The 55,152-nt window shown below is 71.5% G+C and carries 54 protein-coding genes (2 of these 54 running past the window's edge); 26 read left to right on the top strand and 28 right to left on the bottom strand.

Annotation, left to right across the window (positions count from 1 at the left end):
• From ABZ928_RS24375 to ABZ928_RS24360, 4 genes are all read left to right on the top strand, one after another.
• Positions 1-335 carry the 3' end of a gluconate:H+ symporter gene (locus ABZ928_RS24375; RefSeq protein ID WP_361522664.1) on the top strand. It extends 1,063 nt beyond the left edge of the window, so only the last 335 of its 1,398 coding nucleotides appear in the window; its start codon lies off the left edge, out of view; it ends in the stop codon at positions 333-335.
• Positions 336-354: 19 nt separating this feature from the next.
• Positions 355-1,146 carry an SDR family oxidoreductase gene (locus ABZ928_RS24370; protein ID WP_361522661.1) on the top strand — a complete coding sequence of 264 codons (792 nt, stop codon included), beginning with the start codon at positions 355-357 and terminating at the stop codon, positions 1,144-1,146.
• A complete protein-coding gene (locus ABZ928_RS24365) occupies positions 1,146-2,189 on the top strand; it encodes an L-idonate 5-dehydrogenase (RefSeq protein WP_361522658.1) in 1,044 nt (347 codons plus the stop codon). The genes ABZ928_RS24370 and ABZ928_RS24365 overlap by 1 nt, the downstream gene beginning before the upstream one ends.
• 122 nt (positions 2,190-2,311) lie before the next feature.
• Complete coding sequence (locus ABZ928_RS24360) at positions 2,312-3,448, top strand: hypothetical protein (protein WP_361522655.1); 1,137 nt, start codon at positions 2,312-2,314, stop codon at positions 3,446-3,448.
• Here the strand turns inward: ABZ928_RS24360 and ABZ928_RS24355 are convergent.
• The 4 genes from ABZ928_RS24355 to ABZ928_RS24340 form a co-directional block, all read right to left on the bottom strand.
• Positions 3,341-3,979, bottom strand: a complete 639-nt coding sequence (locus ABZ928_RS24355; RefSeq protein ID WP_361522652.1) for a cytochrome b/b6 domain-containing protein — start codon at positions 3,977-3,979, stop codon at positions 3,341-3,343. The two genes, ABZ928_RS24360 and ABZ928_RS24355, sit on opposite strands and share 108 nt — an antisense overlap.
• Complete coding sequence (locus ABZ928_RS24350) at positions 3,963-4,688, bottom strand: molybdopterin-dependent oxidoreductase (protein WP_361522649.1); 726 nt, start codon at positions 4,686-4,688, stop codon at positions 3,963-3,965. The genes ABZ928_RS24355 and ABZ928_RS24350 overlap by 17 nt, the downstream gene beginning before the upstream one ends.
• Before the next feature lie 85 nt (positions 4,689-4,773).
• Positions 4,774-6,297, bottom strand: a complete 1,524-nt coding sequence (locus ABZ928_RS24345) for an APC family permease (protein WP_361522647.1) — start codon at positions 6,295-6,297, stop codon at positions 4,774-4,776.
• 38 nt (positions 6,298-6,335) lie between these two features.
• Complete coding sequence (locus ABZ928_RS24340) at positions 6,336-7,430, bottom strand: hypothetical protein (RefSeq protein WP_361522644.1); 1,095 nt, start codon at positions 7,428-7,430, stop codon at positions 6,336-6,338.
• A gap of 368 nt (positions 7,431-7,798) precedes the next feature.
• Here ABZ928_RS24340 and ABZ928_RS24335 point away from each other — a divergent pair, with 368 nt between their 5' ends.
• From ABZ928_RS24335 to ABZ928_RS24320, 4 genes are read left to right on the top strand one after another with little or no spacing between them, the layout of a single operon-like run.
• Positions 7,799-8,695: a DMT family transporter gene (locus ABZ928_RS24335; protein WP_361522641.1), complete on the top strand. Its 897-nt coding sequence runs from the start codon at positions 7,799-7,801 to the stop codon at positions 8,693-8,695.
• Positions 8,696-8,755: 60 nt separating this feature from the next.
• Positions 8,756-9,286: an NUDIX domain-containing protein gene (locus ABZ928_RS24330; protein WP_361522638.1), complete on the top strand. Its 531-nt coding sequence runs from the start codon at positions 8,756-8,758 to the stop codon at positions 9,284-9,286.
• 9 nt (positions 9,287-9,295) lie between these two features.
• Positions 9,296-9,688, top strand: coding sequence for a DUF202 domain-containing protein (locus ABZ928_RS24325; protein ID WP_361522635.1), 393 nt, complete (start codon positions 9,296-9,298; stop codon positions 9,686-9,688).
• Positions 9,685-10,029 (top strand): DUF202 domain-containing protein, encoded by a 345-nt coding sequence (locus tag ABZ928_RS24320; RefSeq protein ID WP_361522632.1) that lies wholly within the window; start codon positions 9,685-9,687, stop codon positions 10,027-10,029. Before ABZ928_RS24325 ends, ABZ928_RS24320 begins: the two co-directional genes overlap by 4 nt.
• Here the strand turns inward: ABZ928_RS24320 and ABZ928_RS24315 are convergent.
• Positions 10,026-11,030 carry an NADP-dependent oxidoreductase gene (locus tag ABZ928_RS24315; RefSeq protein WP_361522629.1) on the bottom strand — a complete coding sequence of 335 codons (1,005 nt, stop codon included), beginning with the start codon at positions 11,028-11,030 and terminating at the stop codon, positions 10,026-10,028. The genes ABZ928_RS24320 and ABZ928_RS24315 overlap by 4 nt on opposite strands.
• 120 nt (positions 11,031-11,150) lie before the next feature.
• On the opposite strand from ABZ928_RS24315, the gene ABZ928_RS24310 reads away from it, so the two are divergent.
• From ABZ928_RS24310 to ABZ928_RS24300, 3 genes are all read left to right on the top strand, one after another.
• Positions 11,151-11,450: a hypothetical protein gene (locus ABZ928_RS24310; RefSeq protein WP_361522626.1), complete on the top strand. Its 300-nt coding sequence runs from the start codon at positions 11,151-11,153 to the stop codon at positions 11,448-11,450.
• Positions 11,451-11,639: 189 nt separating this feature from the next.
• Positions 11,640-12,662: a phosphotransferase family protein gene (locus ABZ928_RS24305; RefSeq protein ID WP_361522624.1), complete on the top strand. Its 1,023-nt coding sequence runs from the start codon at positions 11,640-11,642 to the stop codon at positions 12,660-12,662.
• 6 nt (positions 12,663-12,668) lie between these two features.
• Positions 12,669-13,883 carry an acyl-CoA dehydrogenase gene (locus ABZ928_RS24300; RefSeq protein WP_361522622.1) on the top strand — a complete coding sequence of 405 codons (1,215 nt, stop codon included), beginning with the start codon at positions 12,669-12,671 and terminating at the stop codon, positions 13,881-13,883.
• Positions 13,884-13,941: 58 nt separating this feature from the next.
• On the opposite strand, the gene ABZ928_RS24295 is transcribed toward ABZ928_RS24300, so the two are convergent.
• Positions 13,942-14,529: a hypothetical protein gene (locus tag ABZ928_RS24295; RefSeq protein ID WP_361522619.1), complete on the bottom strand. Its 588-nt coding sequence runs from the start codon at positions 14,527-14,529 to the stop codon at positions 13,942-13,944.
• Positions 14,530-14,707: 178 nt separating this feature from the next.
• Between ABZ928_RS24295 and ABZ928_RS24290 the strand changes: the two genes are divergently transcribed.
• Together ABZ928_RS24290 and ABZ928_RS24285 are read left to right on the top strand one after the other, a co-directional pair.
• Positions 14,708-16,702 (top strand): histidine kinase, encoded by a 1,995-nt coding sequence (locus ABZ928_RS24290; protein ID WP_361522616.1) that lies wholly within the window; start codon positions 14,708-14,710, stop codon positions 16,700-16,702.
• Between the two features lie 332 nt (positions 16,703-17,034).
• Complete coding sequence (locus tag ABZ928_RS24285) at positions 17,035-17,718, top strand: response regulator transcription factor (protein ID WP_361523416.1); 684 nt, start codon at positions 17,035-17,037, stop codon at positions 17,716-17,718.
• Positions 17,719-17,827: 109 nt separating this feature from the next.
• Here ABZ928_RS24285 and ABZ928_RS24280 read toward each other — a convergent pair whose 3' ends face one another.
• The 3 genes from ABZ928_RS24280 to ABZ928_RS24270 are packed head-to-tail and all read right to left on the bottom strand — an operon-like array spanning position 17,828 to position 20,913.
• Positions 17,828-18,421, bottom strand: coding sequence for a TetR/AcrR family transcriptional regulator (locus ABZ928_RS24280; RefSeq protein ID WP_361522613.1), 594 nt, complete (start codon positions 18,419-18,421; stop codon positions 17,828-17,830).
• A 54-nt stretch (positions 18,422-18,475) separates the two neighbouring features.
• The gene (locus ABZ928_RS24275) at positions 18,476-20,143 is read right to left on the bottom strand and encodes an AMP-binding protein (protein WP_361522610.1); all 1,668 of its coding nucleotides are present in this window, start codon (positions 20,141-20,143) and stop codon (positions 18,476-18,478) included.
• Positions 20,140-20,913: an SDR family oxidoreductase gene (locus ABZ928_RS24270; protein ID WP_361522607.1), complete on the bottom strand. Its 774-nt coding sequence runs from the start codon at positions 20,911-20,913 to the stop codon at positions 20,140-20,142. The genes ABZ928_RS24275 and ABZ928_RS24270 overlap by 4 nt, the downstream gene beginning before the upstream one ends.
• Before the next feature lie 187 nt (positions 20,914-21,100).
• Between ABZ928_RS24270 and ABZ928_RS24265 the strand changes: the two genes are divergently transcribed.
• Both ABZ928_RS24265 and ABZ928_RS24260 read left to right on the top strand, forming a co-directional pair.
• Positions 21,101-22,333: a DUF1343 domain-containing protein gene (locus ABZ928_RS24265; RefSeq protein ID WP_361522604.1), complete on the top strand. Its 1,233-nt coding sequence runs from the start codon at positions 21,101-21,103 to the stop codon at positions 22,331-22,333.
• A gap of 96 nt (positions 22,334-22,429) precedes the next feature.
• Positions 22,430-23,746, top strand: a complete 1,317-nt coding sequence (locus ABZ928_RS24260) for a serine-threonine protein kinase (protein WP_361522602.1) — start codon at positions 22,430-22,432, stop codon at positions 23,744-23,746.
• A 35-nt stretch (positions 23,747-23,781) separates the two neighbouring features.
• Here ABZ928_RS24260 and ABZ928_RS24255 read toward each other — a convergent pair whose 3' ends face one another.
• Positions 23,782-26,568 carry a penicillin acylase family protein gene (locus ABZ928_RS24255; protein ID WP_361522599.1) on the bottom strand — a complete coding sequence of 929 codons (2,787 nt, stop codon included), beginning with the start codon at positions 26,566-26,568 and terminating at the stop codon, positions 23,782-23,784.
• A gap of 232 nt (positions 26,569-26,800) precedes the next feature.
• On the opposite strand from ABZ928_RS24255, the gene ABZ928_RS24250 reads away from it, so the two are divergent.
• Both ABZ928_RS24250 and ABZ928_RS24245 read left to right on the top strand, forming a co-directional pair.
• Positions 26,801-27,403: a hypothetical protein gene (locus ABZ928_RS24250; protein ID WP_361522596.1), complete on the top strand. Its 603-nt coding sequence runs from the start codon at positions 26,801-26,803 to the stop codon at positions 27,401-27,403.
• A gap of 122 nt (positions 27,404-27,525) precedes the next feature.
• A complete protein-coding gene (locus ABZ928_RS24245) occupies positions 27,526-28,254 on the top strand; it encodes a 3-keto-5-aminohexanoate cleavage protein (RefSeq protein WP_361522593.1) in 729 nt (242 codons plus the stop codon).
• A 181-nt stretch (positions 28,255-28,435) separates the two neighbouring features.
• On the opposite strand, the gene soxR is transcribed toward ABZ928_RS24245, so the two are convergent.
• The gene (gene soxR, locus ABZ928_RS24240) at positions 28,436-28,942 is read right to left on the bottom strand and encodes a redox-sensitive transcriptional activator SoxR (RefSeq protein WP_361522590.1); all 507 of its coding nucleotides are present in this window, start codon (positions 28,940-28,942) and stop codon (positions 28,436-28,438) included.
• A gap of 111 nt (positions 28,943-29,053) precedes the next feature.
• Here soxR and ABZ928_RS24235 point away from each other — a divergent pair, with 111 nt between their 5' ends.
• On the top strand, positions 29,054-29,515 hold the full coding sequence (locus ABZ928_RS24235; RefSeq protein ID WP_361522587.1) for a MaoC family dehydratase: 462 nt from the start codon (positions 29,054-29,056) through the stop codon (positions 29,513-29,515).
• 34 nt (positions 29,516-29,549) lie between these two features.
• Here the strand turns inward: ABZ928_RS24235 and ABZ928_RS24230 are convergent, their stop codons facing one another.
• From ABZ928_RS24230 to ABZ928_RS24220, 3 genes are all read right to left on the bottom strand, one after another.
• Positions 29,550-30,173, bottom strand: coding sequence for a TetR/AcrR family transcriptional regulator (locus tag ABZ928_RS24230; protein WP_361522584.1), 624 nt, complete (start codon positions 30,171-30,173; stop codon positions 29,550-29,552).
• A gap of 117 nt (positions 30,174-30,290) precedes the next feature.
• Positions 30,291-30,578 (bottom strand): YiaA/YiaB family inner membrane protein, encoded by a 288-nt coding sequence (locus tag ABZ928_RS24225; RefSeq protein ID WP_059196614.1) that lies wholly within the window; start codon positions 30,576-30,578, stop codon positions 30,291-30,293.
• Between the two features lie 61 nt (positions 30,579-30,639).
• A complete protein-coding gene (locus tag ABZ928_RS24220) occupies positions 30,640-31,791 on the bottom strand; it encodes an acyl-CoA dehydrogenase family protein (RefSeq protein ID WP_361523414.1) in 1,152 nt (383 codons plus the stop codon).
• 114 nt (positions 31,792-31,905) lie between these two features.
• On the opposite strand from ABZ928_RS24220, the gene ABZ928_RS24215 reads away from it, so the two are divergent.
• From ABZ928_RS24215 to ABZ928_RS24205, 3 genes are all read left to right on the top strand, one after another.
• Positions 31,906-32,547 carry a TetR/AcrR family transcriptional regulator gene (locus ABZ928_RS24215; protein WP_361522581.1) on the top strand — a complete coding sequence of 214 codons (642 nt, stop codon included), beginning with the start codon at positions 31,906-31,908 and terminating at the stop codon, positions 32,545-32,547.
• Positions 32,548-32,581: 34 nt separating this feature from the next.
• Positions 32,582-33,304 (top strand): winged helix-turn-helix domain-containing protein, encoded by a 723-nt coding sequence (locus ABZ928_RS24210; protein WP_361522578.1) that lies wholly within the window; start codon positions 32,582-32,584, stop codon positions 33,302-33,304.
• Positions 33,305-33,515: 211 nt separating this feature from the next.
• Entirely contained in the window at positions 33,516-34,460 is a 945-nt protein-coding gene (locus ABZ928_RS24205; protein WP_361523411.1) for a DMT family transporter, read from the top strand.
• Between the two features lie 5 nt (positions 34,461-34,465).
• On the opposite strand, the gene ABZ928_RS24200 is transcribed toward ABZ928_RS24205, so the two are convergent.
• The 12 genes from ABZ928_RS24200 to ABZ928_RS24145 form a co-directional block, all read right to left on the bottom strand.
• Positions 34,466-35,788, bottom strand: coding sequence for an MFS transporter (locus tag ABZ928_RS24200; protein WP_361522575.1), 1,323 nt, complete (start codon positions 35,786-35,788; stop codon positions 34,466-34,468).
• Between the two features lie 177 nt (positions 35,789-35,965).
• Positions 35,966-37,045 carry a Zn-dependent alcohol dehydrogenase gene (locus tag ABZ928_RS24195; protein WP_361522572.1) on the bottom strand — a complete coding sequence of 360 codons (1,080 nt, stop codon included), beginning with the start codon at positions 37,043-37,045 and terminating at the stop codon, positions 35,966-35,968.
• A gap of 10 nt (positions 37,046-37,055) precedes the next feature.
• Positions 37,056-38,444: an aldehyde dehydrogenase family protein gene (locus ABZ928_RS24190; protein ID WP_361522569.1), complete on the bottom strand. Its 1,389-nt coding sequence runs from the start codon at positions 38,442-38,444 to the stop codon at positions 37,056-37,058.
• An 84-nt stretch (positions 38,445-38,528) separates the two neighbouring features.
• On the bottom strand, positions 38,529-38,993 hold the full coding sequence (locus ABZ928_RS24185; protein ID WP_361522566.1) for a DUF3574 domain-containing protein: 465 nt from the start codon (positions 38,991-38,993) through the stop codon (positions 38,529-38,531).
• Positions 38,994-39,123: 130 nt separating this feature from the next.
• Positions 39,124-40,464, bottom strand: coding sequence for an ABC transporter ATP-binding protein (locus tag ABZ928_RS24180; RefSeq protein ID WP_361522563.1), 1,341 nt, complete (start codon positions 40,462-40,464; stop codon positions 39,124-39,126).
• Between the two features lie 172 nt (positions 40,465-40,636).
• On the bottom strand, positions 40,637-41,347 hold the full coding sequence (locus ABZ928_RS24175; RefSeq protein WP_361522560.1) for a class F sortase: 711 nt from the start codon (positions 41,345-41,347) through the stop codon (positions 40,637-40,639).
• Between the two features lie 475 nt (positions 41,348-41,822).
• Entirely contained in the window at positions 41,823-42,425 is a 603-nt protein-coding gene (locus tag ABZ928_RS24170; protein WP_361522557.1) for a hypothetical protein, read from the bottom strand.
• A gap of 101 nt (positions 42,426-42,526) precedes the next feature.
• Positions 42,527-43,783: an MFS transporter gene (locus ABZ928_RS24165; protein WP_361522554.1), complete on the bottom strand. Its 1,257-nt coding sequence runs from the start codon at positions 43,781-43,783 to the stop codon at positions 42,527-42,529.
• A gap of 38 nt (positions 43,784-43,821) precedes the next feature.
• Complete coding sequence (locus ABZ928_RS24160) at positions 43,822-45,222, bottom strand: citrate:proton symporter (protein WP_361522551.1); 1,401 nt, start codon at positions 45,220-45,222, stop codon at positions 43,822-43,824.
• 138 nt (positions 45,223-45,360) lie between these two features.
• On the bottom strand, positions 45,361-47,598 hold the full coding sequence (locus tag ABZ928_RS24155) for a molybdopterin oxidoreductase family protein (RefSeq protein WP_361522548.1): 2,238 nt from the start codon (positions 47,596-47,598) through the stop codon (positions 45,361-45,363).
• A 117-nt stretch (positions 47,599-47,715) separates the two neighbouring features.
• Positions 47,716-48,333 (bottom strand): TetR/AcrR family transcriptional regulator, encoded by a 618-nt coding sequence (locus tag ABZ928_RS24150; RefSeq protein ID WP_361522546.1) that lies wholly within the window; start codon positions 48,331-48,333, stop codon positions 47,716-47,718.
• A complete protein-coding gene (locus ABZ928_RS24145) occupies positions 48,330-48,923 on the bottom strand; it encodes a hypothetical protein (RefSeq protein WP_361522543.1) in 594 nt (197 codons plus the stop codon). Before ABZ928_RS24145 ends, ABZ928_RS24150 begins: the two co-directional genes overlap by 4 nt.
• A 181-nt stretch (positions 48,924-49,104) precedes the next feature.
• Between ABZ928_RS24145 and hmgA the strand changes: the two genes are divergently transcribed.
• The 3 genes from hmgA to ABZ928_RS24130 are packed head-to-tail and all read left to right on the top strand — an operon-like array spanning position 49,105 to position 52,390.
• Positions 49,105-50,430: a homogentisate 1,2-dioxygenase gene (hmgA, locus tag ABZ928_RS24140; RefSeq protein WP_361522540.1), complete on the top strand. Its 1,326-nt coding sequence runs from the start codon at positions 49,105-49,107 to the stop codon at positions 50,428-50,430.
• A gap of 26 nt (positions 50,431-50,456) precedes the next feature.
• A complete protein-coding gene (locus ABZ928_RS24135; RefSeq protein ID WP_361522538.1) occupies positions 50,457-51,206 on the top strand; it encodes a GntR family transcriptional regulator in 750 nt (249 codons plus the stop codon).
• 26 nt (positions 51,207-51,232) lie between these two features.
• Entirely contained in the window at positions 51,233-52,390 is a 1,158-nt protein-coding gene (locus ABZ928_RS24130) for a type ISP restriction/modification enzyme (RefSeq protein WP_361522535.1), read from the top strand.
• Here the strand turns inward: ABZ928_RS24130 and ABZ928_RS24125 are convergent.
• The gene (locus tag ABZ928_RS24125) at positions 52,387-53,106 is read right to left on the bottom strand and encodes a TetR/AcrR family transcriptional regulator C-terminal domain-containing protein (RefSeq protein WP_361522532.1); all 720 of its coding nucleotides are present in this window, start codon (positions 53,104-53,106) and stop codon (positions 52,387-52,389) included. The genes ABZ928_RS24130 and ABZ928_RS24125 overlap by 4 nt on opposite strands.
• Before the next feature lie 62 nt (positions 53,107-53,168).
• On the opposite strand from ABZ928_RS24125, the gene ABZ928_RS24120 reads away from it, so the two are divergent.
• Both ABZ928_RS24120 and ABZ928_RS24115 read left to right on the top strand, forming a co-directional pair.
• Positions 53,169-54,116, top strand: coding sequence for an ATP-binding cassette domain-containing protein (locus ABZ928_RS24120; RefSeq protein WP_361522529.1), 948 nt, complete (start codon positions 53,169-53,171; stop codon positions 54,114-54,116).
• Positions 54,113-54,895, top strand: a complete 783-nt coding sequence (locus ABZ928_RS24115; RefSeq protein ID WP_361522526.1) for an ABC transporter permease — start codon at positions 54,113-54,115, stop codon at positions 54,893-54,895. Before ABZ928_RS24120 ends, ABZ928_RS24115 begins: the two co-directional genes overlap by 4 nt.
• Before the next feature lie 209 nt (positions 54,896-55,104).
• Here the strand turns inward: ABZ928_RS24115 and ABZ928_RS24110 are convergent, their stop codons facing one another.
• Positions 55,105-55,152, bottom strand: the final stretch of a protein-coding gene (locus ABZ928_RS24110; RefSeq protein ID WP_361522523.1) for a hypothetical protein. 222 nt of this gene lie beyond the right edge of the window; only the last 48 of its 270 coding nucleotides appear in the window; the start codon falls outside the window, past its right edge; its stop codon occupies positions 55,105-55,107.

Genomic DNA, 55,152 nt, shown 5'->3' with positions numbered 1-55,152 from the left:
CCAAGGACTGGTCGATCCCGGCCCTGCTGCTGGCCTGGCTGATCGCCGTGGCCATCCGCCTGGCCACCGGTTCGGCGACCGTCGCGACCGTCTCCGCCGCGGGGCTCGTGGCCCCGCTGGCCGCCGACATGTCGACGACCCACGCGGCCCTCCTGGTCCTCGCCATCGGCGCCGGCTCGCTCTTCTTCAGCCATGTCAACGACGCCGGGTTCTGGCTGGTCAAGGAGTACTTCGGCCTGAACGTCGGCCAGACCATCAAGACCTGGTCCGTCATGGAGACGATCATCTCGGTGGTCGCGGGCGGCATCGTCCTGCTCCTCTCGCTGATCATCTAGGGATATGGGGCCTACGCCGATGAGTCACCCTCTGTTCGACATCAGCGGCAAGACCGCCCTGGTCACGGGCTCCAGCCGCGGCATCGGCCGCGCGCTGGCCCGGGGCCTGGCGGAGGCCGGCTGCACGGTGGTCCTCAACGGGCGGGACGGCGAGCGGCTCTCCAAGGCCGCCGCCGAACTGACGGCCGAGCTGACGGCCGAGGCCGGACTGCCCGGCGACCGCGTCCACACCGCCGTCTTCGACGTCACCGACGGCGCCTCCGTGGCCGCCGGGATCGCGGACGTCGAGGAACGCGTCGGACCGCTCGACATCCTGGTCAACAACGCGGGCATGCAACTGCGCGCCCCGCTCCTGGAGTTCACCGACTCCGACTGGCACCGCATCCTGGACACCAACCTGACCAGCGCCTTCCTGGTCGGCCGGGAAGCCGCCCGGCGGATGACGGAACGCGGCCACGGCAAGATCGTCAACATCTGCTCGCTCCAGAGCGAGGTGGTCCGCCCCGGCATCGCGCCCTACGCGGCCACCAAGGGCGCGCTGAAGATGCTGACGAAGGGCATGTGCGCCGACTGGGGCCCGCACGGCGTCCAGGTCAACGGTCTCGGCCCCGGCTACATCGAGACCGAGCTGACCCAAGCCCTCGTCCAGGACGAGGAGTTCAGCGCCTGGGTGCGGCGACGCACTCCGGCGGGGCGCTGGGGCCGCACGGAGGACCTGGTCGGCGGGGTGCTCTTCCTCGCCTCGCCCGCCGCGGACTTCGTCAGCGGGCAGATCCTGTACGTCGACGGCGGAATGACGAGCGTGCTGTGATGACTCTTGGTTGTGTGACCCTCGGTTGTGTGATCCACGGGCAAGGCGACCTGCGCGTCGAGGAGTTGACCGTCCCCGAGCCCGGTCCCGGTCAGGCTCTCGTCGCCGTCCGGTACGGCGGGGTCTGCGGCTCCGACCTGCACTACTGGCGGCACGGCGGGGTCGGGGACTTCCGGCTCAAGGAGCCGATGGTGCTCGGGCACGAGGTGGTCGGGACGGTCGTCTCGTACGGTGCCGGTGCGTCAGGTCCCGCTCCCGGTACGGCCGTTGCGGTGCACCCCGCCACGCCCTGCGGGGTCTGCCCGGAGTGCGCCGACGGGCGGCGGAACGTCTGCCGGGACACCCGCTACCTCGGCAGCGCGGCCCGCTTCCCGCACGTCCAGGGCGGGTTCGCGGCCCAAGTGGTCGTGCCCGCCCAGCAGTTGAGGGCCATCCCGGAGGGGCTCGGACTCCGCCGGGCCGCTCTCGCCGAGCCCCTGTCCGTCGCGCTGCACGCGGTGCGGCGGGCCGGGGAGGTCGCCGGGAAGCATGTCCTCGTCACCGGTGCCGGGCCCATCGGGTGCCTGGTGGTCGCGGCGGCGAAGGCGGCCGGTGCGGCCCGGGTGACGGTGACGGACCTGCTGCCGGAGGCGCTGCGGTACGCCCAAATCGCCGGCGCCGACACCGTCGTACGGGCCGATGATCCGGAGGATGCCGGGTGGCCGTCCGAGGTGGATGTGGCCGTCGAGGCCTCCGGGGTTGCCGCCGGTCTGGACACGTGTCTGCGGCTGGTGCGGCGCGGGGGTGTGGTGGTGCAGCTCGGGATGTTGCCGTCGGGGCAGTCGCCGTTCGCCGGGAATCTGGTCGTGAGCCGGGAGATCGAGCTGCGGGGGGCGTTCCGTTTCGACGGGGAGTTCGACGCGGCGCTGGCACTGCTCGCCGCCGAGCCGTCGTTCGACGGGCTGGTCAGCGCGGTGGTACCGGTGCGGGAGGCGGAGTCGGCGTTCGCGCTGGCGGCCGACCGGAGCGTCTCCTGCAAGGTGCTGCTCGACTTCGGGGACTGACCCCGCTCTGACCTCGCCCCGCACTTCGATATCTGAATGCGCTTCCCTGGCGGCGCGCCCGGCCCGATGATGGGAGGCCCCTGGGAAGGGCGTCCCAGGGGTCGATCGTGTCGGGGGGCGTGATGGCGGTTTCCCTCGGGATGCGCGTCTCGGGGCTGCTCGTGGTCGGAGCGGTGGCGGTGGCCGCGGCGGCGTTCACGAGTGACGGAAGGGGTACGCCGGACAGCGGCTACGGCGGGGGCAGGATCGTCACGGTCGGCCCGTCGGACAGTGCTCCGGCCGGGCGTACGGCCGCACCGGCGCCGCCCGTCGTCTCCACCCGGCCGAAGGCCGACGGGCATGTGAACAGCCCCGCCGTCACGTCCCCGCCTGCGGTCGGCGGGAGTTCCTCCCCGTCTCCCTCCTCCTCTCCGAGCGACAGGCCTCTGGAGATTCCCTCCTGGCTGCCGCCCGGTCCCGACTCCCCTGACACCGACGGGGTTTCGGACGCGTCCAGTCTGTACGACCGGCTGCGGGCGCCGACCGCGTGCGGGGCCGCGCTCGACGCGCTGCCGAAGGAACCGGCGGACGTGGAGGGGCAGTTGCTGCGGGGGCTCGCGTCCGCCTGTCTCGCCGTCCAGGGCGAGGGCGGCAGCTGGGAGACGGCGGCGCGGGACTTCGCCGGGCTCGCGGGGAAGTCCGACACCTGCAAGGGGCGGGCCGCGTACACCGTGCTGGGCGGGCTGCTCGACTTCCATCGGCGGCATCCCGGCGCGACCGTGCGGCTGAAGGCCTCCTCCGGTGCTACGCCCGCGTGCGCCTACCGGATCGCGGGGGTGGCCGCGGGGGACGACGGGGAGGCGCGGCCCGGAGAGACCGTCGGCGTCGAGCTGGCGGGCACGTACTTCGACCACGCCGAACTGCTGCGGGACGGGCAGGTGTTCATCGACGGTCAGCAGGTCGCGGGGCCGCTCGTGCTCGCCTCCGAGGCGGGTGACCATATGGTGCTGAACGTGGTGGTGCCGGTGCTGGAGGGGCTGCCGAAGGCCGTGGACGTGGCCGTCCGGTTCGGGGGTGCCGAGGTGCGGGCGGAGGACGCCTTCAAGGTCGTCGCGCCCGCTCCCGTCATATCCGAGTCGCCCACCGGGTCCGAGTCCGGGTCACCGTCGGTGTCAGTCGCGCCGTCCGTCTCGGGGACGCCACAGGGGGTGTTCCCGCTCGGCCCACTCCCGGCTGACGGTCCCCGTCCGCAGGCCGCGCCGGGCCTCCGGGTCCCCTAGGGCCATGCCGATGTGGCCGGCGAGGACGATGCCGATGGTCAGCGCCAGCCAGTCGTGGACGAAGGTCGCGCTGGTGCGCCACTGGATCGGGGTGAGGTGGGTGAACCACATCAGCAGCCCGGTGCCGAGCATCACCAGGGTCGCGCCGGCGATCCAGGCGGCGTAGACCTTCTGCCCGGCGTTGAACTTGCCCGCGGGACGGGACACGCGGCGCTTGTCGCGGCGCAGGGCCGCGCGCAGCCAGACCTTGTCGTGCGGGCCGAAGCGGTTCAGGAAACCCAGGTCGGCGCGGAAGTGGCGGGAGGCGAGGCCCAGCAGGGCGGGGACCGGCAGGGCGAGGCCCGCCCACTCGTGGACGCGGACCACCAGCTCGCGGCGGCCGACGAGTTCGGCGAACTCGGGGATGTAGAGGAAGGCCGCGGTGAGCACGCAGACGCCCATCAGGGCCGCGGTCGTGCGGTGCACCCAGCGCTGGCTGCGGCCGAAGCGGCGTACGCGCGTCTCCGACGGCGCCTCAGCTCGTAGGCTCATCGTCCCGTCCGTTCGACTTGCCGACCCAGGCGTCGACGTCGTAGCCGCGGTCCTCCCAGTAGCCGGGCTCCACGTCCTCGGTGACGGTGATGCCGGAGAGCCACTTGGCGGACTTGTAGAAGTACATGGGGGCGACATAGAGGCGGACCGGGCCGCCGTGGCTGTGGCCGAGGTCCTTGTCCTGCATGCGCAGGGCGACCAGGACGTCCGCGCGGCGGGCCTGGTCGAGGGTGAGGCTCTCGGTGTAGGTGCCGTCGAAGCAGCTGAAGCGGATGGCGGTGCCCTTCGCCTGGACTCCGGCGGTGTCGAGGAGGTGGGAGAGGCGTACGCCCTCGAAGGGGGTGTCCGGGACCCGCCAGCCGGTGACGCACTGGACGTCCTTGACCATCCGGGTCTGGGGCATCGAGCGCAGGTCGTTCAGGGTGTAGGTGGCCGGGCGGTCGACGAGGCCGTCGATCTTCAGGCGGTAGTTCGAGGCGTTCTTGTGCGGGACGGAGGAGGCGACCGAGTAGTAGCGGAAGCCACCGCCGTTGGGGAGCAGGCCGGTCAGGCCGGTGGGGTCCTTGTCGGCGGCGCTGCCCAGGAAGGCCTCCAGGCCCCGTTGCAGGGTGGGGGCGGCGACCACACCGAGGGCGCCCAGGCCGAGGGTGCCGAGGAGGACGCGGCGGCCGATGGGGCGGCCCGCCTCCTCGGGTTGTTCGGAGTTCACCCATCCATTCGAACACCCGCGAGCCCTGGCGGACCAGGGTTCGCGGGTGCTCGTCAGACTTCCGTAACCAGTTCTTACGCCGGTCTCAGGAAGACGCCGCCTTGTCCAGCTGGAACGCCTCGTTGCCCAGGCCGATCCGGGCGTGCGCCTCGGGGGCGCGGGCGCGCAGGTACAGGCCCTGGAGCAGGCCGACGACCAGGGCCAGGGCGATGATGCCGGGCAGCAGCCAGCTCAGGGACGAGCCCGGGCCCGAGCCGACCAGGACGTCGAAGTCCTTCACCGTGTAGACGGCGATGACGAGCAGGGCGGTCCCGGCGAGCGCGGCGGTGGCCAGGCGCCAGGCCTGGGCGCCGGCGGCGCCGCGGCGGACGAAGAAGACGATCACCGAGAAGGAGGCCGCCGCCATCAGCAGGATCACGCCGAGGGCGCCGATGTTGCCGCCCCAGGTGAACAGGTGCAGGACGGGCTCGGTGGGGTCGCCGGTCGGCTTGTCGTCGGCGATCGCGAAGGCGCCGACGATCACGACCGCCACGGCCGTCTGGAGCAGGGAGCCGGTGCCGGGGGCGCCGCTGGAGCCGGTGGTGCGGCCGAAGGCGGCGGGGAGCAGGCCCTCGCGGCCCATGGCGAAGGCGTAGCGGGCGACGACGTTGTGGAAGCTGAGCATGGCGGCGAACATGCCGGTCACGAACAGGACGTGCAGGACGTCGGTGAAGGTGCCGCCGAGGCGGGCGTCGGTGAGGCCGAACAGGAGTCCGGCGCTCTGCTTCTGGGACTCGCCGACGATCGCGGAGGGGCCGGTGGCGACGGTGAGGGCCCAGCAGCTGAGCGCGAAGAAGACGGCGACCCCGCCGACGGCGAAGAACATCACGCGGGGCACGAGGACGTGCGGGCGGCTGGTCTCCTCGGCGTACACGGGTGCCTGCTCGAAGCCCAGGAAGGCGGCGATGCAGAAGCACAGGGCGGTGCCGACGCCCGCGCCGGAGAGGGTGTCCGGGTTGAAGGCGTGCAGGGACAGGCCCTCCTTGGCCGGGTCGGCGACGGCGGCGATGTCGAAGATGACGACCAGGGCCATCTCGATGACGAGCAGGACGCCGAGGACCTTCGCGTTGACGTCGATCTTCAGCCAGCCGAGCGCGCCGACGGCGAGGGCGGCGACCAGGGACGGTATCCACCAGGCGATCTGGAGGTCGGCGTAGGTGGCGAACAGGCCGGAGACCTCGAAGCCGAAGATGCCGTAGATGCCGACCTGGAGGGCGTTGTAGGCGACGAGGGCGACGAGCGCCGCGCTCGCTCCGGCGGTGCCGCCGAGGCCGCGGGAGATGTACGCGTAGAAGGCGCCGGCGTTGTGGACGTGCCGGCTCATCTCGGCGTAGCCGACGCTGAAGAGGATGAGGACGGCGCCGAGGACGACGTAGAGGAGGGGCTGTCCGACGATGCCCATCACCGCGAATGTGGTGGGCATGACACCCGCGACGACCATGAGGGGGGCGGTCGCGGCGAGGACGGAGAGCAGCAGGCCTCCGGTGCCGAGGCGGTCGGCGCGCAGGGCCCGCTCCTGGCCCTTGTACGTACTGATGCCGTCGCCGGCGCTGGCTCTGCTCGTGGTCATCGGGACCGTCCTTACGTGGGCTCGGGGGTTCGGGGGCGTTACGCCGTGCCGAGCGCGCTGTCGCGGGCGGCACGGAAGGCGGGGTACGGGGCGCGGTCGGGGTAGGACCAGGGGGCCGGGGTGGCGTGCTCGCCGATGCGGTGGAACAGGGCGGCGGCCTCGGCGCCCCGGCCCTCGCAGACCTTGGCGTGGGCGAGGAAGTTGAGGTCGACGAGCCGGCGGGGGTGCCCCTCCTGCCCCCACTCCAGCCACCAGTCGAAGGCGGCCTTCATCACCTGGCGGGCCCGGCGGCCGACCCAGTGGCCGGAGGCGGCCGGGTCGGGGGGCTCGTGGCCCGCGAGGGCCAGGACGCGGTAGCGCTCCGCGTGCGCGACGACCGGGAGGACGGCGAGCGGGGAGTCGGCGGGGGCCTGCTCGGCGGCCCAGTTGGCGAAGTCGTAGACCGCGTGGAGGGGGTCGGGACCGGCGTCGGCGCGGTGCTCGGCGAGGCGGGCGACCATCAGGTGGTGGGCGTGATGGTGATCGGCGTGCCGACGGCGGACCTCCTCGAAGATCCGGACGGCGCCGATGGGGCCGACGGCGGAAGGACCGACAGTGCCGGGGCCGAGGCCAGGACCGACCGCGCCGGAGCCGCTAGTGCCTCGGCCGCTGGTGCCGGGGCCGACGGCAGGACCGACCGTGCCGGAGCCGGCAGTGCCAGGGCCGACGTCGCCCGGATCGACGCTGCCGTCTTCCAGCATCAGCAGGCCGAGCCAGGGGGTGGGGTCGCCGGGGGCGCGTTCGGCGGCGGTGCGGCAGGCCTCGCGGGCGGTGGCCGGCTTCTCCTTGCCGCGCAGGGCGCGGTGGACCTGGGCGAGGGCGAGCAGGACGGCGGCGTCGGCGGACTCGGGTTCGGCGAGCAGCCAGTCGCGGGTCCAGGCGGCGCTGTACGGCTCCTGGGCGAGGACGGTCACCCGGTGGCCGCGCAGGTCCCACTCGTCACCCGTGTGCACGAGCAGGGAGCGGGCGGCCTGCCAGCGGCCCTGGGCGAGCGCGGCGCGGGCGGAGACGAGTTCGGCGTCGTCGAGGGCGGCGTCGAAGGACTGGGCCGCGCGGCGGCGGCCGCGGCCCAGCGGGGGCGGGGGTGGAGACACCGCGGAGACTTCCTCACGCGACGTTGCTCGACGTCGAAGTTCGGTTCTGTGGGCAAGTGGTCACGGACAGCAAACCCGCAGCCAACGCTTTCCGTCAAGGCCGAGACAGGCGTTACACGGTTCAACTTCCGTTACTGATGGGGCAGTTGTGATCAAGGAGGTCGGGCCGCACGGCACGTATGCGGCACATATGTGGCGTACGCCATGGCGCGGTGCGGTCCGTCGCCGCACCATGGCGGGACGGTCGTCCGGGGTGACCGAGTCAACTTCCCGGTTCCGGGTACTCCAGGGAGCAAGCCTGGCCCAAGGGCGCTACAGTCAGCCCCTAACCCGCCCCGTAGCCCGGCCCAGTGATCGAGGTACGCAGCGTGTCGCTTCTTGTTCTGGTTCTCGCCGTGAGCGCCGCCTGCTGCCTGGGCTTCGGCTTCGTCCTCCAGCAGAACGCGGCTCAGCGGGCACCCCTGAACGACTTCCTGTCACCCCGGCTGCTCCTGGACCTCGTGAAGGTCCCGCGCTGGCTCGGCGGTATCGGACTGATGGTGGCCGGCATGGTCCTCGGCGCGATCGCGCTGGGCCAGGGCGAGATCTCCCTCGTGGAACCCCTGCTGGCGACGAACCTGCTGTTCGCGATGGCCCTCTCCCGCCACCAGACCAAGCAGTCGCTGGGCCGCCAGGGCTGGGCGGGGCTGCTGCTCCTCGCGGGCGGCGTGACGGCGTTCATCGTCGCGGGCGAGCCGCGCGGCGGTACGGCGGTCTCGGACCCCTTCCGGCACTGGCTGATCATCGGCGCGATGATCGGACTGGCGCTCCTGCTCACGACGTACGCGAAACGGTCCAGGCTGGTCGCCGGCCCGGCCCTCCTCGCGGTCGCGGCGGGCCTGCTGTACGGCGTCCAGGACGCCCTCACCCGGGTCAGCGGCGAACGCTTCTCCGAGGGCGGCCTCATGCACGTCCTCACCGGCTGGCAGCCGTACGCCGTGCTGGCGCTGGGCGTGACCGGCCTGGTCCTCGTCCAGAGCGCCTTCGAGACGGCGTCCCTCCGCATGTCCCTGCCCGCCCTGACCGCCGCGCAGCCGCTCGCCGGGATCATCTGCGGCGTGGGGTTCCTGGGCGACCGGTTGCGCACGGACACGGGGGCGCTGGCCTGGGAGGCGGCGGGGCTGGCCTCCATCGTGGTGGGGATCGTGCTGCTGGGGCTGCATCCGGCGATGCCCTGCGGGGCGGTGGAGCGGCCGGTGCGGGCGCGGGATCTTCAGCCGAACTGACTTCCCGCGGAGCATCGGCCAGGGGTCGGCGGCACCGAAAGCCCCTGCTTGGATGGGCCCATGAGCTCTGCTGACGAGATCCTCGACATCGTCGACGAGAACGACCAGGTCATCGGGCAGTCCCCACGCGGTGAGGCGTACGCCAAGGGGTTGCGGCACCGGTGCGTCTTCATTCAGGCGCGGGACGCCGAGGGGCGGTTGTTCGTTCATCGCCGCACCCCCACCAAGCTGGTCTTTCCCTCCCTGTACGACATGTGGGTCGGCGGGGTCGTCGGCGCGGGTGAGTCCTATGACGACGCGGCGCTGCGGGAGGCGGAGGAGGAGCTGGGGGTGTCCGGGCTGCCGTCCCCCGAGTTCCTCTTCAAGTTCCTCTACGACGACGGGGCCGGGCAGACCTGGTGGTCGTCGGTGTACGAGGTGCGGTGCGAGCTGCCGGTGAATCCGCAGGTCGAGGAGGTGGCCTGGCACGACTTCCTGCCGGTGGAGGAGGTCGAGCGGCGGCTGGCGGAGTGGGAGTGGGTGCCGGACGGGCTGGACGCCTACGCACGGCTGAAGGAGTACCGCGCACACCGTTCGGATACGTCTCGCTAGAGTCACCGGGTGATCGATTTCGCACGTAACGTCCGGCTCTGGTTCGCGCCCGAGGAGGTCCGGGAGGAGGGCAGTACGCCCGACTACCGGTTCTCGCTCGCCAATGAACGCACCTTTCTGGCCTGGCTGCGTACCGCGCTCGCGCTCATCGGTGGCGGGTTCGCCGTGGATCAGTTTCTGCCGGATCTGCGGTGGGGGTGGCGGGTGGGGCTGGCGCTCGCGCTGCTGGGTGCCGGGGTGCTGTCCTCGTTGCGGGCCGTGAATCACTGGATGCGGTGCGAAAGGGCCATGCGGCGGGGTGAGGATCTGCCGATGTCGCGGTTCCCGGCACTGTTGAGCGTCGTGGTGGCGGTCGTCGCCGTGGCGATGGTGTTCGTCGTGCTCGTGGGGTGGGAGGGGTGAGCCCCGCCGATGCCGCTGATGGCGCAGACGCCGCGCAGGAGCGGGACCCCGGGCTCCAGCCCGAACGTACCCGCCTCGCCTGGCGTCGTACGACCCTCTCCGGCACCGTCTCCGCCGTGCTCGCCGTGAAGACCGCGCTGCACGGCGGGCCGTCCGCCGGCGGGATCGTCGCCTGTGCCCTGGCGTGTGTCCTGTGGCTGGGCTTCCTGCTGCTCGCGCACCGGCGGATCCGCGCGCTCTCCGCCGCCGGAAGCCCCGCCGCGCTCGCCCCGCGGCACGCCACGGCGGCCGTGCTGTGCACCGTGGCGATGGCCGTCTGCGGAGCCGCGCTGGCCCTCTAGACGGCCTCCGCTTCCGTCTCTTCCTCCGCCTCAGCCTCTACCTCTGTCTCTGTCTCTGTCTCTGTCTCTGTCTCCCAGTCCACCGTCACCACGATCTTCCCCCTGGTCCGCCCCTCCTGGTTCAGCGTCTGCGCCTCCGCCGCCCGCTCCAGGGGGAACGTCTCCGAGACATGCACCGACACCACACCCTGTTCGGCGAGTTCGGACAGGCGTCGCAGGTCCTCGGCGTCGGGGCGCACCCAGTAGTAGCGGCCGCCGTAGCCGACGACCTCGCCGTCCGCGATGGAGACCAGGCGGCCCTCGGGAGCGAGGAGGTTGGCCGAGACCGTGAGGGTCTCGCCGCCGATCGTGTCGAAGGCCGCGTCGACGCCCTCGGGGGCAAGGCCGCGGACCCGTTCGGCCAGGCCCTCGCCGTATGCGACGGGCTCGCCGCCGAGGGCCCGTACGAAGTCGTGGTTGGCCGGGCTCGCCGTACCGATGACACGGGCGCCGAAGTGCCGGGCCAGCTGCACCGCGATGGAGCCGACGCCGCCCGCCGCCGCGTGCACCAGGACCGTCTCGCCGCGCTTGATCCGGAGGGCTTTCACCAGCACCTGGTACGCCGTGAGCCCGACCAGCGGGAGTCCGGCCGCCTCCTCGAAGGAGAGGTTGCGGGGCTTGCGGGCGAGGGTGCGGACCGGGGCGGCGACGTACTCGGCGAAGGTGCCGCGGGAGAGGAAGTCCTCGCGGACGTATCCGATGACCTCGTCGCCGACCGCGAACTCCGTGACGGACACCCCGAGTCCGACCACCACCCCGGAGACGTCCCAGCCGGGGACCACCGGGAAGACGGGGTCGAGGATGCGGTCGAGGTGGCCCTCGCGGCAGTGCCAGTCGACCGGGTTGACCGCCGCCGCCCGGACCTTGACCAGCACCGCGTCGACCCCGACCTTGGGGTCCCGGACCTCCCCGTATGCGAGGACCTCGGGGCCGCCGTAGCGTGAGTAGCTGATGCCCTTCATGGCACCGACCCTCCGGGGTACTCGGACGCCACGCAAGCGGGATGCCCGGATATGCGGCGTTCGCGTGGCAGCCTGTCCGACGTCATCGGCAAGACCCAGGTTTCTCCGAAGGTGAGCACCATGAGCACCACCCTCCACCAGGAACACGCCTCCCACGCGCACACCCACGGCCCCGACTGCGGGCACACCGAGGTGCCGCACGGGGACCACGTCGACTACGCGCACGACGGTCATCTGCACCGCGAGCACGGCGGCCACTGGGACGAGTGCGAGCCCGACGGGCATGTTTCGCACGAGGGTCATGAGCACCGGCACGGCCAGGACTGCGGCCATGAGAGCGTGCTGCACGGCGACCACGTCGACTACCTCCACGACGGGCACCGGCACGCCCCGCACGACGGCCACTGGGACGACCACTGAGCAGGCACTGAGCAGGCCGTGACCTGACCTCGCCCGGCCGAGAAGCATCGCCGACAGCTCCCCGTCGTATCTCGCGGGGAGCTGTCGGCCTATCGTGGTTCAGATCACGTTCGCGCCCCGCACTGGACGGCATACCGACCGGTCGGCATGATGAGTCATGTTCCGTTCACCTGCCCGTAGGAGCGAAGCATGAGCCCCGACCACCCGCCCGGACTCGACCTCGATCGGCTGCGCGTCCTGCTCGACCGCGAGCGGCCCGGCCTGGTCCAGGGTTCCCTGACCGGCCGGCTGATCGAGGGCGGGCGGTCGAATCTGACGTACGCGGTCTCCGACGGCACGTCCAAGTGGGTCGTACGGCGTCCCCCGCTCGGCCATGTCCTGGCCACCGCGCACGACATGAAGCGCGAGCACCGGGTGATCAGCGCGCTGCACCCGACGAACGTGCCGGTGCCGCGGCCTGTGCTGCTGTGCGAGGACGAGGAGGTGCTGGGGTCGCCGTTCTACGTCATGGAGTTCGTGGAGGGCACCCCGTACCGCACCGCCGACCAGCTGTTCCCGCTCGGCCCGGCACGCACGCGTGACGCGGTCCTGGGGCTCGTGGACACCCTGGTCGAGCTGCACGCGGTGGACCCCGCCGAGGTGGGCCTCGCGGACTTCGGGCGTCCCGAGGGCTTCCTGGACCGGCAGTTGCGGCGCTGGGGCAAGCAGCTGGACGCCTCCCGCAACCGTGATCTGGCCGGCATCGACGAGCTGCACGCGGCGCTGGGGCGGCAGTTGCCGGCCTCGCCGACGGCGACCGTGATCCACGGCGACTACCGGCTCGACAATGTCCTGATCGGGGACGACGACCGGATCAAGGCCATCCTCGACTGGGAGATGTCCACGCTCGGCGATCCGCTCACCGACCTGGGCCTGCTGGTGATGTACAGCCTGCCGCTGGGCGCGCCGGACTCCCCCGTCTCGACCACCGCCGAGGCCCCGGGCCACCCGGATCCGGCCGAACTGGTCGCGCGGTACGCGGAACGCTCGGGGCGTGATGTCTCGGCGGTCTCCTGGTACACGGCGTTCGCGTGGTTCAAGCTCGCCGTGATCCTGGAGGGCATCCACTACCGCTACACCCTGGGACAGACGGTCGGCGCGGGCTTCGACCGCATCGGTGACCTCGTCCCCGTCTTCATCTCGCACGGCCTGACCACCCTTCAGGAAGGCTGATCCGCCATGGACTTCGCGTTCGACGCGCGCACCGAGGAACTGCGCGCCAAGCTGCTCGCCTTCATGGACGAGTACGTCTACCCGGCCGAGGCCGTCGCCGAGGAGCAGCGCGACCGGCTCGCCTCGCCGTGGGACACCCCGGCCGTGGTCGAGGAGTTGAAGGCCGAGGCGCGCAGGCAGGGGCTGTGGAACCTCTTCCTGCCGGACTCCGAGTACGGTGCCGGGCTGACCAACCTCCAGTACGCGCCCCTCGCCGAGATCACCGGGCGTTCCCCGCAGTTGGCGCCGACCGCGCTGAACTGCGCGGCGCCGGACACCGGCAACATGGAGGTGCTCACCCAGTTCGGGGACGAGCAGCAGAAGAAGCAGTGGCTGGAGCCGTTGCTGGCCGGTGAGATCCGCTCGGCGTTCGCGATGACCGAGCCGGAGGTGGCCTCCTCGGACGCCACCAACATCACGACGTACATCGAGCGCGACGGCGATGACTACGTCATCAACGGCCGCAAATGGTACATCTCCGGGGCGATGAACCCGGACTGCAAGATCTTCATCGTGATGGGCAAGACGGACCCGGACGGGGCGGACATCCGCCGTCAGCAGTCCATGGTGCTCGTGCCGCGCGACACCCCGGGCGTCACCGTGAAGCGGGCCATGAAGGTCTTCGGGTACGAGGACCACTACCACGGCGGCCACGCCGAGGTGATCTTCGACAACGCGCGCGTGCCGGTGTCAAATTTGATCGGCGAGGAGGGCGGCGGCTTCGCCATCGCGCAGGCCCGCCTCGGTCCGGGCCGGATCCACCACTGCATGCGGCTGATCGGCATGGCCGAGCGGGCGATCGAGCTGATGTGCAGGCGGGCGGTGTCCCGTACGGCCTTCGGGAAGGCGCTGGCCCAGCAGGGTGTCGTGCACAACTGGATCGCCGACGCGCGCGTGACCGTCGAGCAGCTGCGGCTGCTGGTCCTCAAGACGGCCTGGCTGATGGACACCGTCGGCAACCGGGGCGCCCACACCGAGATCCAGTCCATCAAGATCGCCACTCCGCGTGCGGTCGTCGACATCATCGACCGGGCGATCCAGCTGCACGGCGCGGGCGGGGTGAGCCAGGACTTCCCGCTGGCCGAGCTGTACGCCGGGGCGCGGACGCTGATGATCGCGGACGGTCCCGACGAGGTGCACCAGCGGTCGCTGGCGCGGCGGGAGTTGAAGAAGTACCTGTGAGCCGCTGGGGCCGGTGGGGCGTGCGCGCCCCACCGGCCCCGCTCCCCCGAGGTGATGGTCAGCTGGGCTGGGTGGTCGCGCTCAGCGTCCAGCCCTGACGGCACGAGTGGCCGAACACGCCCACGTCGCAGCCCTCGACACGGAAGGTGTAGGCACCGGTGGTCTGCTGCCGCACCCGCACCCGGCCGGAGGTCCCGCCGCCCACCTCACGCTGGGTGCCGTTCGGGTCGGCGGCGCTGGTGTAGCGGACCAGGAAGCTGTCGTAGGAGTACGGGCTGGTCGTCCCCCAGTTGAAGTAGGCGTAGCCGGCGTCCTGCCACGCGGCGACGACCATGTTCCGCCCCTGGCGCGGCGACCAGGTGACGGTGCCGTAGTCGAAGTACTGGCGCTTTCCGGCGTAGACGTTGTTCAGGTACACGTCCCTGGTGCCGGTGGTCGGGCAGCCGAGCCAGCCATTGGCCCCGCCGAGCGCGTTCCAACGCCCGTTGATGTGCGGCTCGTTCACCGCGATGCCACACGCGGCCCGGGCCTGTACGGGCTCCGTCGAGGTGTGCGCCGCGGCCGGTACGGCGGCCGTGCCGCCCAGCGCGAGCAGGGATCCCAGGACGACGCCGGTCAGACGCCGGTTCAAAGACAGCTTGGACATTCGTTCTCCCCCGTGATGTCCGGACTCCCCCGTGGTTTCCGGTCGGTCCCCCTGAGCATCGCGCCCCGGGCGGCCGGGAGTTGAGAGGGATCCGGCGGGCGGTCCCCGGAACTTCTCCCGGGTGGACCGGGAACGGTTCCCATGACACCCGGGCCACCGGGCCGGGACGATGGGGTGCATGACGGACCGGCAGGGGCGGACCCGGCGGCGCACCGCGGCGGTGTACGCGCTGCTCGGCCTTGCGCTCGCCCAAGTCGTCGTGGGCGCGACCGCGTTGGCGGTGGCCGGGGTCTCGCCGGCCGACATCGTGCGCTACGACATGGTCGTCGACATGGCGGTCGCCTTCTCCTACTCGATCTGCGGCGCGGTGATCGCGCTGCACCGGCCGCGCAATCCCATCGGCTGGCTGCTCATCGGGTACAGCCTCGGGCACGCGTTCACGGGCCTGTCGATCGGGCTCGGGGTGGAGGGGCTGCGGCTGGGCTGGCCGCCCGATGTGCTGCACGCGCTCACCACGGTCGGGCGGCACACCTGGATCGTCGCGAGCTCGTGGGCGTTCGTCTTCGTGTTCTTCCTGTTCCCCGACGGACGCCTGCCCGACCGCCGCTGGCGCTGGGTCCTGGCCCTCCAACTCCTGTCCTCGCCGATCGACTTCGCGGTCTGGGCGCGGGACGACTGGGGGCTGTTCCAGGGGACGCCCGCGCAGCCGTCGTATCTGCCGGTGCCGGACGGCTGGCTGCCGCTGCTGAGACATCTGGAGACCGGGAAGGCGCTGCTCGTCCTGACCGGTGTCTTCGCCGTGATGTCCCTGCGCTACCGGCGCGGCGGGGAGCAGGACCGGCGCCGGATGCTGTGGCTGATCGCCGGGATGACCCCGCTGGCGCTGAGCGTGCTGCTCCAGCTCATGGGCCTCCCTCCGATCTACACCTCGTGCTGCACGCTCGCCCTGCCGGTCGCCATCATGATCGCCGTGGTCCGCCACGAGCTGCTCGACATCCGGCTCGTCGTCTCGCGGAGCCTGCTGTACGGCGCGCTCACCGTCGGCGTGATCGCCGCGTACATCGGCCTCGTCACCTTCGTCCAGTCCCTGCTCGGCCCGCTGCCCCGGCTCCTCGGCCCCGCGCTGGTCACCGTCAGCCTCGCGGTCGCCTTCGAGCCCGCCCGGAGGCTGTTGCAGCGCATGGTCGACCGGGCGCTGTACGGCGACCGCCACGACGCGGTACGCGCCGTCTCCCGCATCGGCGAGCGGCTCGCGGGCACCGGAGTGGCCGCGGTGCCGGAGGCGGTGGGCGAGGCGCTGCGCCTGCCGTACGTCTGCGTGGAGTCGAAGTCGGGCGGCGGGAACGGGAGTTGGGGCGCCCCGGGCGGGCCCGTGCACACCGTGCCCCTGGACTACGACGGCCGTACCGTCGGTGCGCTCGTCGTCGGCCTGCGCCCCGGCGAGCAGCAGCCGGCGCCCGCCGATCTCGCCGTCCTGGAGCTGCTGGCCGTACCGCTGGCGGCCGCCCTGCACGCCACCGACCTGACCCGGCAGCTCCAGCACTCCCGGGAACGGATCGTCGCCGCCCGCGAGGAGGAACGCCGCCGCATCCGCCGCGATCTGCACGACGGGCTCGGACCGACGCTCGCCGGAGCGGCCTTCCAGGCGGACGCGGTACGGAATCTGCTCGCCTTCGACCAGGAGCGCGCGTCGGGCCTGCTGGCCGAGCTACGGGCGGAGATCGGGGGCGCGGTGGGCGAGGTGCGCCGCCTGGTGGACGGGCTGCGGCCACCGGACCTGGACCAGCTGGGCCTGCTCGGCGCGTTGCGGGAACGCGCGGCCCGCTTGTCCTGGCGCCCCGACGGCACCGAACTGAAGGTGCGGATCCGCGCCCCGGAGTCCCTCCCCGCCCTCCCCGCCGCGGTCGAGGTGGCCGCCTACCGGATCGCGGTCGAGGCCCTCACCAACGCGGCCCGTCACGCCCGTGCCTCCCAGGTGGAGCTCCGCATCGAGATCGGCGAGGGGCTGCGCCTTGAGGTGTGCGACGACGGCACACCGGTGAACGGGGATGCCGGCTGGCGGCCGGGCGTGGGTATCACGTCGATGCAGGAGCGCGCGGCGGAACTCGGCGGCCGGTGCGTGGCCGACCGGGGGCGGGTGACGGCGACGTTGCCGCTGGGAGGGAGGGTGTGATGGCGGAGTCGGCGGACGGGGTCGGTGGGGGCGTGAGGGCGGAGTCGGCGGAGAGAACCGGCGAGGGGGCGAAGCCGGGGCGAGCGGAAGGGACCGGCGAGGGGGCGGTGCCCCAGCCGACGGACAGAAGCCTCGCGGCCGCGAGAGCACGGCCAGCGGACGGGCCCGGTGAAGGTGCGATGACCCAACCCACGGACAGAAGCCACGCAGGTGCGAGAACGCGGCCGGCGGGCGGGCCCGGTGACGGTGCGATGGCACAGCCGACAGAGAGAACCCGCACGGGCGTGGTGGCGGGCCGAGCGGAAAGGGTCGGTGAGGGTGTGGTCGGGGAGATGGTGGAGGGGGCCGGGGCCGACGCGTTGCGGGTCGTGTTGGCCGATGATCATCCCGTGGTCCGTACCGGGCTCGCCGCGCTGCTGGAGTCCGTGCGGGACGGGAGTCCGGCGGTCAAGGTGGTCGGGGTGGCGGCCAGTGGGCGGGAGGCCGTGCGGGCGGCGGTGACGCTGCGGCCGCAGGTGATGGTGATGGACATCCGGATGCCCGACCAGAACGGCATCGAGGCGACCCGGGAGATCGGCCGGGTGGCCCCGTCGGTGGCGGTGCTGATGCTCACCATGGTCGAGGAGGACGACTCGGTGTTCGCGGCGATGCGGGCGGGCGCCCGGGGTTATGTGCTGAAGGGGGCGGGCCAGGACGAGATAGTGCGCGCGATCCGGGCGGTGGCCGCCGGTGAGGCCATCTTCGGCCCGGGCGTGGCACGCCGCGTCCTGAGCCAGCTGGGCCGCCCGCTCCCCCGCCCCGACCCGTGCCCGACCCTCACCCCGCGCGAACGGGACGTCCTCCTGCTGATCGCCGAGGGCCAGCCCAACGGGGTCGTGGCCGCCAGGCTCGGCCTGTCCCCCAAGACGGTCAGCAACCACATGTCGGCGGTCCTGGCGAAGCTCGGCGTCGCGGACCGCGCCGAGGCGGCTACGTGGGCCCGGGAAGCGGGACTGGGCCCGGCTCCGGAGGTCTGAGGGGGCGGTGCGAAGTCACCTGCGGCCCAGCGGCGCCCCGACAGGGGCGCGGGGAACTGCGCGACAAGCCACGAGGGCGCCGCTGACGAAAGACGACGCCACCTCGCCGTCAGGGACGCAGTGCTCGCAGCAGCAGGTCCGCCAGATGGTCCGCGACCTCCTGCGGGCTCATCGGCCCGTCGGGGCGGTACCAGGTCGACAGGTGGTGGACCGAGCCGAAGTGGTAGTCGACGACGAGGTCGGCCGGGGTCGCGGTCGAGAAGACGCCGGACCGCTGCCCCTCCTCCACCAGCGCGCGGAACTGCTCGTGGTAGCGCCGCCGCTCCGCCCGCACCTGCTTGTTCTTCTCCGGGCTCAGATGGTGCATGGACCGGAAGAAGATCGACGCGTCGTCGAGGTTCTCGATCGTCGTCACGACGACATCCGCGGCGGCCCCCCGCAGCCGCTTCTCGATCGGCTCGTCGGAGCTGGAGAAGGCGTCGAGGCGCTCCTGCTGAACGCGCAGCACGCGCGCGTACACCTCGTGCAGGAGGTCGTCCTTGGAGCCGAAGTAGTGGTACAGCGCCCCCTTGGTGACGCCGGCCGCCTCGACGATCTCCTGCACGGAGGTGCGGTCGTAGCCCTGTTCGGCGAAGAGCCGGGTGGCGGCGGCCAGCAGCCGCTGCGGGACGGGCGTACCGTCCCCGTCCGTCGTCCTGGCCACTCTGTCGCCACCTGCCCTTCCGTTCACTGCCGCTCGTTCGCTGCTGCGCGTCGGCTACCGCTCGTCCTGACCGCGGGAACGCAGTTCCCGTCGGAGGATCTTCCCACTGGCCGTCTTCGGCAGGTCGGGGAGGATCTCCACCTGCCTCGGGTATTTGTAGGCGGCCAGTCTCTCCTTGCAGAACACCGCGAGTTCATCCGGGTCCGTGTCGGCCCCCGGACGCAGGCTGATGTACGCCTTCACGGTCTCCCCGCGGTACCCGTCGGGCACCCCGACGACCGCCGCCTCGCGCACCGCCGGGTGGGTGTACAGCACGTCCTCGACCTCGCGGGGCCACACCTTGAAGCCGGACGCGTTGATCATGTCCTTCTTGCGGTCGACGACGTACAGCCAGCCGTTCTCGTCCATGAACCCGATGTCGCCGGTGCGCAGTTCGCCGTCCGGGAGGGTCTCGGCGGTGGCCTCGGGGCGCCGCCAGTACCCGGGCACGACCTGCGGCCCGCGCACGAGGATCTCGCCCTGCTCCCCGAACGGCACCTCGGCGCCCTGCTCGTCGACGATCCGTACGACCGTCTGGGGCCCCGGCACACCCACGGCCAGCGTCCCGGACACCGGGTCGACGGGCGCCTCCAGCTGGGGCGGCACGGAGGCACAGGGCGCGGTGCACTCGGTGAGCCCGTAGCCGTTGCGGATGTACGGCCCGAAGCCCGCCCGGAACTTCTCCACCAGGGCGGGCGGCAGCGGGGCACCGCCGGAGGAGATGTTGACGAAGGAGGAGAAGTGTTCGCGGGTGACGTCCGGGTGGGCGGCGAGCGCCATGAACGCCGTCGACGGGCCGACCGTGTAGTGCGGCCGGTGCTCGGCGAACGCCTCAAGGACGACCCCCGCCTCGAAGCGGTACGTCAGCACGAGCGTGCCCGCGCTGTCGAGGCACGCCCCGAGCTGGCACACCATCCCGGTGATGTGGAAAAGCGGCGCGAGCGCGTAGTACACGGGCGCGTCCGGAAGCGCGAGCCCCGTCCGCTGCCGCTCGGCGTTGTACATGATGTTGCCGTGCGTGTTGGTGGCACCCTTGGGGGCCCCGCTGGTGCCCGAGGTGTAGCTGATGAGCGCGGTGTCGGACGGACCGAGGTCCCGCCCCTCCGGCGCCTTGTGCCCCGCCCGGGCCACCGCGACGAGATCCTCGGCGTCGGCGGCCTGCGGCAGCCGCTCAAAAGCCAGCACGCGCGCGTCACCGCGAGTTTGGAAGTCCAACTCACACCCGGTGAGCACGATCCGCACCGGCGAGTCGGCCGCCGTCTCCCGCAGATACGACTCCCAGGCCCGGTCGGAGCAGATCAGCGCGGCCACCTCACCGTCCCGCAGGACGTGCGTGACCTCCCCCGACTTGTACATCGGGTTGACGGGCACCACGATCGCGCCCGCCTTCCACGCGCCCAGCAGGGCGAGCACGAAGAGCGGCGAGTTCTGGAGCAGGACCGCCACCCGGTCGCCGCGCTCCAGGCCACGGTCGGCGAGATACCCGGCGACGGAGTCGCTCAGCTCGTCGACCTCGCGGTAGCTGAGGCGGCCGTCGAAGTACGCGAGGAAGTCACGGTCCGGGACCTCGGCGACGACCCTGCGCAGCGCGTGCACCAGGGAGTCGTCGGGGTCTATCGGGGCCCGCTGGGCATCGCTGAGCAGCGCCACCCAGGGCTTGGCGGCGTACAGGGACTCGGTCACCGGGTCTCCTCCCACTTCTGCTGGAGGTGGTTCATACTGCCCAACCAGCGATCCGGGTCGGCGGCCCGGGCCCGGTAGTACTCGGCGACCTCGGGGTGCGGCAGGATCAGGAACCGGTCCTCGGCGATGCCCTTGAACAGCGCCTCCGCTACATCGTCCGGCTCGACGGCGGTGGGCTTGAGCACCAGGTCACCCGCGCTGCCGGTGGCGGCGAGCATGTCGGTGCGCACGCCCTGCGGACAGATCGCGTGGACCTTGATCCCCCGGTGCCGGTAGGTCAGCGACAGATACTCGGCGAAGGCGTACGCCCCGTGCTTGGTGACGGCGTAGGGCGCGGCCCCGATCATGGTGAGCAGCCCGGCCGCGGACACGGTCGACACGAACCGCCCGCTCCCCCGCTCCAGCCAGGCGGGAAGCAGCTCATGCGCGGCACGCACGTGTGCCATGACGTTCACGTCCCAGGACAGCTCCCAGGCCTTGGCGTCGGCGAGGTCGTCGACCTCGGGGCCACCGAAGGCGACGCCGGCATTGGCGCAGTAGACGTCGACGGTGCCGCCGAGGGCCGCGCGGGCTTCACCGACGATGGCGGAGGCGTCACCGGGCACCGCGATCCCGCCGATCTCCTCGGCAACGGCCTCGGCTCGGCCGCCGTCCAGGTCATTGACGACGACCCGGGCCCCTTCAGCGGCGAACCGCCGGGCAAGAGCGGCCCCGATCCCCCCTCCGGCCCCCGTGACGACGACACCAGCACCCTGAACGGCTTCCACCATCAATCTCCTTCGACTGCGGCTCTGCGAAGACGACCAGACTAACCAGTCGGTATGTAAGAAAGAAAGGGTCAGATCACCCACCTGGGGGCGCGGGGCTGCATCCATGTGCGGCTCCGCCGCGGGGCGCGACAAGCCACGACGGACCGGCACCTTCCACGCAACCCGCGGGAGCAATACCGTGCCCCCCATGCGCCTATCCAGACGAGCCCTCCTCGCAGCGACAACGGCAGCAGCCTCCCTCACCTCCACACCCCCGGCCGCCGCGAAGCCCCACCGGTTCCGAACCGGCTTCGAGAACCTCACCGCATCCGGCTACGCACAGCTCAGCGGCCAGCGCACCGGCATCGTCACCAACCCCACCGGCATCACCCGGGACGTCCGCCACATCGTCGACGTCATGCACGCCGACCCCCGCGTGAACCTCACCGCGGTCTTCGGCCCCGAGCACGGCTTCCGGGGCACCGCCCAGGCCGGCGGCTCCGAGGGCCGCTACGACGACCCGGCGACCGGCCTCCCGGTCTACGACACGTACCTCAAGAGCGGCCGGCCTCTCGCCGACGTCTTCACCGCGTCCGGCGTCGACACGGTCGTCTTCGACATCCAGGACGTGGGCGCGCGCTTCTACACGTACATCTGGACGCTGTACGACTGCATGGAGGCGGCCCAGCTCGCGGGCAAGCGCTTCGTCGTGCTCGACCGCCCGAACCCGGTGACCGGACGCGCGGCCCAAGGCCCCGTCCTGCACAAGGAGTTCGCCACCTTCGTGGGACGGCAGCCCATCTCCCAGGCGCACGGAATGACCGTCGCGGAGCTGGCGGGGCTGTTCAACCGGGAGTTCCTGACCACGCCGGTCTCCCTGGAGACCGTACGCATGACCGGGTGGAAGCGATCGGAGTTCTACGACACCACCGCCCTGCCCTGGGTGCCGCCGAGCCCCAACATGCCCACCGCGGACACCGCGTTGGTGTACTCGGGGACGTGTCTCTTCGAGGGGACGAACCTCTCGGAGGGCCGTGGCACGACCCGCCCGTTCGAACTGCTGGGCGCGGAGGGGATCGACGGCCGCTGGGCCGCCGCCGTCGACGAACTCGCGCTCCCCGGCGTGCACTTCAGGGAGGCGTACTTCGCGCCCACGTTCTCGAAGTTCCAGGGCAGGACGATCGGCGGCGTACAGATCCATGTGCACGACCGGGCCGCCTACGACCCCGTGCGCACCGGGATCGCCCTCCTCGTGACCGCGAAACGGGTGTGGAGCGGCTTCGCGTGGCGCTCGGACAACTGGATCGACAAGCTCACCGGATCCACGCAGGTGCGCACCGCCATCGACGCGGGCGCCGGCACCGACGAGGTCGTCAACGGCTGGCAGGAGGAGCTCGCCGCGTTCCGGGCGGTCCGCAGGGAGTACCTGTTGTACAGATGATCCCTTCTCTGTTGAGCCGTTGAGTATGGCCAACTTCGCCCCGTAGCAGGACGATGCGACCGCATCGCACCACTACGGGGGACAAGGGGGCCTGTCATGGCGGATCCGGCGATGAGTGTGAGTCCGTACTGGGAGCTGACCTTCGACGCGGACGGCGACCCGGACGGCAGGCGGCGCGACCGGCTGATCGCCGGTGTCACGGAGCACCACGTCCGGGATCTGATCGTCTTCGCGCACGGCTGGAACAGCGACCGCTCCGGCGCGACGAGGCTCTACAGCCGCTTCTTCGCGCCGGTCCCGGAGCTCGTACCGAACGCCGAACTCGGGTTCGTGGGGGTCGTGTGGCCGTCGATGCGGTTCTCGGACGAGCCGATCCCGGACTTCCCGAGGTCGGTCGCGGCCGAGTCCGTACGGCGTCCGGCGCTCGACAAGGACACGCGGCACGCTCTCCTTGAGACGTTCCCGGGGCGGGCGACCGTGGTCGAGCAGATCGCGCGGCTGCTGGATCAGCAGCCGCGTGAGGAGGCCGAGTTGGAGGAGTTCGGGCGGCTGGTGCGGCTGCTGGTCGAGCTGGTGCCGCCGGGGCCGCAGGCGCTGTTCGGGGCGGACACGCTCGCGGAGGGGGTGCCGCAGAGCGAGCCGGACATGTTCTCCGGGTCGGTGGCGGCGGTGTGCGAGGACTTCGCACAGGCGCTGGCGCATCTCGAATCGCCGGACGGGGCGGCCTCGTTCACGATTCCCAACCCGTGGGACGGGGCGCACGAGCTGCTGCGGCAGGCGACGTACTACGCGATGAAGCGGCGCGCGGGGACCGTCGGTGAGCGGGGGCTGGGGCGGGTGATCGGGCAGCTCGCCGCGAAGGCGCCGAACGTGCGGGTGCATCTGGTCGGGCACAGCTTCGGCGGGCGGCTGGTGTCGTTCGCGCTGCGCGGGCTGCCGGAGGGGGTGCGCACAGTGAAGTCGGTGACGTTGCTCCAAGGGGCCTTCTCGCACTACGCGTTCGCGGCCCGGTTGCCGCACGACGCACGCGCGGGTGGGGTGTTGCAGGGCCAGCAGAACCGGATCGACGGGCCGTTGGTGTGCTGTTTCTCCAGCTTCGACTCGGCGTTGAGCACGATGTATCCGCTGGCCTCACGCATGGCGGGGGACGCGCAGGGGGTCGCCGGGGTGGACATCGGGCGGCTGCTGGGCGCCAAGTGGGGTGCGATGGGGCACGACGGGGTGCAGGCGGTGCCGGGCACGCGCGCGTGGAAGCTCGCCGAAGCGCTCAGGACCACGCTGCCCACCTCGGGGTGCGTCAACATCGACGCGGCCGAGGTGGTCAGGCGTGGCGGCGCGCCGGCCGGGGCGCACAGCGACATCGTGCACCGGGAGCTGGCGCGGGTGGTGCTGGCGGCGGGCCGTATCGAGTAGCCCGCCGCCATGGGTCTGTCACCCGCGTGGGTCGGTCACCTGTGTGACGTGAACTCCACGACCTGCTGGTAGGTCGGCCGGTTCTGCCAGCTGATGTTGTAGTGCTTGATGCCGCCGAGGGTGCGCTGGACGATCGAGTCGGCGCACCACTGGTTGCCCGCCGAGCAGAGGTCGTCACCCGGGTAGACCTGGGCCGCGGTCTTGCCGGCCGCCGTCTTCAGGGTGCTGATGAGGAGGTCCCGGCAGGCGCTGAGGGTGCCGCCGCCGCAGTACTTCTGCGCCAGCGGGCCCTGCACGGTCTCGCCGAGCACCGCCCGGATGTCCTTGTCGACGTAGGACCACCAGCCGTACTGGAACGAGCTGCCCGCGTGTGCGCCGGTCGGGCCGTGCGCGGCGGACGGGGACTCGTCGATGGGCAGGTTGGCCTGGAACGCGGTGTACAGCTCGGTGCCGAGGCCAGGTTCGAACTCGGCCTGCACCAGCAGCGGCCACCAGGCGTCGAGGATGCGGATCGCGTCGGGGTTGGCGTACGCCTTCGAACCCGCCGATGTCTCGGTGCGTTTGCCGCCCGCCGTGAGCCAGGTCTGGAGCTTGGTCACCGCGGCGGCGGCCGTGGAGTCGGTGACGGTACTGCTGTTGATGACCTTGAGCAGGTCGGGCAGTACGTCCTCGGCGCGCAGGTCGGCGAGTGCCGCGTCGGCCATGGCCTTCACCAGCGAGGCGCGGGTCACACCGCCCGCGGCGGCCAGCGTCTTCACGCGGTCCTCCAGGAGGTTGCCGCGGTGGACGGAGCCGTCGCCCCAGGGGGCGGTCGTGTAGTCCTTGGCCTGTTTGTTGTTCCAGGAGATGTAGTAATCCTGGTCGATGGAGTTGGGGTGGGCCGAAGCCGCCGTGTACGTCGCGGTGTTGGTGGTCGGGTTCCAGCCCTGCCAGTCGTACGCCGCCTGCGCCCACACGGGGAACTCGGGGTCGACGCCGGTGGCGCGGACCGGGTTGTCGCCGCTGTTGTAGTACGCGGTGTGCGTGGAGTCGACGTAGAACCAGTTGAAGGTGTAGTTGATGTGCTGCACCGCGCTCTGGAAGGTCTGCGGACTCTTCACGTAGTCGGGGTCGTTGAGCATCTGGAAGCCGATGATGGAGTCGGCCTCGTGCATGTACGACGAGCGCAGGGTCGTGTAGGCGACCCTCTTGCCGCCGACGGTCGCGCGGTACTCGACGGGGCCGTACTTCGTCTTCCAGACCCGCATCGTGTACGAGCCGGCCGCCGTGCCGTCGGCCGTGGTGGGCGCCCAGGAGTTCTTCTGTTCGATCTTCTCCATCGCCGTGCAGGTGCCGTGGTACAGGTAGTGGTAGTCGTCCGTGCACAGTTCGACGGCGTAGGTGTCGATGATGTCCTGGCCGGAGGTCGTGGCGGACCACGAGTAGTCCTGGCCGCGGCCGAGTTCGACGTACATGCTCAGACCCGCGAAGGAGGCGCCGCGGGCGCTGATGCCCGGGCCCTGGATCTCCTGGAGCATGAGCAACTGCGGGGCGAAGTAGCCGGTTTGCGGGCCGAAGACGGCGATCGGGTGGCCGCTGGCGGTCTTCGCGCCGCTGACGACCAGGGCGTTGGACATACCGCGCCGCGCGGAGCTGAGGGCGTTCGCGGTGGCGGTCGCGGAGGCCTCGGAGGCGCTCTGGTCGGCTCCGGTGCCGGTGGCGTCGTAGATGAGCGGCTCGGTGGCGGTCGTGTCGGCGTCGGGCAGCGCCTGGCCGGCCGCGGTGGCGGGCTTGGTGCCGTACGGGAAGCTCTCGCCGTTGTGGACGGTGAGGACGGCCTCGGGGTCGTTGCGCTCGCGGAAGGACTCCCAGACGGCGGTGCCCTGGGTCACGCCGTACTTCTCCTGGGCGGCCAGCAGTGAGATCGCGTTGTTGACCTCGCCGCCGCCTCCGGAACCGAACAGGGCGCCGATGACGGAGGCCAGCGCGACCAGGTCGGTGATCTTGAAGTGGTCGATGGTGCCCGCGTTGGTGACGGAGTCCTTGTGGCCGGTCAGGACGTACTCGCCGGGGAAGTAGCGGCCGCTGTCGGAGGCGTCGATGTAGGCGTTGATGCCCGCGAGGTAGGCGTTGGCGTCGGCGAGCGCCTGCTGGCCGCGCGTGCCGTTGCTGGCGACCGCGTTGTCGATCTGGGCCTGGAGATCGGCCTCGCTGTAGGGGGCGTTGCGCCAGAACTGCTGTTCCAGGCCCTGGTTGGAGGCGGCGCCGCCGGCGAACGTGGTGAGCTGGCCGCGGCCGACGTGGCGGAAAACGTCCATCAGCCACAGCCGGTCCTGAGCCGCCGCATAGCCGGCTCCGTACTCAGTGCCGTATCTGGTGGTACCGGTGATGTGCGGAACGCCCGTCTTCTTGTCGCGGACGATCGTCACATCGGTGCGGCCACCGGGATTGAGCGTGGAGGCGACTTGATCGGACGCGACCCCGAACGACGCGTCGTTGAAGAACGTGTTGATCGTGGCATTGGTGAGCGTGGAGTAGCCCTTGGCCAGGTTGTTGTACGGGCCGAGCTGGTCCTCGGCGTGGTCGGGCTGGGTGCCGAAGGCCTGGTTGAGGAGGATCTGGGCGAGCGTGGCGTTGCCGTTCTCACCCGGCGGCAGGATGTCGGAGCACTGACTGCCGCAGTAGTCGTTGGCGGCCGTCGCTTCGGCGGCGGCTGCCGCTTGACCAAGGGGGGACAAAAGACCGGCAATCAGGACGCATATGGATGCGGCCTTCAGGAACCCGGTGAGTCTGCCGGGAGTTCTCAGTCTGTCGAGTGCGGTGCGTGAGGTGCGCCGTGGCATGGCAGCTCCTACCGACGGGAGTTGAGTCGGACGTTACCGCCGGTATCCCCGGGTTCGAAGATGAACATGCGTCAAGTTTTGGTAGCCGATCCGGAGGCTGATGGAGGGCATCGGAAATCGGATGGAGCCGAATCGCGTGTCGATACGTCTATTCGTCAACGTCGTGCGAAGTCCGGACGACGACGCCGAAGTGACCGAAGTACAGGTGCAGGTGTGACGGAGGTGCAGGGCGATGGCCGGTTTCCGGAGTCTGGCGAGACAGGTGCGAGATCCGCGGTGCGATCTGGCACTGCGGCGCTACTCACTGCGTAAGTGCCTGGAGCGATTCGCTCCCTACGGGCACAGGGCGACCTGGGACCACTTGTGCTCCCGGGCGGGATTCGGCCCTGAGGACCGGTCCCCCGATCCTGCGCGGCTCGTGGCCGCGTTGGACGAGCTGGAAGAGGCGCGTTCGGTCTGGCTGGCCTATGAGGTCGAGTTCGCCGAGCGGCGCAAGAAGGAGAAGCACGACGGGCTGCGCAGGCCGGGCAGTGTCGATGACTGGCACCGGCTGACCTGGGGCGGTTTCGGTGTCGCGTGGTGCGACGACCCGCGGGTCCACCCCCGTGAACCGCTGGCCGAGGTGCTGCGCAGGCTGATCTCCGCGTTGGAGCGCGAACCGGGCTCGGTGTGCCCGGCGTGCGGCGGGGAGCGGCTGCTCTGGAAGTACGACCTGGCCCATGAACCCTCCTCGGGCCCCGTCTGCACGGACTGCGGAATCGTGGTGCCGCGTCCGGTGCTGACCCCCGAGGCCCTGGCGTCGTCCCGACGAGGACGGCTGCTGGTGTCCGCCTGAGCAGCGCGACCGGGGGTGCGCCGGGGATGCCGCACCCCCTCTTTGACGGGCCGGTTGTCAGTGCCGAGTGTCAGTGCCCGTTGTCAGTGCCCGTTGTCAGTGCCGGGTGGCACCATGCAGACATGGTTCAGGTGTGCCTCAACGGGTCCCGGGAGGCCGTCGACGGTGCCGTGGTGCCGTTGTCACCGCAAGCGCTGGCCGAGTCCGCGGCCGCGGCGGTCACGGCGGGAGCCACGGACATCCATGTCCACCCCAAGTCCCCCTGCGGTGACGACACCTTGTCGCCCCGGGTCCTCGCGGCGACCCTCGACGCGATACGGGCGCGGGTGCCGGTGCCGATCGGGGTGACCACGGGCGCGTGGGCGGAACCCGATCCCGTACGACGCCTGGAGCGGGTGCGGGACTGGACCGTGCTGCCCGATCACGCCTCCGTCAACTGGCATGAGCCGGGTGCGGAGGAGCTGGCGGCCCTGCTCATCGAGCGGGGTGTGGGCGTGGAGGCCGGCATCTGGTCGGGCACGGACGGGGCCGCCCGGTTCGCCGCCTCACCGCTCGGGCCCCGGGTGCTGCGGGTGCTGGCCGAGGTGACGGACACCTCGCCGGACACCGCGCCGGACACGGCTCGCGCCCTGCTGGCCGAGCTCGGCGCCGCGCACGGCCGCCCGGTGCTGCTGCACGGCGAGGACGGCGGTGCGTGGCCGGTGCTGCGGCTGGCCGGGCGGCTGGGGCTCGCGACGCGGATCGGGCTGGAGGACACCCTGGTCCTGCCGGACGGGGAACCGGCCTCCTCCAACGCTCAGTTGGTGGCGGCGGCGCTGGTCCAGTACGGGTGGGCCCAGCGGTCGTCGTAGGGCGTCGTAGGGCAGGGCGAGGAGTTCGGCGCGACGAGGTGGGCGTCGGCGACCGGCGTGCGGGGCCAGGGGTCCAGGAACGGGGTCACCGTCCTGGCGATGGTGGCGCAGGCGCTATCCGGCCCGATGCCCTGTCGGGTCCGCTACCGCATCCCCTGTCCGCCGCCCTGTCCGGGGTGCGTCAGCAGCAGTTCTCCGCGTCCTCCCGTGGCGCTCGGCGCTGCTTGTTCCCGGGGCGTTCCACCAGGAGCCGCGAGCCGGACTGGCGTTCGCCGAAGGCGTCGTCCGGGTTGGAGAGGACGCAGGTGTCCAGGGAGAGGCAGCCGCAGCCGATGCAGTCGGTGAGGTGGTCGCGGAGGCGGTTGAGCTGCTTGATGCGTTCGTCGAGTTCGGAGCGCCAGGTCTCGGAGAGGTGGGCCCAGTCCTCGCGGGTCGGGGTGCGTTCCTCGGGGAGTTCGGCGAGGGCCTCGCGGATCGTGGCGAGGGGGATGCCGACGCGCTGGGCGGCGCGGATGAAGGCGACCCGGCGCAGGGCGTCGCGGTGGTAGCGGCGCTGGTTGCCGGAGGTGCGGCGGCTGGTGATCAGGCCCTTGGACTCGTAGAAGTGCAGGGCGGAGACGGCGGCGCCGCTGCGGGCGGAGAGCTGGCCGACCGTGAGCTCGTGGATCTTCTCTGGAATCTGGGGCACCCCTCGGACCCTACCCAAACGGGGGCCTCCGTGGTCCGTTGACAGGGAGGTCATGGGCGACCATGCTAAGCAGTTGCTTAGACGATACGTTGCGATGCGGGAGGCCGGGACATGGCAGAGCCGAGGGTGTTTGCGGGGGCCGACGAACTGAAGGCCGCGGTGGGTGAGCAGCTGGGGTACACCGACTGGCTGGAGGTCGACCAGAAGCGGATCGATCTGTTCGCCGAGGCCACCGGTGATCATCAGTGGATCCATGTCGACCCGGAGAAGGCCGCCGCCGGCCCCTTCGGCACCACCATCGCGCACGGGTATCTGACCCTGTCCCTGCTGCCGCTGTTCGGACCGCAGCTGATCAAGGTCGAGGGCGTGAAGATGGGCGTCAACTACGGCACCAACAAGGTGCGGTTCCCCTCGCCCGTGCCGGTCGGCTCGCGACTGCGCGCCACCGCCGCCATCACCGGTGTCGACGATGTGGCGGGCGGTGTCCAGGTCACCGTCGCCTTCAGCGTGGAGCGCGAGGGCGGCGACAAGCCGGTGTGCGTCGCGGAGTCGGTGTCCCGGTACTACCTGTAGGCGCCGACCGCAGCCGACCGCCTTCAGGCGCCGCCTATTTGATGCCCACCATCCGCAGGACGAGGTCGGCGTAGAGCGAGCCGACCTCGTCGGGCGTCATCGGGCCGTCGACGGTGAACCAGCGGGCCACGTCGATGCAGAGGGAGAGCACGGCGAGGGTGGTGCCCTTGACGTCGAGGACGTCGAACTCGCCGGAGGCCACGCCGTCCTCGATGATGCCGCGCACCTCCGCGTCGCACTGGCGGCGCAGGGCGAGGATCTCGGCGCGGGCGTCCGGGCCGAGCGAGTCCAGTTCGTACTGGACGACGCGGGCCGTGGTGCGGCCGCCCGCGTGCCAGCGGACGAAGGAGCTGACGGCGTCCGCGAGGCGTTCCGCGGCGGTGCCCTCGCGGCGGGCGGCCGTCTGGAGGATCTCCAGCGCCTTCGCGTGCCCGATCCTGCTGATGCGGTGGAGCAGTTCTTCCTTGGTCTTGTAGTGGATGTAGAGAGCCGCCGGGCTCATCCCGGCCCGGCCCGCGATGTCGCGGGTCGTGGTGGCGTGGTACCCGCGCTCGGCGAAGGCCTCCACCGCGGCGATCAGCAGCCTCCGTGCCGCGTCGGGCGTGACCTCGCCCCACGCCGACGCCTCGCCGCCGGCCGTCTCCTCCGCCGTACTCATCGCTTGCTCGCCCCTCTCCACTGACAGAAGCACCACCATACCGCCGAAGGTGAGCGAGCGCTTAGCGTGGCCGCTCAGAGCTTTTCGACGCTCAGAGGTTTCCGACGCTCAGAGCTTTCAGAGCTTCTCGAAGGGGTCGTGTTCCGCGAGCAGCTTCTCCAGACGCGCCTGGTCGACCCGGCTGACGATCTGCCCGGCCTCCTGGCGGTCCCGGATGACCTTGGCGAGGGTGAAGGCGGAGGTGACGAGGTAGAGAACGGCGATGGCCAGGAAGCCGCGGACCCAGGCGTTGGCGTCCAGACGGAAGATGCCGATGGCGGTCGCCGCCATGGCGACCGCGAAGGAGGCGACGGCCTGTCCGTAGAAGGCGGCCGTGCTCTGCTGCTTGACCGGTGTGTCACTCATGGGGTCGAGTCTCGGCGGGCGGGGCCGGTGCCACATCCGCCGAGGTACTCAGATGTCGTACTCAGAAGGCCGAGACCCCGGTCAGCGCGCGGCCGATGACCAGCTTCTGGATCTGGCTGGTGCCCTCGTAGAGGGTCATCACGCGGGCGTCGCGCAGGAGCTTGCCCGCCGGGTACTCGTCGATGTAGCCGTAGCCGCCGAAGACCTGGAGGGCGTTGTTGGCGGCGCGGACCGCCGCTTCCGAGGCGAAGAGCTTGGCCTTGGAGGACTCGGTGGTGAAGGGTTCGCCGCGGTCGATCAGGTCGGCGACCCGCCAGGTCAGGAGGCGGGCGGCGTCGACGTCGACGGCTATGTCGCTGATCAGCTCCTGGACGAGCTGATGGTGGGCGATCGACTTGCCGAACTGCTCGCGTTCGCCCGCGTACTTCACCGCCGCGTCCAGCGCTGCCTGGGCTATGCCGACGCAGCCCGCCGCGACCGACATCCGCCCCTTGGCCAGGGCCGACATGGCGACCGAGAAGCCCTTGCCCTCGGGGGCGAGCATCGCGGAGGCGGGGACGCGGACGTCCTCCAGGACGAGTTCGGCGGTCGCCTGGCCGCGCAGACCGAGCTTGCCGTGGATGGTGCGGCGGGTCAGACCGGGGGTGTCGGTCGGGACGAGGAAGGCGGAGACGCCCTTGTGGCCGGGGGCGTCGGTGGAGCGGGCGAAGAGGAGGACGACGTCGGCCCAGGTGCCGTTGGTGATGAACATCTTGGTGCCGTTGACGACGTACTCGTCGCCGTCTCGGACGGCCCGGGTGCCGAGGTTGCCCGCGTCGGAGCCGGTGCCGGGCTCGGTGAGACCGAAGCAGCCGACGAGTTCGCCGGAGGTGAGTCCGGGCAGCCACTGACGCTTCTGCTCCTCGCTCCCCCAGGCGGCAATCGTCTTGGCGACGAGACCGAGGGAGACGGACACGATCCCGCGGACCGACGAGTCACCGCGCCCGAGTTCCTCGGTGACCAGGCAGTACGCGAGGTGGTCGCCGCCCGAGCCGCCGTACTCCTCGTCGATGGTCAGGCCCAGGAAGCCGACCTCGCCGAGCTTCTTGACGATCCCTCGATCCACTTCTTCGGCACGGTCCCAGGCGATGACGTGCGGGGCGATCTCCCGGGCCACGAAATCCCGGGCGAGCTGCCGTACGGCCTGCTGCTCCTCGCTGAGACCCAGGTTCACCACGCGATCACCCCACTTGGACGCCGTTCGAAGGCCATTCGGAAGCCGTACCTTGAAAACCGCACATTTAAATTAGCACTGCTAGTTTCTTGTCGCAGCCCTACTATGTGCGCCATGGCCCGACCGCGCAAGCCCCTCCTCAGCACCGACCGGATCGTCGACACGGCACGCGCGCTGGTGGACGCGGAGGGCCTCGCGGCCGTGTCGACGCGTCGGCTGGCCGCCGAGCTGGGCGTGAGCGGGCCCTCGCTCTACAACCACTTCCGCACCAAGGACGAGATCCTGGAGGCGGTCGCCGACTCGGTGAGCGCACAGGTCGACCTGTCGATGTTCGAGGACGGCCGCGAGTGGCGGACCGCGCTCCACGACTGGGCCGCGTCCTACCGGGCCGCCCTGCGCGACCATCCGAACATCGTCCCCGTGCTCGCCCAGGGCCCGGGACGGCGGCCCGCCGGACTGCGGCTCGCGGACGCGGTCTACGGCGCGATGGTCGACGCGGGCTGGCCGCCGGCGCAGGCCACGTCGATCGGCGCGCTGATGCGGTACTTCATCATGGGGTCCGCCCTCGGTTCCTTCGCCGGGGGTTTCGTGGACGACCAGAGCGCGTACGACCCCGCCGACTACCCGCATCTCGGGCAGGCCCATCTGCTGGCCGAACAGCAGGAGAAGATCGACGAACGGGCCTTCGAAACGGGACTTACGGCACTGCTGGACGGGCTCGTGCAGCAGTACGAGCAGGTACGGCGGACCGCGTAGGACGCTTCGGTGGGCGCCGAAGTGTCCGGGGGCCATGCTGGGAGGCATGACCTCCAGGAATCCCCAGGCGGCGGGCTTGGCCCGGCTCGCCGCGCTGCTCGCCGACGAGACCCGGGCCTCCTGCCTGCTGGCGCTGCTGGACGGACGGGCCTGGACCGCCGGTGAGCTGGCCCGGCACGCGGGGGTCGCCGCGTCGACCCTGAGCGAGCACCTGGGCAAGCTCGTCGCCGGCGGGCTGCTCGCCGAGGAACGGCAGGGTCGGCATCGGTATGTGCGGCTCGCGGACGCGCGGGTGGCTCAGCTGGTGGAGGAGCTGGCGTCACAGGTGACGCCGGGTTCGGCCGCGCGGCCTCGGAATCTGCGGGAGTCGAGTGCGGGGTCGGCGATGGCTCGGGGGCGGACCTGTTACGACCATCTCGCGGGGCGGCTGGGGATCGCGGTCACGGACGCGATGACGGCACGTCGACTGCTGTCGCAGGACACGGGGTTCGCGCTCACGGGGGCGGGGGTGGAGTGGTTCGACGCGGCGGGGATCGCCCTCGACCGGAAGGGGCGACGGCCGCTGGCCAGGGCTTGCCTCGACTGGACGGAGCGGCGGCCGCATCTGGCGGGGGTGGCGGGAGCTGCGTTCTGTCGGCATGCGCTGGATGCGGGGTGGTGTCTGCGAATCGGGTCCGAGAGGGCGGTGAAGGTGACGGGGGAGGGAGAACGGGCGTTGGCGGAGCTGTTGGGGATCGAGGCGGGGGTGTTGGGGTGATGTGGCACTCCGGGCCGTGCGCCCCTGCGGGTGCGTTGTGGCTGGTCGCGCCCCGCGGCGGAGCCGCTGATAGATGCAGCCCCGCGCCCCTAGGTCCGCTGCAGGCACCGCGTCTGAAATCCGCGGTCCCCGCGCCCCTAGGTCCGCTGCCAGCACCGCGTCTGAAATCCGCGAGCTCTTTTCCCCTGTCCTTCCTAACCTCAGGAGCATGATGAACCCCCGCCGCCCCGACCTCCTCGCCGCCGGCGCAGCCACCGTCACCGTCGTTCTCTGGGCCTCCGCCTTCGTCTCCATCCGGAGTGCCGGAGCCGAGTACTCCCCGGGCGCCCTCGCCCTCGGGCGGCTGCTGGCGGGGGTGCTGACGCTGGGTGCCCTATGTGTCGTACGACGAGAAGGGCCACCCCCACGCGCCGCGTGGCCCGGCATCCTGGTCTCCGGAATCCTCTGGTTCGGCTTCTACATGGTCGCCCTCAACTGGGGCGAGCAGCAGGTGGACGCCGGAACCGCCGCGCTCGTCGTGAACATCGGCCCGATCCTCATCGCCCTACTGGGGGCGCGGATACTCGGGGACGCGCTGCCGCCGAGGCTGCTGGCGGGGATGGCCGTGTCGTTCGCGGGGGCCGTCACCGTGGGGCTGTCGATGTCCGGTGAGGGGAAGTCGTCCGTGCTCGGGGTCGCGCTGTGTCTGCTCGCCGCGGTCGCGTACGCGGGCGGGGTCGTGGCGCAGAAGCCCGCTCTCGGCTCGGCGAGCGCGCTCCAGGTGACGACGTACGGCTGTCTCGTCGGGGCCGTCGTGTGTCTGCCGTTCGCCGGTCAGCTGGTCCACGAGGCGGCCGACGCGCCCGTGTCGGCGACGCTCAACATGGTCTATCTCGGCGTCTTCCCGACCGCCCTCGCCTTCACCACCTGGGCCTACGCCCTGGCCCGTACGACCGCCGGGCGGATGGGCGCGACCACCTACGCCGTGCCCGCGCTGGTGGTGCTGATGTCGTGGCTGGCGCTCGGTGAGGTGCCGGGGCTGCTCACGCTGGCGGGTGGGGCGCTGTGTCTTGCCGGGGTCGCGGTGTCCCGGTCTCGGTCCCGGTCCCGTGCCGGCTCGCCTTCGCGGGCCGCGGCCGATGAGCCGCGGCCCGCGAAGGCCACCGAGTCAGCCTGACCGAGTCAGCGTGAACGCGCCCTGTCCGCAAGGACCTTGATGGAGATCAGGGCGATGACGGAGAGGCCGATGATGTAGGCGGAGACCGACATCGACGTGCCCGTGGTCTCCAGCAGCAGGACCATGACGAACGGGGCGAGTCCGCCGCCGGCGACCGCCGCGATCTGGTAGCCGAGGGAGGCGCCCGTGTAGCGCATCTCCGGGGTGAACAGCTCGGCGAACAGGGCGGCTTGGGGGCCGTACATGATGCTGAGGAAGCAGCTGGCGACGAAGGTGCCGACGGCCAGCCACAGCAGTGAGCCGGTGTCGATGAGGAGGAAGAGCGGGATCGCCCACAGGGCGATGCCAACCGCGCCGAGCGTGTAGATCCGGATGCGGCCGTAGCGGTCGGACAGGGCTGCCGCGGCGGGGATCAGGACCAGCTGGGTGAGGCTCACGCAGAGCGAGACCGTGAGGACCGCGCTCTTCTTCATGTCGAGTTCGCGGGTGGTGTAGTCGAGGACGCCTGTGATGAGGATGTAGAAGGTCGCGGTGTTCACGGCGAAGGAGCCGCCGGCCAGCAGGACCGTGCCGCGGTGGTCGCGCAGGATCGTGCGCAGCGGGGAGCTCTGCTCCGACTTCTCCTTCTCTGCCAACGCCCGCTCCGCGTCCCGGAATTCGGGGGTCTCCTCGACCTTGGCGTGGATGTACCAGGCGAGGGCGAGCACGAACAGGCCGATCAGGAACGGCACTCGCCAGCCCCAGGCCGCGAACTCGGAGTCCGTGGTGAAGGCACCGGCGAGGAGGAAGACCGTGTTGGCGGTCACCACGCCGATGGGGACACCGAGTTGGACGACGCTGCCGTACACACCGCGCTTGCCCTCGGGGGCGTACTCGGTGGCCAGCAGCATCGCGCCGCCCCACTGCGCGCCGACCGCGATGCCCTGGAGGACGCGGAGGGCGACGAGGAGGATCGGGGCGGCGACGCCGATCGTGTCGTACGTGGGCAGGAGGCCGATGCCGGTCGTGGCGAGGCCCATGAGGGTGAGGGCGAGGACCAGCATCGGCTTGCGGCCGCGCTTGTCGCCCAGCTGTCCCGCGACGATGCCGCCGAGCGGGCGGGCCAGGAAGCCCACGGCGAAGGTCGCGAAGGAGGCGAGGACCCCGGCGGTGGAACTGCCCGCCGGGAAGTACAGGTCGCCGAGGACGAGGGCGGCGGCGATGCCGAAGACGAAGTAGTCGTACCACTCGACGGCGGAGGCGAGGGCGGCCGCCGTGGCGACGCGGCGGCGGTTGACCGTGGGGAGGGCGGCCTGGGTGACGGGCTGAGCGGAGGGGGCCATGTCCATGCGGTGCACACTCCGATGGGTGCGGTGGGGACGTTGGCGGCGAACATACTGTCCGGTCGGTATGGGGTCAACGGTTGTGCGGGAAGGTTGCCCGGAGCACTCAAGGGGCTGGTGGGCAGGGCAATGACCCCGGCCTCGGGTCGGGCCGGGGTCACGACAGCGCGCGTCAGATGGCGATCAGAAGACGACCAGCGCTCTGCCGCCCTTGCCCGCGAGCATGTTCTCGAAGGCGGCCGGGATGCCGTCCAGGGCGATCCGTTCCGTCACCAGCGCGCCCAGGTCGAGGCGGCCCGCGCGGACGTGTGCGGCGAGCACCGGGAGGTCCTCGGCCGGGTCGGAGTTGCCGTAGACGCAGCCGGAGAGGGTGCGGCCCCAGTGGAAGATCTCCAGGGCGTTGAAGGTGACCTGCTGGTCCTTGCCGCCGATGCCGACGACCGTCGTACGGCCGCCCCGGCGGGTGGAGTCCCAGGCGGTGCGGATGGTCGTGGCGCGGCCCACGCACTCGACGGCGACGTCGACGCCCTGCTTGCCGGTCAGGCCGCGGATCTCGCGGGCCGTGTTCTCGGAGGCGATGACGTAGTCGGTGGCACCGGCCTCGCGGGCCAGCTCCTCCTTCTCCGGGGAGACATCGACCGCCACGATCTTCGCGGCGCCCGCGATCCGGGCCGCCTGGAGAGCCGCCAGGCCCACTCCCCCGACACCGTAGACGGCGACCGTCTCGCCCTCGCGGACCTTCGCCGAGTGGTGGACGGCGCCGTAACCGGTGAGGACGGCGCAGCCGAGGAGGGCCGCGTCCGTGAGGGGGATGCCCTCGGGGAGCGGGAGGACGCAGGACGCCGGTACGACCGTCTCCTCGGCGAACGCGGCGACGTTCAGGCCGGGGTGGAGGTCGGTGCCGTCGGCGGTGCGGGCGTAGACGTCGGCGGCGCCGTTGAGGGCGTTGGCGCACAGCCAGACCTCGCCGAGGGTGCAGGCGTGGCAAGTGCCGCAGGACGGGGCCCAGTTGAGGACGACGTCGTCGCCCGGGGCCACCCCCGTGACGCCTTCGCCCACCGCGAGCACCGTGCCCGCGCCCTCGTGGCCGAGCACCGCCGGGACCGGCACCCTCATCGTGCCGTTGGACAGGGACAGGTCGGAGTGGCAGACGCCGGCGGCGGCGAGGCGGACGCGGACCCGGCTGGGGCCGGGGTCCGGGAGTTCGATGTCGGTGACCTCCAGGGGAGCGCCCACGGCGGGAAGGACTGCTGCGCGAACCACGGACACGCTCCTAGAACTGGAGGGACTTGGTCTGGAGGTACTCGGCGAGACCGTGCGAGCCGAGCTCGCGGCCGACGCCGGACTGCTTGTAACCGCCGAAGGGGGCGAGGGGGTTGAAGCGGCCGCCGTTGATGTCGACCTGCCCGGTGTCCATGCGGCGCGCGAAGGCCACCGCCTCCGCCTCCTCGCCCGCCCAGACGGCGCCCGCGAGGCCGTACACCGTGCCGTTGGCGATCCGCAGGGCGTCCTCCTCGTCCTCGTAGCGGAGGATCGAGAGGACCGGGCCGAAGATCTCCTCCTGGGCGACGGTCATGTCGGGGGTGACGTCGGCGAAGACGGTCGGCGAGACGAAGTAGCCCTGTTCGCGCGGGGATTCGGGGCCTCCGGCGATCAGGCGGGCACCCTCGGCGACGCCCTTCTCGATGTAACCGCGCACCCGTTCCCGCTGCTTGGCGTTGACGACCGGGCCGATGCGGTCGCCGTACTTGGCGGCGGCTGCCGCGGCGAGCTCGACGGCCTCCTCGTACTGGTCCTGATGGACGAGCATGCGGGTCCAGGCGCTGCACGTCTGACCGGAGTTGGACATCACGTTGGCGACACCGACGTTGACCGCCTTGGCGAGGTCGGCGCTCGGCAGGATGACGTTGGCGGACTTGCCGCCGAGTTCCAGGGCGACCTTCTTGATCGCGGCACCGGCCGTGGCGCCGATCCGGCGGCCGACCGCCGTGGAGCCGGTGAAGGAGACCAGGTCGACGTCCGGGTGCTCGGCGAGAGCCTGTCCGGCGACCGGGCCGAGGCCGGTGACGAGGTTGAACACGCCCGCCGGGACCCCGGCCTCGTGTACCGCCTCGGCGAAGAGCTGGGCGACCAGCGGGGTGTCCTCGGCGGGCTTCAGGACGACCGTGCAGCCTGCGGCGAGGGCCGGGGCGACCTTGGCGACGATCTGGTGGAGGGGGTAGTTCCAGGGGGTGATCGCGCCGACCACGCCGACCGGCTCCTGGCGGACGATCGAGTTGCCGACCTGCTCCTCGAAGGCGTACGTCGCCGCCAGCTCGGCGTACGAGCCCGCGACGGCGATCGGGACGGCGGCGTGGACGTTCTCGGAGAACTTGAGAGGTGCGCCGAGCTCGGCGGTGACCGTCTCGGCGATCTCGTCCTTGCGGGCCACGAGGATGTCCCGGAGGGCGGCCAGTCGGGCGGCGCGCTCGGCGGGCGCGGTCGCGGCCCAGGCCGGGAGGGCGGCACGGGCGGCCCGTACGGCGGTGTCGACGTCCGCGGCGGTACCGGCCGGGACATGGCCGATCACCTGCTCGTCGACCGGGTTCACGACCTCGATCGTGTCCCGGCCGGCGGCGGGCCGCCACTCGCCGTCGATGTACATGCCGTCGTGTGCCTTCATCGTGCTTCCTCCCGGCGGGACCGTCTGGCCGTTCAGCTCCTTAAACTAGCGGCGTTAGTTTTCGCACGCCAGGGGCCCCCGCCATCAGAAGTCGACCCGGGCCCTGTCGTCCACCCTCCCGACCGACTCCTGACCGAAAGCCTTCTCGTACGCCCGCCGGATCTCCTCGATCTTCCGGTCACCGGGACCGGCCTGCGCGACCGGATACAGCAGGATCAGCTCGTACGACCGCTCCTTCTCGATCCTCCCGCTCGCGTCCCGCCACTGCCCGCGCCCGTTCTGCACGGTCAGCCCGTCCGGGAAGTCCGGGGTGACCTCGCGGTCGACGAAGGCCATGAACTGCCGGTCGGTGACCGCCGGGCCGCCGTCGGGGCGCTCGGTGCCGAAGAAGAGCGAGGTCTCGATGTACGCCTCGCCGCGCTGCGGGACGGCGGTGTCGTCGAGGGTGGCGTAGGCGGCCGGGGCGCCGACGGCGAGGAGGAGACCGACGGCGGCGAGGACGGACCGAGTCCGGATACGGGCGCGGGTGCGGATGGCGAGCTGGGGCATGGGGGACCGCCTTTCACGTGGGGGGTGTTGGTGCGGCGGTCGCTCACTCTCGCAGGGCAGAGCGCACCAAAGGGCGCGGAAACGCCCGATACCGCCGAATTGCCCCCACGGGCCCTGGCCAGTCTGCTTGTCACTCCTCCAGGTCCGGCAGCCGGGCCGGTGCCGGGCAGATCCGTTCGCCGTGCTGGTCGAAGACGAAGAGGTGGGCGAGGTCGACGAGGAGGGGGACCTGCATGCCCTGGCGGAGGTCGATGTCGGGGGTGGTGCGGACGATCAGGTCGCCGGGGAGACGGCCGTCCGGGGGCGCCACCGGAGTGCTGTCCGGCGGCTCGTCGAGGACGACCACCGGGCCCGCCCGCAGGGCGTCCGCGCGTTGCCTGAGGCGGTCCAGGACCCCCGGGCCGCCCTCCTTGCGGCGGCGCCGGGTGGGGCGGGCGGCGGGGCGCGGGGCCTCCAGGTCCGGCACGAAGGCGGGGCTGGAGCCGGTGTTGAAGTGGACGAGGACCTCGTGGCCCTGGAACTCCACATGCTCCACGAGCCCGGTGAGCGCCATCTCGCCCGGCCGCGCGGAGGACCGTTTGGCGATCCGGACCGCCTCCGAGCGCAGGCCCACGATGACCTCCCGGCCCTGCTGGACCCGGAGCAACTGGTGGTCCAGGGAGAGCGGTTCGGGCAGGCGCAGATACTGCTTGCCGAGGCTGATGGTCATCGCGCCGTCCAGCGGGGCGCGGACCAGGCCGCGCAGGAGGTTGATGCGCGGGGTGCCGATGAAGGCTGCGACGAAGACGTTGCGGGGCAGCGCGTACACCGAGCGCGGGGTGCCGACCTGCTGGAGGACACCGCCGCGCAGGACGGCGACCCGGTCGCCGAGGGACATGGCCTCGGCCTGGTCGTGGGTGACGTAGACGGTGGTGACGCCCAACTCGCGGGTGAGCGCGGATATTTCGGCGCGCAGATGGTTGCGGAGCTTGGCGTCGAGGTTGGAGAGCGGCTCGTCCATCAGGAACGCGGAGGGGTGGCGGGCGATGGCCCGGCCCATGGCGACGCGCTGGCGTTCGCCGCCGGAGAGCTGGCCGGGGAAACGGTCCAGGAGCTCCTCGATGCCGAGCATGCGGGCGGTGGCGTCCACGCGCGGGCGCGGGTCCGCGCCGGGTGCCTCGATGCGCAGCGGGAAGCCGATGTTGTCGCGGCTGGTCATGCTCGGGTACAGGGCGAAGTTCTGGAACACCATCGCCATGTCCCGGCCGGACGGCGGCAGGTCGTTGGCGTACTCGCCGTCGAGCAGCAGCTCCCCCTCGTCGATCTCCTCCAGCCCGGCGATCATTCTGAGCACGGTCGACTTGCCGCAGTCGGAGGGACCGAGCAGCACGAGGAACTCGCCGGGCTCGATGTCCAGGGCCAGCCGGTCCACCACTTTGGTGCCCCGGGTGTAGCTCTTGCTCACGTCGTGCAACGAGATGGCGCGTGTCATGGCAGGTGCCCCCGAGGGCTGACTGAGCGCTGATGCTCCGTGGTCGAATGCCCCGCTCGATGCGAACGGGGCTTATGAGTCACGGAAGTTAACGGAATGTGTGCGGCCGGGGGAAGGGAATCGGCCGGATCGGACGGTCCGGTCCAGCAAGTGAGAAAGCGGACGTCCGGATTCAGCGCCGGGCGGGGTGCGCGGGCCTCTCTCGCGTCTCGACGAGGTGCGCGAAGACGACCGTGTTGCCCGAATAGCCGGTCCTGCGGTTGTAGTCGCCGCCGCAGGTGATCAGCCGGAGTTCGGGGCGGCCCCGGGCGCCGTACACCTCGCGGTTGGGGAAGCGGTCCTTCTCGTACGACTTCACGGCGTCGACGGCGTACACGGCGGTCCGTCCGTCGGCACGCGTCACCTCGATCAGCCGGCCGCGCCGCAGTTCGTCGAGCCCCGCGAAGACGGCCGGGCCGGTGTCGGTGTCGAGATGCCCGACGGCCACGGCGGTACCCCGCTCCCCGGGCGACGGGCCGCCTGCGTACCAGCCGACCAGGTTCGCGTCATCGCCGGGCGGCGCGGGCAGCCGCCGCTTGCGGTCGAGCCGGAGGCTCATCACCGGGGCGTCGACATCGAGGAAGCGGATGACGAGGCGGGTGGCACGGGAGCGGGGCAGGGGGCGGGGGCCCGGTGCGGACGCCCGGGGCGGGGTGCCGTGCGGGGGCCGCTGCGGTCGGGCGGGAGGGCGCGGGACGGACACCCCGGCGCGGGGCGGGACTCCGGTGCCCTGCCGGGCCGACCCGCCGCTCGGCGGAACTCCCGTACCGTGCAGGGCCGACTCCCCGGTGCGCGGCGGCACATGCGGATGCTCTCGGCCCAACTCGCCGGCGTGTGGCGGCACATGCGGACGTTGACGGCTCGATTCCCCTGCTCCCGGCCGCGCTTGAGACCCCGGGCGCACCCCGGTACCCCGTGGAGCCGCCTCCCCCGGGCGCCGTTGCGCTGCCCCGCGCGCGTCGGTCCGGTCCCTGGCGGAGGACGACCCGGCCGAGGAGCCCGACCGGGCGCCCGCGGCCTCCCCGCCGAATCCTCCGTTGGCGGACCCCGCCGTGGACCCCGCCGCAGACCCCGCACGGGAACCCGGCTCAGCCCCCGCCGCGGACCCCGTGCCGGAACCCGACGCAACCCCCGCCTCAGACCCCGCACCGGAACCCGCCACAGACCCCGCCGGTCCCCCCGCCCCGGCGACCGCCGCGCCCCCGCCCGGCTCCTCGCCCTGTGCCCACCAGACGCCGCCTGCCACCAGCGAGACGGTCACCGCGACCGTTCTCGCCAGGCGGTAGGCGCGCGTCCGGTACCAGGGCCTGCGTCGGTGGCTACGCGCCATGCGGGCGACGGCGGAGCCGGAACCAGGCCACTGCGCCGACGGCGGCGATTCCCACGGCCGCGGCTCCGGCGACCGGGGTGAAGGCGTCGGTGCGGGCGAGGCCGCCGCCGCCCGCGGGCGGGCCGCCGTTCGGACCGCCGGGGCCGCCGCCGGGCCCACCGGGACCGCCACCGGGGCCACCGGGCGGGCAGTCGACCCAGAACACCTTGTGCTTGCCCGCGCCGTGGCCCGCCGCGGTGAGCCACGTGAGCTTGTAGTGCCCGTTGGACAGCGAGAGCACCTCGGTGGTGCCCGCACCGCTCGGGCCCAGGGTGAGGTCTCCCTCCTTGGCCGTGCCACCCGGGGACGGGGCCTGGCCCGCGATCTTCCAGTGGACGATCTCACCCGCGTCGAAGTTGAACGCGTCGAGGTAGAAACGGCAGACGTGGGGGTTGTTGTCCGGCTCGGCCTCGGGCTTGAACTCCACGTGGATCTTGACGTCCCCGTTGTCCCCCGGAGGTGCCGCGACGGCGGGTGCGGCGGTCAGGACGCCCCCCGCGAGGGCGAGGGCCGCGACGGCGGCGGCACGGCGTTGGCGGGCCATGGTGGTCATGCGAAGTCCTCCGAGTCAGACGATTTTCGTACAAATCGCGTTTCGCCTGACTCTCTTTCACATTCCGCGCGGGAAACGACGTCGACCCGCCCTACGACCCGTCACTCCTCCCTCTTTCGGCCGAGGGGCACCCGGCCGAGGGTCACCCTGGACCGGCGCCGCACGACGGACACACCGGGCTCCCCCTCCGGCTTCGCCGGTGACCGCAGCGCCACGCCCGAGGAGAGCAGCAGCAACGCGCCCAGCATCACGAACGGCGCCGCGACCCCCGCGACGCCCGCGACCAGCCCGGCGGTAGCGGGGGCGGCGACCTGGCCCAGCCGGTTGCCGGTCAGCCGCAGGGCGAGGGCCGTGGAGCGGGCGCCCTCGGGGGCGGCCTGGACGACCGTCGTCATGGACAGCGGCTGTCCGACGCCGAGGCAGAAGCCGAGGACGGCGAGCATCAGGGCGAGCGTCCACACCGGCACCGGCAGGGCGATCCCCGCGCACAGCACGGCGCCCAGCAGGCAGGTGACCGTCAACAGCAGGCTGCGGCCCAGCAGGCGCAGCAGCGGGGTCAGCACCAGCCGGCAGGCGATCGTGGCCGCCGCGCGGAGACTGAGCAGGAGGCCGATGACGGACGGGGCGATGCCCCGGTGTTCGCCGACCACCGGGAGGTAGGCGGTGAGGATGTCCGTCGCGGACAGGACCGCGAGGCTGATGAAGATACCGGCCGGGACGCCCCGGGCGCGGAGGATGCGGCCCACGGGGACCGGTTCGCCGTCCGGCGTACGGGACTTGGCCGCCGTATCGCGGTGTTCTATGCGCCACAACGACGTGATCGCGACCGCGCCGCCCGCGCCCGCCACGATCAGCGCGAGCGCGCTCGTGCCCGCCATGTCCGGGCCGCCGATCAGGGCGCCCGCCGCGACGGGGCCGACGAGTTGGCCGAGGGAGGCGCCGATGGTGAAGTGACCGAAGTTGCGGTCCTGTTCGTGCGGGGCGGACTGGCGGGCGACGAGGGACTGGGCGCCGATCACGAAGCAGAGGTGGCCGAGGCCCATCACCCCGCTCCAGACCGCCATCGCCCACAGGCTCCCGGCGAGACCGCTGAAGACACAGCCGCCGGATATGAGGACCACGCCCACCGGCAGCAACGGCGCACAACGGCCGTGGTCCGTACGGCGTCCCAGCGGGACGGCGGCGAACAGCGGGAGCAGGGCGTAGACCCCCGCGATCACACCGATCGCCCGCTCGTCGGCGCCCAGCGCGAGGGCCCGGTAGGAGACGGCGGGCCGGGCCATCGACACCGCCCCCTGCGCGAAGCTGAAGGCGATGACGAGGCGGAGCAGCCAGCCGCGGTTCCCACCGGGCGCCATGATCAGGTCCTCCCTGGTCCCTGGAATGACTCGGATGATCAGATGATTCCGAAGAGGATCCCTGCCCCCAGGATGATGAGGCATGTGAGGGCGGCCCACTTGACCACGAACTTCGTGTGGTCGCCGAACTCGACCTTGGCCATGCCGACGAGGACGTAGACGGCCGGGACGAGCGGGCTCGACATGTGCAGGGGCTGGCCGACGAGCGAGGCGCGGGCCATCTCCAGCGGGGAGACACCGTGGGCGGCGCCGGCCTCGGCGAGGACCGGCAGGACGCCGAAGTAGAAGCCGTCGTTCGACATGAAGTAGGTGAGCGGGAGGCTCAGCAGACCGGTGACGAGGGCCATGTGCGGGCCCATGCCCTCGGGGATGACGTCGACCATCCAGCGGGCCATGTGGTCGACCATGCCGGTGCCCTGGAGGACGCCGGTGAAGACGGCGGCGGCGAAGACCATGCCGGAGACGTTGAGGACGTTGTCGGCGTGGGCGGCGAGCCGGGCCTTCTGGTCGGGGATGTGCGGGAAGTTGACCGTGAGCACGAGCGCGGCACCGAGGATGAACAGCACCGGGATCGGCAGCCACTCCATGATCATGGAGGTCAGCAGGGTGACCGTGACCAGCGCGTTGAACCAGTACAGCTTGGGACGCAGGGTGGCGCGCTGGGGGTCGAGGACCGTGAAGCGCTCCTGGTCGTCGTCCTCGGCGTCGGTGCCGGAGCCGGAACCGCCGGTGGCCACAGCGGTCTTGACGTCGCCGGAGCCGCCGGCTCCGACCAGAACCGTCTCGGTCTCCTTCTCCTCGACCAGGACCTCCTCCAGCGTCAGCACACCGAGGCGCTTGCGCTCCTTCAGACCCAGGAAGTACGAGAGGACGAAGACGCCCAGCAGACCGACGGCGAGGGCCGGGATCATCGGGACGAAGATGTCGCTGGCATCGAGCTTGAGCGCGGTCGCGGCGCGGGCGGTCGGGCCGCCCCACGGCAGGGTGTTCATGACGCCGTTGGCCATGGCGGCCACACCGGTCATCACGACCAGGCTCATCTTGAGGCGCTTGTACAGCGGGTACATCGCCGAGACCGTGATCATGAAGGTGGTCGAGCCGTCGCCGTCGAGCGAGACGATCGCGGCGAGGATCGCCGTACCGACCACAATCCGCATCGGGTCGGCCTTGGCGAACTTCAGGATCCCGCGCACGATCGGGTCGAAGAGACCGACATCGATCATCACACCGAAGTAGACGATCGCGAACATGAGCATCGCCGCGGTGGGGGCGAGGCTGGTGACGCCGTCGATGACGTAGTCACCGAGGTGGGCGCCCTTCCCTACGAAGACGCAGAACAGTGCCGGGATCAGCACGAGCGCCGCGATCGGCGACATCTTCTTCATCATGATCAGGACCAGGAAGGTCGCGATCATGGCGAAGCCGAGGATGGTCAGCATGTGTGGATACCTAACGTTCGCCCTTGAACTCCCACCAGGGCCGGCGGTGCGATGACGTTAGGTCTCTTCAAGTGGCGTTAACAAGACGTTGACGTGCGAGCAATAAGCGCAAAACCCCAGGTCACAGCTTTGCGCTGCTCACAGCGCCGCCACGGTGGCCAGTTCGACCGGTACGCCGTTGAGGACGGCGTTGCCTGACAGAGGGTCGAGCAGGCTGCCGTCGAGGAGCTGGTTGACGTTGACGCCGGGCTCCTTCAGGGCGTGGTTGAGGCGGGTGCCGGGGCGGTCGTGACCCCAGCCGTGCGGCAGGCTGACCACGCCGGGGCGCACGCCGTCCGTGACCTCGGCGGGGGCGATCACCTCTCCCCCGGCCCCCTTCACCCGCACGGCCGCCCCGTCCGCCACGCCCAGCCGTTCGGCGTCCTCGGGGTGGATGTGCAGGGTGCAGCGGTTGGTGCCGCCGGTGAGCGCGGGGACGTTGTGCATCCAGCTGTTGTTGGACCGCAGATGGCGGCGCCCGACGAGGACGAGTCCCTCGGGCCGCTCGGCGAGGGCCTGCCGCAGCCGCGGAAGATCGTCGACAATCGGCCGCGCCAGCAGCTCGACCTTCCCGCTGCGCGTCTTCAGCGGCTGCGGCAGCCGCGACGCGAGCGGCCCGAGGTCGATGCCGTGCGGATGCGCGAGCAGCCGCTCCAGGGTCAGCCCGTCGGGGCGTACGCCGAACCCGTCGCCGTACGGACCGAGGCGCAGCATCATGTCGAGCCGCCGCTCGGGGCCGCTGACGCCGGTGAGCTGGGACGCGAGCTCCTGCGGGTCCCGCCCGAACACCGGGGACCACGTCTCCTTGACCGCCTTGCCGAGGGTCTGCCCGACGACCAGGTCGTCGACGGCCGACGGGTCGGCGCCGTGCATGCCGGTCGCGGCGAGGACCAGCCGGGCCAGGATCTCCGTCTCGGCCATCCGGCCGGGCTCCAGCGGGACGGCCGGGCGGTTGTAGCGAACCTGGTTGCGGACGGCGAGGGTGTTGAAGGCGAAGTCGTGGTGCGGGCTCTGGGAGGGCGGCGGCGGGGGCAGTACGACGTCGGCGTGGCGGGAGGTCTCGTTGAGATAGGGGTCGACGCTGACCATGAAGTCGAGCGAGTCGAGCGCCTTGTCGAGCCGGTCGCCGTCGGGCACCGACAGCACGGGGTTGGAGGCGACCGCGATCAGCGCCCGGATCGGCTCGCCCTCGGGGGTCGCGGTGTCGATCTCCTCGGCGAGCGCGGAGATCGGCAGCTCGCCCTTGGCCTCGGGGTGCCGGCTGACCCGGGAGCGCCAGCGGCCGAGCGCGAAGCCGTGGCTGGGTCCGGCGGGCCGGGGTGTGCGGTCGGTGGCGGCCTGCGGGAAGAGCGCGCCGCCGGGCCGGTCGAGGTTCCCCGTCAGGATGTTCAGCACGTCGACGAGCCAGCTGGCCAGCGTGCCGTGCGGGACGGTGCAGCTGCCGATGCGGGCATAGACGGCGGCGGTGGGAGCGGCGGCGAGCTCGCGGGCGAGGACGCGGATGGTGCCGGCGTCGATGTCACAGGCCTCGGCGACGGCCTCGGGGGTGAAGTCCCGTACCTCCGCGCGGAGTTCGTCGAGACCGAGCAGGTGAGGCACCAACTCCCCGGTGTCCACGAGGTCTTCCTCGAAGAGCGTGTACGCCATCGCCGCGAGGAGCAGTGCGTCCGTGCCGGGGCGGATCGCGAGGTGGCGGTCGGCGAGCTTGGCGGTGCGGGTGCGGCGCGGGTCGATGACGGTGAGGGTGCCGCCGCGGGCCTTGAGGGCCTTGAGCTTGCCGGGGAAGTCGGGGGCGGTGCACAGACTCCCGTTGGACTCCAGGGGGTTGGCGCCGATCAGCAGCAGATGGTCGGTGCGGTCGAGGTCGGGGACGGGGATCGCGTTGGCGTCGCCGAAGAGGAGGCCGCTGGAGACGTGCTTGGGCATCTGGTCGACCGTCGAGGCGGTGAAGACGCTGCGGGTGCCGAGCCCGGCGAGCAGCACCGGCGGGTAGAGGGCACCGGCCATGGTGTGCACGTTGGGGTTGCCCAGGACGACGCCCACAGAGTTCGGTCCGTACCGCTCGACGACCGGCCGGATCCCGGCGGCGACCGCGTCGAATGCCTCCTCCCAGGTGGCCTCGCGCAGCTCGCCGTCCCTGCGGACGAGCGGGGCGCGCAGCCGGTCGGGGTCCCCGTCGACGGCCCCGAAGGAGGCGCCCTTGGGGCAGATGAACCCCTTGCTGAACACGTCGTCGCGGTCACCTCGGGCGCCGGTGACCTGGGTCCCCTCGATGGTGAGCGTCAGGCCGCAGGTGGCCTCGCACAGGGGGCAGATACGGAGAGCGGTGCGGGACACGGGTCCTCCCGGGGCAACGGTGCCTGTCCCCGCGAGCATACCGACCGGTAGGCATGGAGGGGAGGGCCGGCGAGATGTGAAGTGGCCGACCGTCGATGGAGGAGAGGTGGCCGCCCCTCAGTCCAGCACCCGCGCCAGATACGCCCGCAGCATCTCCCGAGCCTCCTCGATGATCCGCTCGTCCCCCTCCGGAGCCACCCGGAACGCCAGATGCACCAGCGTGTCCGCGGTCTCGACGGCGATCAGGAAGGTCCGCCGCAGATCCTCGTCCGGCTCCCGGTCGATGTATCCGGAGAGCAGGTCGGTGAGCCGGTCGGCGACACGGTGGTTCGGTTCGGCGTGGCGCGCGCCGACCGGGATCTGGTTGCCGAAGTCGACGAGGGAGAAGCCGGGGGCGGTGCGCTTCATGGCGAGGTACTCGTCGAGGACCGCGTCCATCGCGGCCCGCCAGCCGCCGCCCGCCGCGCCTTTGAGGCGCTCGGTGACCCGGGCGGTGAACCGCTCCAGGTTGCGCTGGGCGAGGGCGTCGGCCATCTGCCGTTTGTTGCCGAAGAAGCGGTAGACGGAACCGATGGGGACGCCCGCGCGCTGGGCCACGGCCCGGGTGCTCAGGTCGTCGTAGCCGACCTCGTCGAGGAGGTCGGCGCAGGCGTCGAGGATCCTGGTCAGCCGTTCGGCGCTGCGCCGCTGCACGGGCGCTCGGCGTAGCGATGTCGCGTGGGGCACGGGCTTCATGATGCCTTTCCGCCGGGGTCCGGTGAACCTCGCCCCCCTGTACGGAGATCGTTGCCCGGTGCACTCAGTGCGGAGGGGGTGACGGAGGTCTCCGCACCCGACGCCGTGATGTCGGCGGCGCTCTCGACGGGGTCGCCGTCGACCGCCCAGACCGTGCCGTCGTCGGCGTAGAGCCGTGCGGTGACGGTGTGGGTGCCGCGCGGGACGAGCTCGCCCGGGATGCGGCAGTCCGGGTTGCGCAGCCGGGAGACCAGCCGCCCGTCGACGAAGAGATAGACGAGGCCACGCCCCTCGACCGCCTTCGGCTTGACGCCGGTGGGCGAGAAGCGGAAGTTGTGCACGGTCAGCCGTACGTCCCAGCTGTCGTCGGCGTCCGGCTGCACCTCAATGTCCACCTCGGGGGCGTCCTTGCCGTCCACCTCGCGGTAGTGCCGGCCCTCCTCGTCGGTGTCGTCGAGGACCTTGCCCACCGGCGACGGCGACGCCATCTGCTCCGGTTTCCCGGGGTCGCCGGAATCGCAGCTCACGGTTCCGGTCAGCAGCAGGACACAGACCGCGAGCGCAGCCAGAAGTGCCCGCGTCCACGACATGCCCCGGAGACTAGAACAACGGTCCGAAAGTCGGATCCCCCTGGAGTCGGGTTCTCCTCCTCCCTGATGAGGAGGCCCACCGACGGAAAGCACTCCTTCCGGACCTCTTGCGCCCCCGAAACCGCAATCCTACGGTGATACATAGGAATGAACGCGGGACAGAGTCGCAAGGGAGCGATCGATGAGCGGGGACGCGCGGAAGACCGCCGAGGGACTGGCCTACCTCTCCGGTTTCGGCAACGAGCACAGCTCGGAGGCCGTCCCCGGCGCACTGCCCGAGGGCCGCAACTCACCCCAGCGAGCCCCCCTCGGCCTCTACGCGGAGCAGCTCAGCGGTTCGGCGTTCACCGAGCCCCGCGCCCACAACCGCCGCTCCTGGCTGTACCGGATCCGCCCCTCGGCCGCCCACCCGGCGTTCACCCACACCCACAACGGCTGGGTGCGTACGGCCCCCTTCACGGAGTCGGTCCCCGACCCGAACCGGCTGCGCTGGAACCCCCTCCCGGAGCCGACGGAGGGCACCGACTTCCTGGCCGGCCTGTGGACCCTGGGCGGCAACGGCGACGTGACCCAGCGCACCGGCATGGCCGTGCACCTCTACCACGCCACCGACTCCATGGACCGCGTCTTCAGCGACGCCGACGGCGAGCTCCTGATCGTCCCCGAGCGGGGCGGCCTCCTGCTGCGCACCGAGTTCGGCCTGCTGCACGCCGAGCCCGGCCAGGTGGCCCTCATCCCGCGCGGGGTCCGCTTCCGGGTGGAGCTGCTGGACGCCTCGGCCCGCGGCTACGTCTGCGAGAACTACGGCGCCCCCTTCCAGCTCCCCGACCTGGGCCCGATCGGCGCCAACGGCCTCGCCAACGCCCGTGACTTCAAAGCCCCCGTGGCCGCCTACGAGGACACCGACGGCCCGGTCGAGGTGGTCAACAAGTTCTGCGGCAACCTCTGGACGGCGACCTACGACCACTCCCCGCTCGACGTGGTCGCCTGGCACGGCAACCACGTCCCCTACGTCTACGACCTGCGCCGCTTCAACGTCATCGGGACCATCTCGTACGACCATCCCGACCCGTCGATCTTCACGGTGCTGACGTCCCCGTCGGACACCCCGGGCCTGGCCGGCGTGGACTTCGTGGTCTTCGCGCCGCGCTGGCTGGTGGGCGAGGACACCTTCCGGCCGCCGTACTTCCACCGGAACGTGATGAGCGAGTACATGGGCCTGATCGAGGGCGCGTACGACGCGAAGACTGCCGGAAAGGGGGGTTTCGTGCCGGGCGGCGGCTCGCTGCACAACATGATGTCGGCGCACGGTCCCGACCGGGAGACGTTCGACCGGGCGAGCGCGGCCGAGCTGAAGCCCCAGAAGGTCGACGACGGGCTGGCGTTCATGTTCGAGACGCGGTGGCCGGTGACGCTCACCGCGCACGCGGCGCAGGCGGACCATCTGCAACGGCACTACGACGACGTATGGAAGGGACTTGAACGCCACTTCCGCCCGTTGCACTGATCGTCGACGACCGGTACGGATAGCCCGTGACCTCCTTCGCCCCGGACTCGATCGTCCTGAACCGCAAGCTGCCGCTCTGGTACCAGGTCTCGCAGTCGCTGCGCGCCTCGATACTGGGCCGCTCGCCACGGGATCCGCTGCGACTGCCCACCGAGGAGCAGTTGGCGGGCCATTACGGGGTGAGCGTGCTGACCATGCGGCAGGCGCTGAAGGAGCTGGAGGACGAGGGGCTGATCTCGCGCCACCGCAGACGCGGCACGTTCATCGAGCCGCACGCGCTGCGGGGCGCCCCGGTCCGGCTTCTCGGCTCGGTGGACGCGATCGTCGCCCAGCAGTCGGGCATGACCACAGAACTGCTCGACCACGGCAAGGGCCCGGTCCCGGCCGAACTCGCCGAGCACTTCCCCGACCTGGACGAGTTGGCGACGTACCACCGCCTGCGAGGCGACGAGAAGACGGGCGAGCCGACCAACCACGCCCGCAACTGGATCCGGCCCGAACTCGCCGCGCGTATCGACCCCGACGATCTGATCCGCTGGCCGATGACCAAGGTGCTGCGGGACGCCGTCGGGGCGGACATCAGCCGCATCACGGACACGGTGGAGGCACGGCTCGCGGACCCGGAGACGGCCCAGCTGCTCCAAGTGCCGCTGCTGAGCCCGATCCTGCACTACACGGGGGTGACCTACGACGGGGAGGGCCGGGTGCTGGACGTGGCGGTGATCCACTACCGGGGCGACCGCTTCTCCTTCACGGTGACCTTGGAAGCCAACTGACCCCGGTGTCATCGCCAAGTCGTACGATGCCCAGCGTGACGCACGACGACGCTCCGCTGCTCGCGGACCTCATGCCGTGGTCCGTCGCACCGCCACGGCTGGGCCGGGGGTGGCCGACGGGCCCCGACCCGGCATCCCTGAAGGCCCGCTGGGACGCCCTGCTGAAGGCCGAGGGCCCGGACCGGGAGGCCCTGTTCGAGCCCACCCGCTCCCGCACCCTGCGTTCGGCGGTGGGGCAACTGCCGGGCCAGTCGGGCGGCACGGAGAAGCTGGCCCGCGCGACCGGCCCCTGCCCGGAGCCCGTACGCGTCCTGCACGCCCCCTTCGACGAGCACTGGCTGATCCCCGACCACCGCCTGATCGACACGGCCCGGCCGGAGTTGTGGCGTGTGGCGGACGACCACCAGGTCTTCGTGGCCGAGACGTCGGGCGGCCCCGGCCCGATCCTGATCGCCACGTCCCTGCTCCCCCTGCTCCGCCCCGGCCGCATCCGCCCGCTGTTCCGCCGCCCGGACGGAGCGGAACCCAACCTGGCACCAGGCCTGTTGGCCCACCTGAGCGAGCGGCTGGGCCGCCCGGTGGAACCGGCGGACTTCCTCGCCTGGACCCTCACCGCCGTCCGCCCCGACCTCACTGTCCCTCTGACGGACGACCCCGAACTCTGGTCCCAGGGCACCGAGTCGGGCCACCGCCTCCTCTGGCTGATGCGCCGCGACGGCGACCGCCCCAAACTCCCCGGCGGCCGCCGCCCCTACGTCCGCGCCCCGCTCCCCACCCGCCCCCTCGGCCTCCACTACGACCGCGACGAGGAGACCCTCCACCTCGACGAGGGCCGCATCTCCCCCGTCCCGCCCGAGGCCTGGGACTTCGAGGTGGGCGGCGTGCGCGTCCTGGAGGAGTGGTTCACGACGAGGACGACGGACCCGGAGCCGGGCACGCTGGCGGCGATCCGCCCGACGACCTGGCCGCAGACCTGGACATCGGAACTGCTGGAACTGATCACGATCCTGGCTCTGATCGCGGAAGTGACCCAGCAGCAGGACGAGTTGACGGTGACGGGCCGGATCACGGCGACGGAGTTGCGGAAGGCGGGGGTCTTCCCGGTCCCGGAGCAGGCAAGGAAACCAGCCTCGGTCCTGGACCACCATGAGGAGGGCCCAGAAGGCCAGTTGGGGCTGATCTAGTTCTTGGGCTCGAAGGAGTCCAACAACCGCCCGAGCATGCGGTCGAACGCCCCCTCCGGGTCGTCCGGCGGAGCCACCCCCTCCGCGAACAGCGCCGCCAGGTGCGGATACCCACCCCCCATGACCTGCCCCATCATGTACGCCCCCCGCACCGCCTCCTCCCGCTCCGCCGACCACGGCACCGACCGCGTCCGCTCGGCGATGGCCTGCTCGTTGGCGACGAACGTCATCACCGACCCATTGACCATCCCGAACAGTTCGAGCTTGGTCCCGGCCGGCGCATCGAGCCCCTCCAGACAGGCCAGTACCCGGTCCAGCACCCGCAGGGCGTTCGGGCTGATGGCGTACGCGGTGGACATCACCCGCACCACCCACGGATGCCGCCGCATGATCCCGCGAGCCTGACGCGCGAAGTCGAGCAGGTCGGCCCGCCAGTCCCCGCTCGGCTCACCGGCCCACTCGTACTCGCCGCTGATCAGATCGACCATCAGCTCGTAGAGGTCCTCCTTGCGCGGCACGTAGTTGTACAGCGACATCGTGCCGCAGCCGATCTCCGCCGCCACCCGCCGCATCGACACCGCGTCCAGCCCGTCCGCGTCGGCGACACGGACCGCCGCCGCGGCGATGTCCGCACGGCTGTACGCCGGTTTCGGGCCTCGGCCCGTGCGCTCGGGGCGCGCCCAGATCACCTCGGGTTCGGCCGCTCGGCCCGCCATTGATCATCACCTCCCCACCATCGTAGTTACGTACAGCGTACATAGTGGGGTACCGTGCCCGTATGACTTCTACGTACGCTGTACTTAGTGAAGGTCTGGAGCGTCGCTTCCGCGAGGTCCACGCGCTGCGCGGGCTCGATCTCGCGGTCGAGGAGGGCACGGTCTGCGGGCTGCTCGGGCCGAACGGCGCGGGGAAGACGACCGCGGTCCGGGTGCTGACCACGCTGCTGCGGCCGGACGCCGGGACGGCCCGGGTCGCCGGGTACGACGTGGTGCGCGAGGCCGATCAGGTGCGTCGGCGGATCGCGGTCACCGGGCAGTACGCCTCGGTGGACGGCGATCTCACCGGCGCCGAGAACCTCCGCCTGTTCGCCCGTCTCCTGCGCACCCCGCGAGGCCGCGCCGATGAACTCCTCGAACGGTTCGGACTGACCGGTGCCGCCGACCGGCCCGCGCGCACGTACTCGGGCGGGATGCGCCGCCGCCTCGACCTCGCCGCGAGCCTCGTGACGCGGCCCTCCGTGCTGTTCCTGGACGAGCCGACGACCGGGCTCGATCCGCACAGCAGGAACGAGATCTGGGCCGCCGTGCGGGAGTTGGTGAGCGAGGGGACGACCGTGCTGCTGACCACGCAGTATCTGGAGGAGGCCGACCGGCTGGCCGACCGTGTCGTGCTGATCGACGAGGGGCGGACCGCCCACCAGGGCACCCCGGCCGAGCTCAAGGCCCAGACAGGGCGGTACGCCGAAGTGGTCGTCGCCGAGGACGCCGGCACCGCCGCGCTGCACGCCGCCGCCGTGGTCCTCGACCAACTGACCGGCGCACAGCCGGTGCTGGACCCCGAGCGGCGCACCGCGGGCGCGGTGGTCCTCGACGCGGCCCTCACTCTCCCCCGCATCGTCCGCGAACTGGACGCCGGCCGGGTGCCGGTGGTGGACGCGAGTCTGCGCCCGCCCACCCTCGACGAGGTGTTTCTGCGCCTCACCGCCCGAGAGGAGGCCGCCGCATGAGCGCGGTGATCCACGACGGTACGGCGGTCCTTGGCCGGCATCTCCAGAGGGTGCGGCACGCGCCCGCGATCACGGTGATGACGCAGACGATGCCGATCGTGTTCCTGCTGTTCTTCGGCTATGTCCTCGGCAGCGCCCTCGCCATGCCGGGTGCGGAGTACCGGGCGTTCCTGGTGCCGGGGATGCTGGTCGCGACCGTCGCGAACGGGGTCATGACGGGGATGTTCACCGCCGCCGCGGACTCCCATCGCGGGGTGACGGACCGCTTCCGCACGCTGCCGATCAGCCGCGCGGCGGTGCCGGTCGGACAGGCCGCGGCCGATCTGCTGGTGACGGCGGTCGGGCTGGTGCCGCTGCTGCTGGTGGGGTGCGCGATGGGCTGGCGGGTGGAGGGCGGCTGGGCCGGAGCGGTGGGCGCGTTCGGGCTGTTGCTGCTCTTCCGGCTGGCCGCGACCTGGGTGGGGATCCTGCTGGGGCTCGTCTCCCGCAGCGAGGAGGCCGCCGGGCAGCTGGGCGGGGCGACCTTCATGCTGCCGCTGCTGTCCAACGCGTACATCCCGGTGGACGGCATGCCGGGCTGGCTGCGCACGCTCGCCGAGTGGAATCCGATCAGCGCGGTCACCACGGCCGTACGGGATCTCTTCGGCAACGCGCCGGTCCCGGAGGGGGCCGCCTGGCCGGTGGCACACCCGGTCGCCGGGTCACTGCTGTGGTGTGCGGTGCTGATCGGCGGGTGCGGGACCCTCGCCGTACGCCGGTACACGCGCGGGGAGCGCTGAACTACGGCCCGTCGAGGGTGACTTCGGCGGGCAGTCGGCCCAACTGGCGGGCCTTGTCGGTGTGTTCGAGCGGGGTGGGTGGGGCACCCGCGCCCGAGGGACGTGCCTGGCGCCGCCGCATGCCGTGGGGATGACGGACAGGATCGCGGCGCGGCGCCGGTGCGGCACGGCCGGCCGGGCGCGGGTTCGGAAACGCCTGAGCGTGCGGGCTAGCGCCCGCCGAACAGCGACCGGCGCAGTCGACGCAGCGGGGCGAA

The organism is Streptomyces sp. NPDC046909 (assembly GCF_040644695.1).
Classification (GTDB): domain Bacteria; phylum Actinomycetota; class Actinomycetes; order Streptomycetales; family Streptomycetaceae; genus Streptomyces.
Note: the sequence above shows the minus strand (reverse complement) of the source record. Positions and strands in the feature narration are given on the sequence as shown.

What these genes read in the sequence shown, in the direction of transcription:
- ABZ928_RS24295 (WP_361522619.1), bottom strand. Translation starts at nt 14,529, where the DNA reads ATGTCCAAGCTGTCTTTGAACCGGCGTCTGACCGGCGTCGTCCTGGGA.
- ABZ928_RS24245 (WP_361522593.1), top strand. Translation starts at nt 27,526, where the DNA reads ATGGTTCAGGTGTGCCTCAACGGGTCCCGGGAGGCCGTCGACGGTGCC.
- ABZ928_RS24345 (WP_361522647.1), bottom strand. Translation starts at nt 6,297, where the DNA reads ATGACCACGAGCAGAGCCAGCGCCGGCGACGGCATCAGTACGTACAAG.
- ABZ928_RS24250 (WP_361522596.1), top strand. Translation starts at nt 26,801, where the DNA reads ATGGCCGGTTTCCGGAGTCTGGCGAGACAGGTGCGAGATCCGCGGTGC.
- ABZ928_RS24150 (WP_361522546.1), bottom strand. Translation starts at nt 48,333, where the DNA reads ATGAAGCCCGTGCCCCACGCGACATCGCTACGCCGAGCGCCCGTGCAG.
- ABZ928_RS24310 (WP_361522626.1), top strand. Translation starts at nt 11,151, where the DNA reads ATGAGCACCACCCTCCACCAGGAACACGCCTCCCACGCGCACACCCAC.
- ABZ928_RS24300 (WP_361522622.1), top strand. Translation starts at nt 12,669, where the DNA reads ATGGACTTCGCGTTCGACGCGCGCACCGAGGAACTGCGCGCCAAGCTG.
- ABZ928_RS24255 (WP_361522599.1), bottom strand. Translation starts at nt 26,568, where the DNA reads ATGCCACGGCGCACCTCACGCACCGCACTCGACAGACTGAGAACTCCC.
- ABZ928_RS24210 (WP_361522578.1), top strand. Translation starts at nt 32,582, where the DNA reads ATGCTGGGAGGCATGACCTCCAGGAATCCCCAGGCGGCGGGCTTGGCC.
- ABZ928_RS24185 (WP_361522566.1), bottom strand. Translation starts at nt 38,993, where the DNA reads ATGCCCCAGCTCGCCATCCGCACCCGCGCCCGTATCCGGACTCGGTCC.
- ABZ928_RS24315 (WP_361522629.1), bottom strand. Translation starts at nt 11,030, where the DNA reads ATGAAGGGCATCAGCTACTCACGCTACGGCGGCCCCGAGGTCCTCGCA.
- ABZ928_RS24160 (WP_361522551.1), bottom strand. Translation starts at nt 45,222, where the DNA reads ATGCTGACCATCCTCGGCTTCGCCATGATCGCGACCTTCCTGGTCCTG.
- ABZ928_RS24115 (WP_361522526.1), top strand. Translation starts at nt 54,113, where the DNA reads ATGAGCGCGGTGATCCACGACGGTACGGCGGTCCTTGGCCGGCATCTC.
- ABZ928_RS24305 (WP_361522624.1), top strand. Translation starts at nt 11,640, where the DNA reads ATGAGCCCCGACCACCCGCCCGGACTCGACCTCGATCGGCTGCGCGTC.
- ABZ928_RS24190 (WP_361522569.1), bottom strand. Translation starts at nt 38,444, where the DNA reads ATGAAGGCACACGACGGCATGTACATCGACGGCGAGTGGCGGCCCGCC.
- ABZ928_RS24270 (WP_361522607.1), bottom strand. Translation starts at nt 20,913, where the DNA reads ATGGTGGAAGCCGTTCAGGGTGCTGGTGTCGTCGTCACGGGGGCCGGA.
- ABZ928_RS24225 (WP_059196614.1), bottom strand. Translation starts at nt 30,578, where the DNA reads ATGAGTGACACACCGGTCAAGCAGCAGAGCACGGCCGCCTTCTACGGA.
- ABZ928_RS24265 (WP_361522604.1), top strand. Translation starts at nt 21,101, where the DNA reads ATGCGCCTATCCAGACGAGCCCTCCTCGCAGCGACAACGGCAGCAGCC.
- ABZ928_RS24200 (WP_361522575.1), bottom strand. Translation starts at nt 35,788, where the DNA reads ATGGACATGGCCCCCTCCGCTCAGCCCGTCACCCAGGCCGCCCTCCCC.
- ABZ928_RS24285 (WP_361523416.1), top strand. Translation starts at nt 17,035, where the DNA reads ATGGTGGAGGGGGCCGGGGCCGACGCGTTGCGGGTCGTGTTGGCCGAT.
- ABZ928_RS24205 (WP_361523411.1), top strand. Translation starts at nt 33,516, where the DNA reads ATGAACCCCCGCCGCCCCGACCTCCTCGCCGCCGGCGCAGCCACCGTC.
- ABZ928_RS24355 (WP_361522652.1), bottom strand. Translation starts at nt 3,979, where the DNA reads ATGAGCCTACGAGCTGAGGCGCCGTCGGAGACGCGCGTACGCCGCTTC.
- ABZ928_RS24370 (WP_361522661.1), top strand. Translation starts at nt 355, where the DNA reads ATGAGTCACCCTCTGTTCGACATCAGCGGCAAGACCGCCCTGGTCACG.
- ABZ928_RS24165 (WP_361522554.1), bottom strand. Translation starts at nt 43,783, where the DNA reads ATGGCGCCCGGTGGGAACCGCGGCTGGCTGCTCCGCCTCGTCATCGCC.
- ABZ928_RS24170 (WP_361522557.1), bottom strand. Translation starts at nt 42,425, where the DNA reads ATGACCACCATGGCCCGCCAACGCCGTGCCGCCGCCGTCGCGGCCCTC.
- ABZ928_RS24290 (WP_361522616.1), top strand. Translation starts at nt 14,708, where the DNA reads ATGACGGACCGGCAGGGGCGGACCCGGCGGCGCACCGCGGCGGTGTAC.
- ABZ928_RS24125 (WP_361522532.1), bottom strand. Translation starts at nt 53,106, where the DNA reads ATGGCGGGCCGAGCGGCCGAACCCGAGGTGATCTGGGCGCGCCCCGAG.
- ABZ928_RS24130 (WP_361522535.1), top strand. Translation starts at nt 51,233, where the DNA reads ATGCCCAGCGTGACGCACGACGACGCTCCGCTGCTCGCGGACCTCATG.
- ABZ928_RS24180 (WP_361522563.1), bottom strand. Translation starts at nt 40,464, where the DNA reads ATGACACGCGCCATCTCGTTGCACGACGTGAGCAAGAGCTACACCCGG.
- ABZ928_RS24330 (WP_361522638.1), top strand. Translation starts at nt 8,756, where the DNA reads ATGAGCTCTGCTGACGAGATCCTCGACATCGTCGACGAGAACGACCAG.
- ABZ928_RS24360 (WP_361522655.1), top strand. Translation starts at nt 2,312, where the DNA reads ATGGCGGTTTCCCTCGGGATGCGCGTCTCGGGGCTGCTCGTGGTCGGA.
- ABZ928_RS24215 (WP_361522581.1), top strand. Translation starts at nt 31,906, where the DNA reads ATGGCCCGACCGCGCAAGCCCCTCCTCAGCACCGACCGGATCGTCGAC.
- ABZ928_RS24260 (WP_361522602.1), top strand. Translation starts at nt 22,430, where the DNA reads ATGGCGGATCCGGCGATGAGTGTGAGTCCGTACTGGGAGCTGACCTTC.
- ABZ928_RS24145 (WP_361522543.1), bottom strand. Translation starts at nt 48,923, where the DNA reads ATGTCGTGGACGCGGGCACTTCTGGCTGCGCTCGCGGTCTGTGTCCTG.
- ABZ928_RS24120 (WP_361522529.1), top strand. Translation starts at nt 53,169, where the DNA reads ATGACTTCTACGTACGCTGTACTTAGTGAAGGTCTGGAGCGTCGCTTC.
- ABZ928_RS24230 (WP_361522584.1), bottom strand. Translation starts at nt 30,173, where the DNA reads ATGAGTACGGCGGAGGAGACGGCCGGCGGCGAGGCGTCGGCGTGGGGC.
- ABZ928_RS24365 (WP_361522658.1), top strand. Translation starts at nt 1,146, where the DNA reads ATGACTCTTGGTTGTGTGACCCTCGGTTGTGTGATCCACGGGCAAGGC.
- ABZ928_RS24235 (WP_361522587.1), top strand. Translation starts at nt 29,054, where the DNA reads ATGGCAGAGCCGAGGGTGTTTGCGGGGGCCGACGAACTGAAGGCCGCG.
- hmgA (WP_361522540.1), top strand. Translation starts at nt 49,105, where the DNA reads ATGAGCGGGGACGCGCGGAAGACCGCCGAGGGACTGGCCTACCTCTCC.